The organism is Tabrizicola sp., assembly GCF_051645465.1.
Taxonomy (GTDB): Bacteria; Pseudomonadota; Alphaproteobacteria; order Rhodobacterales; family Rhodobacteraceae; genus Tabrizicola.
Genome location: NZ_JBOFBI010000319.1, coordinates 1 through 41249 on the forward strand (window position 1 = coordinate 1; position 41249 = coordinate 41249).

Below are 41249 nucleotides of genomic sequence, written 5' to 3' on the forward strand. Positions count from 1 at the left end.
CTGAACGTCGTCGGTGCCGTTTGTGCGTTTCTGCTGATCGGCGCAAGCGACGATCGTCCGCCAATGCGCGGCGGTCCCGCACTGGCGGCCTGGAAGCGGCATCTGTCCGTCCCCGGGCTGCGCGCGGCGTTCGGCATCGGCTTCGTGATCCTGTTCATCTTTGTCGGGGTTTTCACTTATGTGAACCTTCATCTCGTCAACGGCCTTGGTCTTTCGCCGATGTCGCTTGGCCTCGTCTATCTGGTCTTTGCGCCCGCCATCGTCACCACACCGCTTGCGGGCAGCGTGGTGCGCGCGCGGGGTCCTCGGGCGACACTGATCCTGTCGCTGGCGGTGGCCCTGTGCGGGCTTTTGCTGGTCGTGTCGCAAAGCCTGTGGGTGGTTCTCGCCGGGCTGGCGATCGTGGGGGCGTCCACGTTTTTCGCCCAGGCGTCGGCCACCGGATACATTTCAAGCACCGTCAAGAATGATCGGGCACAGGCGACCGGGCTTTATCTCACCAGCTACTATCTGGGGGGATTGGTCGGCGCGTTGGTGCTGGGGCAGGTCAACGCCCATTTCGGATGGAGCGTCACGTGTCTTTGCATCGGCGTGGCGATGGTCAGTGCAATGCTGCTTGCCCGCGCACTGGACGGATGACGCGAAGACCTTGAGGCAAGGCACTGCCCAAAATTCTAAACATGGTGATAGATCAGGACGAATTCGTCGATCCGCGACAGAGTCAATGACGCGGGCTTTAGAAGGGGGGAAAGTTCAGCGACATTGTCTCTGAACCTGGGAGGAGGGTGAAGATGGGGGAGTTCGATGCGATAGTCATCGGGGCGGGGCAGGCTGGCCCGGCTCTTGCGGCGCGCCTCGCCGGAAACGGGCAGAAGGTCGCGCTTATCGAGCGCAAACACATGGGTGGCACCTGCGTCAACAATGGCTGCATGCCGACCAAGACCATGGTTGCAAGCGCTTACGCTGTTTTCATGGCCCGGGAGGGCGCACGTTTCGGCGCCGAGATCGAGCGGTTGTCTGTAAACATGACCCAGGTCAAGGCCCGCAAGGACGAGGTCGTGATGGCAGCTCGCAGCAGCGTCACCGCCTGGATGGAAAAGACCGAGGGCGTGACGCTGATCCGGGGTCACGCGCGCTTCACCAGCCCAAACGAGGTCGAGATCGACGGACGACGGATCCGGGGCGAGAGAATATTCATCAATGTCGGTGCCCGCGCCGTTCTGCCACCGGTTCCGGGTCTGGGGTCGATCGAGGTTCTGACCAACAGCAACATAATGGACCTGACAGAGGTGCCTTCGCATCTGGTGGTCATCGGCGGGAGCTACATCGCTCTCGAATTTGCACAGATCTATCGCCGCTTCGGGGCGAAGGTGACTGTTATCGAGCGCGCGCCGCAGATCATTTTCCGAGAGGATGCCGATGTGATCGCTGGCGTGCGGGCGATTCTCGAGGGCGAGGGTGTCGAGATTCACAGCGGCGTTCTCGATCTGGAAGTGATCGGCGCCACACCTGCGCGCCTGCGCTTTACCACTGCGACGGGCGAGGTGACGGAGGTCACGGCAAGCCACGTTCTGGCGGCGACCGGGCGGCGTCCGAACACCGATGATCTTGGTCTCGAGGCAGCCGGCCTCGTTGCCGATCCGCGAGGGGTGATTCCGGTCGATGAGACCTGCCGCACCGTCCAGCCCCATATCTGGGTACTGGGCGAAGCTAATGGCCGCGGGGCGTTCACCCACACCACCTACAACGATTACGAGATCGTGGCCGATAACCTGTTGAACAAGGCGGACCGCCGGGTGTCGGATCGCATCCCATGCTACGCCCTGTTCGTCGATCCGCCACTCGGTCGGATCGGCATGAGCGAGAACGAGGCGCGTGCGGCGGGTCACGAGGTGGCGGTCGGGCGGCGCGACATGAGGCGCGTCGGGCGGGCAAACGAAAGCGGCGAGACGCGCGGTTTCATGAAAGTGGTCCTCGACACCCGGACCCGCAAGCTTCTCGGAGCAAGCGTGCTTGGCTTTCGCGGCGACGAGGCTGTCCAGTCGCTGCTGGTGGCGATGTATGCCGATATGACCGCCGATCAGATCCTGCGGGTGGTCGGTATCCATCCGACGGTTGCCGAGCTCTTGCCGTTTGCCATCGCCGATGCCGGCTTGCCCCAAAGTCATGTGTGAGACTTGACCCGGAGCCTCGGCAAGCGCGATGGTCTGACTTTCAAAGACGCTTTTGAAGGGAACCCGCGCGTTGCTTCGCGCTTAGCTGGTCCGATGCCGGAAATCGTCCGTTCCGTCAGCCTGCGCCGCACTTGCTGCAACCGTCAGACGATCAAGAACATGCCCGCCCGCCTGAACTACTGGCGCAGGATCGCCACGCGTTACGAGAGATGCTCGGACCTGTTCATGTCGGCTCGCGTTCTCGCCGCCAGGGTCATGTTCTGGCTGTGTACCTTGACCATAAGGCCAAGGTGTAACATGAGGCATAGCCTCTGACTATCGCGACCGAGTCGACATGTTGTTGACGCCCAGTGCGTAAACTGGAACATCTTTTTGTGGCGGGTTCACCTGTCAGGCAACTTTTCGGTAGCAAGCACGATGCGCGATATCCTAAGCGAAATTGCATCAAGCACGGCCCACTCAGTCGGAATTCCATTCCTGTCCGGCTTGGTCAGAAGCATGCGCCTCGCAATGGATGCCTCGTTGGTGTTTGTGACGGTTGGCGTCGGCAAGCCACCGGTCAAGGCACGCTCCATTTCAAGCTGGAGCGACGACGGCGACGAGAAGAGCTTCGAATACGATCTGGAGGGAACGCCCTGCCTGTTGGTTTACGGTGGAGAGACAATGACCGTAAGCGAAGGTCTTTACCGCAGATTCCCAGTCGAGGTGGGGTATGAAGGCTATGTCGGCGTGCCAATTCGGCGTGTCGACGGCAAAGTCATGGGCCATCTTGCCGTCCTTTCCAGGCATCCGATCAAGGCCCCCGAAGAAGCCTTGTCCGTCATCCAGATTTTTGCAATGCGCGCTGAGGCAGAGTTCCAGAGGCTGGAACTTCAGCAGGAAATGGAAGCCATGGTTGCCTCGCTTTCGCTGGCAACCCGCCGTCTTACCAATCGCCAGAACGCACTGCGGCAATCGAACCTGGCGAAGACCGCCCTTCTTGGAATGATGGCACATGATCTTAGAAATCCACTTTCGGCTATTCTTAGCCGATCCGAGATCATTGAGGGTCTGCTGGAAAAGCATAACTCCAACGCCGACCTGACGCAGAAGGTGCGAAAAAACTGCGAGTCCATTGCCTCAATGGTTGAACGCATGGACAGGCAGATTGCATCTTGCCTCGTCCAGGCAAGAGACGATGCGACCAAATTAAAGATCGATGTACACGAATTCCCCCTCGCGCGCGCCTGCGATCTCGCCGTGGCACTCAACGCTACGGCAGCCGCAGCAAAGTCGATCGCGCTGGAGTATAGCCCGCCCACAGAAATGATGTTGAAGGGCGACGAAGACAAACTGGTTGAGGCCGTCGACAACCTGATCAGCAATGCGATCAAGTATTCGAACGCCGGAAAGTCGATTTTCGTCGAGGCCCGCAAGCGCGCAGGCTGCACAGAGATTTCGGTCCGGGACGAGGGGCTGGGTCTGACGCCGGATGACCAGTCCCGTGCCTTCGGAAAGTTTCAACGGCTATCGGCGAAACCAACGGCCGGTGAGTCGTCGACCGGCCTTGGGCTGGCAATCGTCAAGGCGATTATCGACGCGCATGGCGGCACGATTCGCATCCAGAGTGAAGGCGAAAGCATGGGCGCGACCTTCACAATTGTTCTGCCTGACCCCTGAAGGTCGCAACACACCGCGAATGCGGGATGGCTTCTGAATCCAATGGGGTCTGATGCTGGTAGTCGGTTCGAACCCGGGTGCGGCACAAATCCAGTGAGGCCCTAACGGACCGTTTCTCTCATCAATAGGCCGATTTCTGACCTGCAATTCCTTGTGATAAATGGTAGCTCAGTTCGTGAAGCAGACCTCGAAGCTCAGTTTTCGGCTTTGTCAGAAAAAGACTGGGGTGGCGCTTTCCACCGCCCGCCACTCATGTCGGTTGGTCAAATGCCTTTGTTTGCTTGGTAACTGCCAAGCATGCCGCCGCGACCGCCCCCGAGATTCCTGCTCCTGACCCTAGCAGATCACTTTCGTCTGACAACACCTTTCAGAGGACAAGACGGCCTTATTGACCTATGGATCGAGAAGCCCACAAGGAGGTGTCATCGTTCCGTAACGGGCCATCAATAAGTAATTGGCCGCACGTGCCCGCATGAGTGGAACCGCGTGAAATACTTGGCATTCTTGCGGCGGCACCCATGAAGTCCGATGTCATTTCCATCGAGTTGACCGACACGGCCGCTATGCACGGCGCTGTTGCGTTGATTGCGCCGCTTGGGATCGAGACTGAGTTTCAGAGTTTTCTGGCCCTTGAAGCGCCGCGGGGTTGGGACGCTACGATCGTTGCCGAACGGCGGTCGGGTCAGCGTGCGGTCGTGCTGAAGCCGCCGTCCCCTACGGACCGCGCAAAGCTCGTACACAGCTTCTCATCGTCAGGCCCTGGGCTGTCATCCGACGCCTATCGTCCGGAGGGCACGCCAGTTACCACTGCGGCGGCAGAGCTTGCGCAAGAAGCCCAGCAAATTGCCCGTTCCGTCGGCGGGGGCCTTGCGGGGATTGCAGCAATCGTCGCCGATACGAGTGCGAGGTTCAGTTACGGCGAGGTGCCGCTCGCAGAGCGTTGGTACTTCGGGCAGGACGCGGTCCCGATTGTCGCCTGTACGTCCGGCAACTGCATCGATATCAACACCTATCTCGTTGCCGCTCTGCGCGCCGCCGGATATGAAGCTGCTTACCTGACGTGCTACTTTTTCGATAACGATCCGCATGGCATAGCCAGCGGAATGCATTGCTGGGTGCGAACGCGCCACGACGGCGCAATCCAGGACTGGGACATCGCGCACTTCAAGAAAGCCAATCGCCCCGATGTCTCGGCCACGATGAATCCAATTCCAGGTCGACGCTTCGCGCTCGCGTTCGGTCGTGACCATGTCTATGGATGGCGGGACATTGAGATCCGATTGTCTACGCCATCGCGCCCAATGTGGGTTCGTGAAGATGGAACGGCCATTTGGGGCGAGCCGCCTGTGGTGCAGTTGGTGGAATAGTCTAGAAAGAAGCCGCCAACCCTGCCCGTTGGTCGCAGGTTTGTTATATGTAGGGAACTTCGGACCTGATCACGACACCCGGAACTGCTGTTCGTAAAGGCTGTGGAATTTGCCGCCGCGCGCGATGAGCTCATCGAAGCGGCCGGTTTCGACCAGCTTGCCATTCTCCAGATAGCAGATCATCTCGGCGCGGAGGACGGTGGACAGGCGGTGGGCGACGACGATCGTGGTCACTCCATGCGTCACCCGGTTGAGCGCGTCGCGCACCAGTGCTTCGGAATGGCTGTCGAGCGCACTCGTCGCCTCGTCCAGCAGGAGGACCTCGGGCCGTCGCAGCACGGCCCGGGCAATTGCAAGCCGCTGACGCTGCCCGCCCGACAGAAAGACGCCATTTTCCCCGATCGGAGTTTCGTAGCCTTGCGGCAGTGTTTCGATGAATTCGTCAGCGTGCGCCACCCGCGCGGCCTCGACGACCTCGGCGTCATCCGCTTCGGGCCGGACCAGGCGAAGGTTTTCGCGGACGGTTCCTGAAAACAGGAAGGTGTCCTGCCCGACATAGGACATCTTCCGGCGCAGCGCCGCGAAGCGCACCTGCCGCAGGTCGACGCCGTCGAGCAGGATGCGACCCTCATCGGGATCGTAGAGACGAAGGAGGAGGTTCAGCATTGTCGACTTGCCGCTGCCTGATGGCCCGACGAGCGCGGTCGTGCCGCCCCGCGGCAACTCGATGCTGATCCCGTCAAGAACGCGTCGACCACTGCCGTAGCTGAAGCTGATGTTTTCCAAAGCAATGACACCCGGCCCGGCCGGCAGATCGACGGCATCGGCGGCCTCGACCATCGTCAGGGGGCGGTCGAGCAGATCGTACATCATCCGAACCCCGACGATGCCTGCCTCTATCGTGACCCGCATCCGGGAAAGGCGCTTTGCCGGTTCGTAGGCCATGAGAAAAGCCGTGACGAAGGACATGAGCTGGCCCGGGGTGCCGGCGGTGCTGCCGAAGAGGCTGACCGTGCTGAGGACAACGATCGACGCGATCGAGAGCCCGGCGATGGTGTCCATCAGAGGCGTGGTCGCCGCTTCAAGCCGGACCATCTTGTTGGCCCGCTTTTCCACCGCCCGCACGGCGACTTCCATCCGGTCGATCATTGTCCGTTCAAGTGCGAAGGCCTTGATCACCCGCGCGCCGACCGAGGTTTCCTGAACCACGCGGAAGATCTCGGCGAGGCCAGCGAGTTCAAGCGACATCACGGCGCGTACCCGCGACAGGATGCGCCGGATCGCCCAAAGCGTGACTGGGCCGATTATGAGGCTCACGAGCGAAAGGAAAGGTTGCTGCCAGAACATCACCGCGACGAGGCCGAGCAGCGTCAGCAGGTCACGGACGAAGCCGGTCACGATCGTGTCGATGACACTGCGCGCCATCTGGGCGCTTTGCGTGACCCTAACGAGGACGTCGGAGGATTCGGTTCCCGAGAAGAAGGCGACGTCCTGGTCAAGCAGACGGCGATAAAGATCTGCCTGTTTCTGAGCCACAATGCGGTTTCCTGCCCGCGCCATGAGCACCATCTGCGCGTACGAGGCGAAGCCGCGCACGATGAAGATGCCCGCAACGGCGCCTGCAACCATCAGGATGCGGGCCCTGTCGTCGGGGTTGGCCATGGCGTCGATGATGGAGCCCATGATCCATGCGGTCGCGGCGGTCATCGCGGCGACGATCACCATGGCGAGCGTTGCGGCAAGATAGCGCCAGCGATGTTCCGGAATGCTCTCCAGAAGCAGACGGCCAAGGGGGCTGCGGGACGAAATCTGCTTCGCTTTTCGCGCCCACCAGTCTTTCAGGTGGCTGATCATTGTTGCGACAAGGCACCTCTGAACGGGAACGACCTGGCGGCCGCGCAGCATGGAACATGCAGCCTGCGTGCTGATAGCGGCCTGAACGGGTTGAAGCAAGGCGGAGTGCGGACGGTGTGAGGTTGTCCGCCGGGCGGCGCTGATGTGAAGCGCCAGGTGTGGAGGATTTGCGTTGCGGATCGATGTGGTTGGACGGGGGCGCATCGGCCGGGGACCAGCTGCCCTGTCAGTCCGCGTGGCTTGAGACGACGCTTCGGCGCGCTGCCGCGCGTCGAAGTTGAGCAAGAACCCCACAGGGTTGCAAATCGGCTTCCTTTGGTGTTGCTCGCGGTCAACGGCGTACGATCAGAGGGCGGGTCAAAGGTATGGGGAAAAACGGTATTCGGAAGGCCCTGATCGTTCTTGGCATGCATCGGTCGGGCACATCGGCCATGGCGGGGGTCCTTGGCGAGATGGGCTGTGACCTGCCAGCCGACCTGATGCCACCCATAGAAATGAACGCGAAGGGTTTCTTTGAATCTAACAAGATCACCTATCTGAACGAGGATGTTCTGGTCTCGGCGGGGATGGCCTGGTTCGATCTGAAGCGGTTTCCCGAGACCTGGTATGCCTCGACGGCAGCCACGGAGTTCCGGAAACTTGCCAGTGCCACATTTGTGGAAGAATTCGCCACCTCCAATCTGTGCGTGATCAAGGACCCTCGGCACTGCCGTCTGGTGCCGTTCTGGGAGGAGGTTCTGACCGAACAGGGCGTTCAACCGGTCTATGTCTGCATTCACCGCAACCCGGTTGAGGTCGCGGCCTCATTGATGCGGTGGCATGGGCATGAGCCACTTTACGGACAGTACTTATGGTTGCGCCATGTTCTGGATGCGGAAATCGCAACCCGTGGGAAGAAGCGGGTGTTCGTCTCTTATGATCAGCTCTTGTCCGACTGGCGCAGTCTGGTCAGCCGCATTTCAAGCACTCTCGACGTGGTCTTTCCACGTTCTGTGCCGACAGCGGCAAGCGATGTCGAACGGTTCGTCAGCGCTGACCTGAAACATCTGTCATCGGAGAGCCTCACGATCCCGCGACTTGAGAACACATCGGATTGGCTGGCCTCAACCTTGGGCATTCTGACGCGCTGGTCCCGGACGGGTGAGGAGTCTTCTGATCATGCAGTGCTTGACCGAACACGGGACGCGATGGATGTGGCCTCAGGTACGGTCGTCACGGTGCTTGACGAACTTCTGGCGTGTCACCGCGAAGTCGCAAGTGTGCGTCAGGAGGTCGAAGAGTCGTTTCGGGACGATGTTGAGCGTTTGTCGGCTCAACTTGCTGAAGCCTATACGGCCCTCGCAAATGGCGAGACAAAAATGAGAGCGGTCATGCATTCCATGCATGAGGCCTCGCTTCGGAGCCAGGCGTTAGAGAATGACTTGAACGACCGCATCCATGACCTTCGCAAAGCGCGCAATCGGCCGCTGAGCAACTTAGGAAAGTTCATCGAGTTCAAGGCGCTGCGGATGCTGTCATCCGACGGATCGCCGCTGCCGCGGAGAGCCAAGTCGCGGTTCGGTCGCAGTGCCAAGAAGCGCGACCCCAACCGCGACCTTCCGCCGATCCAGACTGGCGCGGTCGCGAAAAGCAGCAACGGGGCAGATTTGCTTTCCGAACAAGGTCAGGTGCCCTTCCGGCCAGAGTTGCCTAGCGCAATCATTGTGACCCATGACGCCAGCCGCACGGGAGCACCGATCCTGGCGTACAACATGGCAAAGGCCCTTTCGTCGAGATACAACACTTTCGTTGTCTGCATGCGCGCTGGCGATCTTGTCGCTGACTTCCTTCAGGTTTCTACCAAGCTTTACGAGGTTGGGCATGAGAGCGGGATCGGGCCAAACTTTCTAAAAATTGTAGACGCGATCGTTGCGCAGACCACGCCTGCCTTTGCTGTGGTGAACTCGATCGAATCCAGGCATATCCTTGGCGCGCTCCGCCTGCGCAAGATCCCGAGCGTTGCATTGCTGCACGAGTTCGCGTCCTATACTTTGCCCACAGGTGCATTCACCGAGGCGCTCTGTGAGGCCGACGAGGTCGTGTTTTCGAGCGAACTTACGATCCGGAACGCCTTGGACCAGACGTCTTTCGTGCGAACCTCCCGGTTCCATGTTCTTCCGCAGGGGCGCTGCGAAGTGCCGCGCCATGACAGCAATGAAGTGCTGCTTCGGGCCGAACGTGACAACCTTACCACGCGGCTGCGTCCGGGGGGCGGAAATGCCGGGGAGTTCCTGGTGATTGGAGCGGGCTATGTGCAGCTGCGCAAGGGTGTCGACCTTTTCATCGATGTTGCGCGGCGTGTCCTGTCAACCAGCGAGGGCCGGAATGCCCGGTTTGCCTGGATTGGTGCAGGTTACGATCCGGAGCGCGATGCTGGCTATTCCGTTTATCTGAAGGACCAGATCGAGCGGGCAGGTCTGACCGACCGAATGCTGATGATCGGAGAGACCTCTGAAATCGAGCATGCCTATGCTTTGTCTGACGTGCTTCTTCTGACGAGCAGGCTTGACCCCCTGCCCAACGTGGCGATCGATGCGTTGTCTGAAGGGCTGCCCGTTGTCTGCTTTGACAAGACCACCGGTATTGCCGATCTGTTGACGAATGGGGGCCTGCGCGACGCCTGCGTCGCCGACTATCTGGATACCTGGCAGGCAGCGGAGAAAGTACTGCGCTTCATCCGCTCGCCCGAGGCCTATCGGCAAGTGACTGAAGCGTCGAAGGCCTTCGCGGCGCGCACTTTTGATTTCAATGCCTATGCCGCCCGCATCGAGGCACTTGGATTGCACGTCAATAACGCATCATCCCGTCTCGCCGAGGATACCGCCACGATCGGTGAGGCTGACAGCATCGATGCCGCCTTCATGCTGCCGAGATGGCTACAAGCGTCTGGCAAAACCGGAGCGTCCCACAAGACCGAAGCGGTCAAGTACTACTTGAACGACAATCAACGGCAGGCCGCCCCGCGTCGTCCTGAAGCCGGGTTCAACGCGCTGGTCTATGCCCGGCACCTTGAGGCCGAAGGCGTCACGGACGTGGACGCCTATGCCGAGTTCTTGCGGCGGGGGCGGCCGGCGGGACCGTGGCTGCGATCCGTCATCCGGGAAACTGCGAAGTCGGCTTTGCCCGAGGGCAAGACCCCACTGAAGACGGCGCTGCACATTCACGCCTATTATCCCGACGTCGTCGCGTCCATTGCAGAGCGGCTGGCGCTGAACGAAACGCAGCCCGATCTTTTCGTCAACGCAGGGGATCGCAAGAGCCTGGACGCCGCCGTCGAGATGCTTAGCGGCTATCGCGGGCGCATCGTGGCGGCGCGGGTGGTTGTGAACCGCGGACGCGACATTGGTCCGCTTTTGACCGAGTTCGGCGGCGAACTTCTGCGCGACTACGATCTGATCGGACATGTCCATACCAAGAAGAGCGTTCTGCTTTCGGACCGCGATGTTGTGGAGCGGTGGGTGAACTTCCTTTACGAGAACATGATCGGCGGCAGGGACGGCGGGCCTATGATGGACCGCATCCTGGCGGCCTTCGCGCAGAACGAACGCCTGGGCATTGCCTTTCCGTCAGACCCTAACACCATGGCCTGGTCGGCCAACGAAGATCTGGCGCGCGGGCTGGCGCCACGGCTTCGGCTGGACGGGCTTCCGGAATTCATCGACTTCCCGATAGGTTCCATGTTTTGGATTCGGGCGGCGGCTCTGCAGCCGTTTGTGGATCTTGGGCTTGGCTGGCACGACTATCCGCCCGAACCGGTTGGGAGCGACGGGACCGTTCTGCATGCGATAGAACGGTTGTTTGGAGTTGTCGCCGAAAGTCGCGGGCTGGAAGTGGCCGTCACCAACGTGAAGGGGGTTGCCAGATGAAAGCTCTGGTTCTTGGGGGCTGCGGCTTCATCGGTTCGCATATCGTGGATCAGCTGGTGGCCTCGGGTCACTCGGTTCGTGTGTTCGACAGATACCCCGAGAAGTTCCGACCGCCGGTAAGCGGTGTGGACTACCTCTTCGGCGATTTCAGGGATTCGATGGCGCTTATCGAAGCTCTGGTCGATGTGGACCTGGTGTTTCATCTGGTCAGCGCGACCTTTCCGGGGACGGCCGAGCTCGACCCGCAGGCGGACGTGCGGGACAATGTCATTCCGACCCTTGGTCTCTTGGACGCGATGGAGAAGTTCCAGGTTAACAGGCTTCTATACCTGTCGTCCGGTGGGACGGTCTACGGCATCCCCGAGGTCGTGCCCACGCCGGAAAGTCATCCGCTTCGCCCCATGAACTCGTATGGGATCGTGAAGACGGCCATCGAGCATTACATCGAGCTTTACGGTCGTACACGCGGGCTGAGGTATGCCATCATCCGGCCTTCCAACCCCTATGGCCCCCGCCAGGCGCATGTGGGCGTTCAAGGGGTGGTGATGACCTTCCTGAACAGGGTTGCCCGCAATGAGCCCATCGAAGTCTGGGGCGATGGCAAGGTCGTGCGGGACTATCTTTATGTCGAAGATCTTGCCCGCCTTTGTGTCGCTGCGGCGGTCTCTGAAAAGGTCGGCGTCTACAATGGTGGCAGCGGGCAAGGCACCTCGATCCGCGAGATCATCGAGCATATCGAAGCTGCGACTGGCAGGACGCTTAATCCGGTTTTCAAGCCGGGGCGACCGGTGGACGTGCCAAGATCCGTGCTGGACGCGAGCCTTGTTATGAATGAATTCGGCTGGCGTTGGGAGACGGGGTTGCAGGATGGCATCCGGCAGACCTGGGAATGGCTGAAGCACAGGACCGGCGGGCCATGATCGGATAAGACGTCATGCTCCCGCGGGCGGGGAGACGATACTGACCATCAGGGCAGGTGGCGGTGATGCCGGAAGTCTCCCACATTGGCTGGATACAGCAAGGGAGCGCTTACGATGGCCCAGTCCGCAACAGCACTGCAATCCTTCTCGACCGACCTTTCGACACTGGTTGCCACGGCGTCGCGCAGCGTCGTCGGGGTCCATGGCCACCGGAGCCGACACAGCGGCTTTGCCTGGCGCCCGGGTCTTGTCGTGACCTGCGAGGAGGCGTTGGCGGACGAAGGGCCTTATGAGCTGGTGCTGCCGGGCGGGGCCAGGGTCAGCGCCACGCTTGTTGGCCGCGATCCCACGACCGATGTGGCAGTGCTGCGGTATGAGGGCGACGACGTGCCGCAGCCCGCGTTTGTGACGTCGACCCCTGTTGCGGGTTCGCTAGTGGCTGCGGTTGGATCGTTCGAGGGCGCGGCAACGGCGCATCTTGGGGTCGTGTCGCATGCCTCGGGGCCTTGGAGGGCGATGCGCGGCGGCGAGATTGACGCGCGCATCGATCTGGATCTGCGGCTTGGCAAAAGCGCCGAGGGGGGATTGGCGCTCGATGTTGCCGGGCAGGCTTTTGGCATGGTGGTCTACGGTCCACGCCGGCGGGCGCTGGTCATTCCGACGGCGACGATCGAGCGGGTTGCTGACAGCCTTGTCAAGCATGGCCGCATCGCGCACGGCTATCTTGGCCTCAGTCTTTGGCCGACAAAGGTCGACGGGGAAGACGCCACCGGCAACATTGTCGTCTCGGTCGATCCGGCTGGCCCTGGGGCGGTGGCAGGTCTGCACCAGGGTGACGTGCTTGTGCGCTGGAACGATCAGCCGATGCGCCCGATACGCCAGATGATGCGTGAGCTTGGGCCGGCAAGCGTGGGGACTGTGGTCTCGCTCGGCCTGAGGCGCGCGGGCGAAGCGAGGACGGTCACGCTGACGATCGGCGAAAGGCCGGACGCTTGAGCAAGTCCGGCCAGCCCCTCGCAGACACGATCAGGATCGCGCTGCAGATCGCAGATCAGGGCCTTGCCGAAAGGCTTGTCGGGCTGTTGACGGGCGTACCGGGCATCACGCTGGTCGACGAAGGCGAGGCCGCGGATGTCGCGCTGATCGCGACGGTGCAGCCCGCCACGGAAACCGGCGATGAAGACCTGCTGACCCCGCGCGAGCGCGAGGTGCTTGGGCTTTTGGCGGAGGGTGCGTCAAACAAGCTTATCGCGCGTCGGCTGGGAATCTCGGTCCACACGGCCAAGTTCCATGTCCGCTCGCTGACCGACAAGCTTGATGCGACCGGCAGGACCGATGCGGTTGCCCACGCGGCGCGCCTTGGTGTCATCCATCTTTGAACTTTCGCAGCAACCGGGAGCAACCTGATGAGCAGTCCCGCCCGTCTTTTTCCCGATGATCCCGGCAGCGATGCGGGCGAAGCCGCCGCCCTCGACGCCTATTCGCGTGTCGTGACGCATGCGGTCGACGCTGTGGGTCCGGCTGTGGTCCGCGTCGAACGCCTGGGCGCGCGCCGCGATCCGTCGGGGTTCGGGTCCGGTGTCGTGATCACCGACGATGGTTTCGTGCTGACCAACAGCCATGTCGTGACCGGCGCCCGGCGTTTGGGTCTGCGCTTTCCCGATGGCGGCGAGGCCGAGGCGACGATCATCGGCGAGGACCCCGATCTTGACCTCGCGCTTTTGCGCAGCACCGGGCCGGTCAGCGTCGCACCGGCACGGCTTGGCGACTCGTTGCGGCTGAGGCGCGGCCAGCTGGTGGTTGCCATCGGCAATCCGCTTGGTTTTGAATCTACCGTGACCGCCGGTGTGGTATCGGCGCTTGGCCGGTCGTTGCGTGCAAGGTCGGGCCGGTTGATGGACAACGTGATCCAGACCGATGCGCCGCTTAATCCGGGCAGTTCGGGCGGCCCGCTGGTCGCGGCTTCAGGCGAGGTCATCGGCATCAACACTGCAATGATCAACGGCGCCCAGAATATCTGCTTTGCGGTCGCGAGTTCGACCGCGATGTTCGCCGTGGGTCAGTTCCTTGCCCATGGACGTGTCCGGCGCGCGCATCTTGGGATTGTTGCCCAGAGTGTGCCCGTGCCCCGCCGGATTGCCCTTGCGCTTGGGATTGCGGGGCAGGCGGTGCGGATCGGTGGCGTCGAGGCGGGCGAGGCCGCTGACAAAGCCGGGCTGCGGGAGGGGGACGTGATCGTGGAGCTCGATGGCCGGGCGGTGGCGGGGACTGACGATCTGGTGCGTCTGCTGACGTTCGATCGCATCGGGCAGGGGACCCAACTTGGCATTCTTCGCAACGGCGGACTTACCTCGCGAGAGGTGATCCCCTCGGAACGGCTGCCGTAGGGTGCAGGCCCGCGTGGTGCCTGACTGGCGGTACGTAAAGGCGGGTCAGCTGCCGGTCTGGCCTAGCGGCGATCGACTGGCGGGTTGCGGTGAGTTGCCCGCGTCCAGATCGTTGTCGCGGCGACCGCCGCGATGCGGCTGAATTCGACTGCCGCCTGGGTCAGCACGAGGCCCAACGTTCCGGGCGCGACCTGCGGCAGATGACCCCTTGCAACCATCCTGCGGTGCATGACGACGGTGAACCATGCGCCGAGGACAACCCCGGCGAGGCAATCGGAGAACCAGTGAACCTCGAGCAACGCACGCGAGAGAGAGGCGGTGACGCCGATGGAAAGAAAAGCCCAGGCGTGCCTTGGAAAGCAGAGCGCCAAGGCCATGGCGGCCGCTGTCGCTGTCGTTGCGTGGCCCGATGGAAACGCGGCCCAGCCGCTTTTGAACGCCATGAACCAGAACTCCAGCACCTGGGCATCGGCGTCGGTCGACGGGCGGATGCGACCGATGATGTGTTTCGACAGGCTGGCCAGAAAGCCGCTGAGCGCCACCGAGGCGACGAGGAGGATCAGGGCCGAGCGCAGGGACTGCAAGTTGGCGGGATTGATTGGGGTCGTTTGCCGCCGCACGAACCAGACCACGCCAAGAAGTGCCAGGCCAATGCCAAGCGGCCACGCGGAGTTCCCGAACCCGGTGACGTAGCGCAGGGTGATCTTGAGCGACGGATCGAGCGATTGGGCAAGCGCGCGTATCGGGGCGTCGGCGATGACCGCGACGAGAAGCATGCCAAGCGTCAACGCCACAAGGATTGATGTCCGGCTTTGTGCGGCCGGATTTCCGGGCAGCCAGACCGGACCGGTCAGACCAGCGGCAACCGGTTCAGCGCGGTCTTGCAGCCCGTCGTTCGACCCCACGTGCTTCATGGCAGCCCCCGGCAGTCGAGGATGTCCAGCCTGACGTATTTCCCCGCGCCGATGGCAAGGCCCTCGACCTTGGCCGCTGACCGGCAGCCCGCGGGGGGCGGGGTCGCCGCGCTATCCGCATCGATTGCGCGGACCACGACCTGGCACGCGCCGGGCTGGATCGCGTCGGCGCTGGCGGCTGCGGGGAGCAATCGGGTTTCCCGCCCGCCGCGCCAGACAAGGGACGGTTCGGTGTAGCCCCAGCCGGTCAGGCGGGGGCGGTCGCACCCTTGCGCTGCCGCGATCTCCTTGGCGCTGGCAATGGCCGCGTCGGTCGGCCAGAGCACCGGCATTCGGGCAACGGCAGAAAAGAGCCCTCCATACAGGATCGCCCCGGCGGCGGCAAAGGACGCGGCAAGCCGCCATGGCTCGTTCCCGGCAAAGGCCCGAAGTCCGACAGCGATTGCAACGATGGCACCGGCTAGTCCCGCGCCCGCCAGCAACAGAGGCGCCGGTCCGGCGTTTGTCGTCGCTGCGTAAGTGAGGATGACTGCGCCAAAGGCGAGACCTGGCAGAATGGCCAGCGCCGCGAGGCCCTTGAGCCAGTTTCGTGCGGAAGTCAGGGCAGCGGGCAGATGGCCGACGGTCAGCAGGGCAAGTGCAGGAAATACGGGCAGAGTATAGTGGAGAAGCTTTGTCGGGATGGCTTCGTAAAGGAGCCAGACCGGCAGCGCCCAGGCCAGGCAGAACCGCGTTGCAGGCTCGCGGCGGGCGCGCCAGATGGCCGGCAGGGCAAGAAGCAGAAGCGGCGTCGCCGGCCAGAAGGTGAAGAAGAGCATCAGAAGATAGCTGCCCGGCGGCGCGCCCTTGCCTTCCTGACCCGAGGCGATCTTTGGCAGAAGATCTGTGCCGACCGACCCAAGCCAGAACGCTCCGTCGCTGCGGAGCGTGATTGCCACGAACCAGGGAACTGTCACCAGAAGTGCGACGACGATCGGCCAGAGAGACCAGAGCGGCCGAAGCCAGTCGGCGCGGCGGTCGAGGATAGCGAGGGTAGCGGCGGTAAAGAGCGGCACCATCGGGCCGATCGGTCCCTTGATGAGGATGCCCGCCGCCACCGAAAGCCAGAAGGCATAAGCCAGCCCGTGCCCCGCCGCCTGACGCAGATAGAGTCGGGCCAGCACCGCTTGCGAGGCGAGAATGGTGGCCAGGAGCGCGGCATCGGTCTTGGCGATCCGTGCCTCGCCGCCGATGACCAGCCCACCGGCAAAGACCGCGGCGGCAAGAAGGGCCGGGCCGGTGCCGAACAGTGGCGCCCCGACGACGGCGACCAGCAGAACCGCCAGCAAGGCACCGGCCAGCGACGGCAGGCGATAGATCCAGAGATCAGCCTCAGGCCCCTGCATCGACGCAAGGACCGCGCCGCTTTGCAGCCAGTAGATGCCGACCGGCTTCTTGTGGCGCGCTTCGTCCTGGAATCGGATGTCGACGAAGTCGCGGCTTTCCACCATCTGCCGGCTTGCCTGGGCAAAGCGGGCCTCGTCCCGGTCTACGACGGGCAGGGTGGCGAAGGCGGGCAGAAACGTCAGCAGCGCGAAAAGGGCCAGCGCGATCCATCCCAGGCTTGGGACCGCCCTGCCGGAGATGCGCGCCGCCGCAACGGTCATGGCACCCGCTTTCGCATTACGGACGCTCTGGCTTGCCAGTCGGCGATCCATTTCCGTCCAACTGCGATGGGTGTCATCGGGCTGAAACCAAGCCGCGCTTGCTCGATCCGCATGAGCGGATAGAGGACAAGCGCCACCCCGGCAGAGAACAGGACCGAAAACACGGCATCGCTGAGGAAATGGCGGCCGAGGCCGATCCGCAGCAAGGCCACGACCACGACATAGGCGGCCGCCACGAGTATTGCGAAGAGCCGCGCCCGCCGCGACCCCATCTGCGGCCAAAGCAGCACAACCGCCGTAATCGCAAACCCGGCCGCGAGGGCGACTTCACCGGACGCAAACGAGCAGTTGTCGGGGCATTGCCTGACCACCTGCCAGGCGGGAGAAAACGTTGCTTCACCGCCGAACTCGGCTATGTCGGCAGGACGCGCGCGGCCGACATGGGTCTTGAGCAGCAGATTGACGAGGGCCCCGCTTGACAGGACGACACAAAGGGCAGGATACCCCCAGGCCCGCAGATCCGGGCCCCCCAATCTGCCGGTCAGTGCGCCGATCACGCACCCCGCAACCAGGATAACGACCAGGGCTTCACCGATCTGGCGGATGACCAGGTTGATCCAGATGGGGGGTCCGTCCGCCCAGGGAAACCCCTCCGCCCCCCTAGCAAAGAGATGCGACACTGCGAGGTCGATCTGTGGGAAGGCAGCAAAAATGATCTGAGCCAGGATTACGGCAAGAAGGTAGGCGACCAGGAGCTGTTGGTACGATTTCCCGGTCATCGCGGGGCAACCTTTCTTGCAAGGCAGGAAGGGTCGTCCAGACGGAACAGGACGAAGGTCTCGTTCGCCGCGAAACCGGGACCGGCGACGAACCGGGCGATCTCTGGCGTTTCTGGGCAGGGCGGCGGTCTTTCGGCGCGGAGGAGCAGAACCACGGGTGCGGCGTCCGCTGCTGGCTGAAACGGGGCCGTCATCTCCCAGTGATGGCGGGGCATGCCGCGCGGTGGCACGGCCCGGATGGCAAGATCCGTCTTCGCGCCGAACCATGACAGATCGGCCAGGAGGTCCCGGTCTTCGGCGACCAGCGTGCGCGCGCCGGCAGCACCCGCGGCGTCAAGCGCCCACCCCGCCGTCTCGGCGTGACCCAGATAACGGGCGAGCAGGGGGCGGTCGTTCGGGCCTGGCAGCTCGGTCCCGAAGACCTTTGCCAGCGGCAGGGCCAGCGACACCAAAAGGCCGAGGGCGATTGACAGTTGTCCAAGCAAGGGGTGCCCGGCAAGCCAAAGCGCGGCGAGCACAGAGCCCGGAGCCAGATAGAGCACTGCCCAGTTCGCAAGGACCGGTCCGTTCACGCCTTGGGCAAGAACGATCACCAAAGGTGTAAGCGCCAGGGCAACAAGACCGGTTGTCCATCCGGTTTGTTCGCGGCGCCAGGCGGCCAGAAGCATAGCAAAGAACACGATCGGCCCCATCACAAGGAACTGTTCCGCCAAAAACCGGAGCGGTCGCAGGAGTGACAGGGTTTCGCCATCGGTGATGTGTTGCAAGTGGACGAAAGTGGCAGAGCCGTTCTGCAGCAGCCATACGAGATGCGGGGCAATCACTGCGGCAAAGACGGCCACCGCGAGACCTGCGTCGGCCCGCCGGACGCGCCACGCCGGGGACAGCACGGCAGCCGCGGCCGCGCCGACCAGCCAGAACAGCATCGCGTGCTTGGCCAGAAGCCCGAACCCAAGCGCAAGCCCCAGCACGATCGCCCAACGCGCGTCACGCTGTCCCATGGAATTCGCCTGGGCCAGCCGCACCTGCGCCAGCATGGCCAGAGCCGCCGCCAGCAACATCGGTGTGTCGGTCGTCATCAGCGCCGATCCAAGTGCCACCGCAGGCGTGGTCAGATAGAGGATCGCCGCCAGCATCGCCACTGGGTGCGGGGCAATCCTGCGGGCGAACACATAGATCACCGCCGCAGTCGCCCCGTGGAACGGCACTGCCGACAGACGCACCGCCCAGACCGTCTGCCCCATCAGATCGGTAGCCAGCCGCATGATCCAGCCGATCAGCGGAGGTTTGGAGTAGGCGCCGAAATCCAGATGCTGGCCCCAGAACCAGTACTGCGCCTCGTCGGTCGACAGCTCGGTCCGGTCGAACAAGGCAAGCACCGCTCGAAACAGGACAAGCGCCAGAATCCCGCCAAATGCGATCACGTCGGCCGACCGGGCCGACGTCCGGCCCGGATCAGTTCCGGGCGACCGAGGGATCGCGATGCTGCTCTGCATGGATCAGCCAGAGGTTTCGGGTATAGATCACCAGGCCCATGGACTGCCCCAGGATGAACACCGGGTCCATCCGCCATACGGCATAGCTGAACAGTACGAGGCCTCCGCCGAGCGAGAAGTACCAGAACGCAATCGGAATGACCGACCGCTTCTCACGCTCGGACGCGATCCACTGGACAAGGAACCGGGCGGTAAACAGAAGCTGCCCTGTCAGACCGATCATGACCCAGTAGAACTCGGCCCAGCTTTGAACGTGCAGGGCAGACCAGAGCACTTCGCGCATCAGCTTATCCTTCGGGTGAGTTCTTGTACGCGGGGAGCAGGGCGTTTGTCCGCAACACTCCCGGGCGACACCGCCATGGCCTCGGGTGACACTGTCACGGCCTGAATCTTCTTGCGCCGGCGTATCAGCCAGGCCACTCCGGCGAGATCGACGATCCCGGCAAGGGCGCGGTCGAGGTTGCCATACTTCGATCGGCCTGATCGCCGGGGCGCATGGGTGACGTCGACCAGCTGCACCTGCCAGCCATCGCGGGCAAAGAGCGCGGGCAGGTAGCGGTGCATGTGGTTGAAGTAGGGCAGGGCGAGATACGCATCGCGCCGGAAGGCCTTGAGCCCGCAGCCGGTATCCCGGGTGCCGTCGCGCAGGACGAGCGCCCGCAGCCAGTTGGCAAAGCGCGACGCAAGTCGTTTCGACAGGCTGTCCTTGCGGCCCACCCGCTGCCCCGCAACCAGACCGCAAGCGGGGGAAGCGTCGGGCGCCATGAGGGGCGCAATCAGGCGCGGCAGGTTTTCGGGCGGGTTCTGTCCGTCGCCGTCAAGAGTTGCGACGATGGGTGCAAAAGCCGCTCGGACGCCGGAATGCAGTGCTGCGGACTGACCGGCGGCGATCGGGTGCGTCAGAACACGGATGCGCCGGTCCTTTGCCGCTAGCGCCAGGCAGATCTCCTGTGTCCGGTCCGTCGATCCGTCGTCGACAAGCAGGATTTCGAAGGCAAGGTGGCCGAGAACCGACACGATCCCTTCGACCAGCGGAGAAACCGCTTCTTCTTCATTTCGCAGGGGAACCACAACGGAGAGGCGCTGCAAGTTCGATGCGGCCACAAGGACTGGCTGTGATTGAACCATCTGGGGCGACCGATTAGGTGGACTGGCATCAGGCTCTAGGCCCGGTTCTTCGCTGTCGAAATACAGTCAGGTGAAGTTACTGTGACAGCCGACGCGACTGGCGAATTTCCGCGAACCGAACCACAGCACCACGGCCACGATTGTGTCAGTTCTGCTCATTTGCCATGAACGCCGCTGGTCGGCGATCCACCTCAGCCGACCGTCGAGTCTCGTGGCTTGAGTTTGGCCTGCGAGCCCAATACACCTTGGGGACCAAGGAAGGACCGCCCCCATGCGCATTCACAGTGATCTGGCCGACACGATCGGGAACACGCCGCTTTTGAAGCTGAAGAAGGCATCGCAGATCACCGGATGCACGATTCTGGGGAAGGCCGAGTTCATGAACCCGGGCCAGTCGGTCAAGGACAGGGCGGCGCTTTACATCATCAAGGACGCTGTCGCTAAGGGCTTGCTGAAGCCAGGTGGGACGATTGTCGAGGGGACGGCGGGCAACACCGGGATCGGGCTCGCGCTCGTCGGCGCAAGCATGGGCTTTCGCACGGTGATCGTGATCCCAGAGACGCAGAGCCAGGAAAAGAAGGACATGCTGCGGCTGGCGGGGGCGGAACTGGTGCAGGTACCGGCGGCGCCTTACCGCAACCCGAACAACTATGTGCGCTACTCGGGCCGTCTGGCCGAGGCTTTGGCGAAGACGGAACCGAATGGCGCGATCTGGGCCAATCAGTTCGACAACGTCGCGAACCGGCAGGCGCATATCGAGACGACGGGGCCGGAGGTCTGGGATCAGACCGGGGGCAAGGTGGATGGCTTCATCTGCGCGGTCGGATCGGGCGGCACGCTTGCGGGCGTTGCGGCGGCCTTGCAGCCCAAGGGCGTGAAGATCGGTCTGGCCGATCCCGAGGGTGCTGCGCTGCATTCGTTCTATACGACGGGCAAGCTGGAAAGCCCTGGCAATTCGATCACCGAAGGGATCGGCCAGGGACGGATCACGGCGAACCTCGAGGGGTTCAAACCCGACTTCAGCTATCGCATCCCTGATAGCGAAGCCTTGCCCATCGTCTTTGACCTGCTGACGGATGAAGGCCTTTGCATGGGTGGCTCGACCGGGATCAATATCGCCGGTGCGATCCGCATGGCGCGCGAGATGGGGCCGGGCAAGACGATTGTCACGATCCTTTGCGACTACGGCAGCCGCTATCAGTCGAAGGTCTACAATCCCACCTTCCTGCGGGAGAAGGGCCTGCCGGTGCCGGACTGGCTGGACCGGCCAGCCCGCGCCATCCCGGCGGTCTTTGAAGACGCATGAGGCAGCTTGTTCTTTGGCTGGGGTTGGCTCTGGCGCTGATGGCGTCACCCGCCCTGGCGCAGGACCAGCCCGCGACAGAGACCCCGGCGGTGGAGCCCGCCACAGACGGGTCTGAGCTTGACTATGCCATCTGGCAGCAGACGGCCGAGCGGGCGGAGGCCGAGATCGGCAATCGCCGGACCTCAAGTGAGCGGCTGGAAGAGATCCGCTCGCAGCTGGCGAAATGGCGGGCGGCACTGCTGAACGCGCAAAGCGCGAACTCGGCCCGGATCGCGACGCTGCGCCAGCAGCTGCAGGCACTAGGCCCGGCCCCGACGGAAGGTGCGACAGAGGCCGAAGATATCTCGAAGCGGCGGCAGGAGCTGGCAAGCCAGCTGGTCAAGGTCCAGGCGCCGGGGATCGCGGCGGAAGAGGCCTACCGGCGGGCGGACGGGCTGATCGACGAGATCGACCGGACACTGCGCGAACGGCAGGCGGATGAGCTGTTGCAGCTTTGGCCGTCGCCGTTGAACCCGACAAACTGGCCCGAGGCGGCGATCGGGCTGTCCGACACGCTTCTGCGGCTGTGGGACGAAATCGCCAGCGCCTGGGCCGACCCGGAGGCGCGGGGGGTGCTGTTCGACAATCTGCCGCTGATCCTGGTGCTGGTCGCCGTGGCGGTGGCACTGGTAGTATATGTCCGGCGCTGGACCGAGCGATTTGCGGAACGGCTGCAGGAGGGGGCCTCTGTCCGGGGGCGGCATTTCTGGGCGCTGGTCGCCTCGCTGGCCGGGATCGTCCTGCCGACGCTTGGGGTGGTTGCGCTGACCTGGGCGCTGAGAGCCAGCGGCATGTTCGGCGAGATCGGCACTTCGATCGTCGGGGCTTTGCCCGTAGCTGGCTTTGTGCTTTTCGCAGCCGCCTGGCTTGGCGCACGGGCCTTTCCGCGGTTGCAGGGCGATGGCGCAGTGCTGCCACTGGCGCCAGAGCGGCGGGCCGAAGGGCGGTTCCTGGCCGTTCTGATGGGTATCGTCATCGGTGCCGATCAGCTCCGCTCGGCCGCGATGGACGCGCAGGCCTACTCGGACGCGACGACCGCAGTCATGTCGTTCCCGATCCTGCTGATGGGCGGGCTGGTCCTGATGCGCCTTGGCCGGACCCTGCGGCGATCCAGCGAACTGGAGGACAAGGGCTCGAACTACAGTCTGCGCCTCATCCAGCTTCTGGCCCGGGGCCTGAGCTTCATGGGGTTCACCGGTCCCATCCTGGCTGGGTTCGGCTATGTCCAGGCGGCGGAAGCGGTGATCTACCCGGCGATGCTGTCCTTTGCGCTCGTCACGCTTCTCTTCATCCTGCAGCGGGTTCTGAGCGAGGTCTGGGCGCTGATCACCAAGGCCGACGACAAGCCGGGCGATGCGCTGATCCCGGTGCTGGCGGGCTTCGGCATCACCATCGCCTCGCTGCCGGTCTTCGCGCTGATCTGGGGCGCGCGGTTCTCGGACCTGACCGAGCTTTGGACTCGGTTCACCGAAGGCTTCACGCTGGGTGGGGCCACGATCTCGCCCACCGATTTCATGGTCTTCGCCGTGGTCTTCGTGATCGGCTACATGCTGACGCGGCTTTTCCAGGGGGCGTTGCGAACGACGATCCTGCCGAAGACGAAGATTGACCAGGGCGGGCAGACCGCGCTGATCGCTGGGGTCGGGTATGTGGGGTTCTTCCTTGCCGCACTGGTTGCGATCAACGCGGCGGGGATCGATCTTTCGGGCCTTGCCATCGTAGCCGGTGCGCTTTCGGTCGGTATCGGTTTCGGTCTGCAGACCATCGTTTCGAACTTCGTCTCGGGGATCATCCTCTTGATCGAGCGCCCCGTCAGCGAGGGTGACTGGATCGAGGTCGGCGGGGTGCAGGGGAAGGTGCGGGCGATCTCGGTCCGGTCGACACGGATCGAGACTTTCGACCGCAACGACGTGATCGTGCCGAACGCCGACCTGATCACGGGCCGGGTCACGAACTGGACGCGGTTCAACCTGTCGGGCAGGATCATCGTGCCGGTGTCGGTGGCCATCGGGTCGGACACGCGGCAGGTCGAACGGGTCCTGAAGGAGATCGCTGAAGAACAGCCGCTGGCCATCCTGAACCCGCCGCCGCTGATCGTCTTCATGGGCTACACTCCGACGCAGCTCAACTTCGAGGTCCGGGTGATCCTGCGCGATGTGAACTTCGGCCTGCAGGTGCGCAGCGAGATGAACCACCGGATCATGGAGCGGCTTGCCGCCGAGGGCATCAATATCGTGCCGCCACCGGCGCCCCCCGCCGAGCCTGATCCGCTGAAGACCGCCGAGACTGTGCTGGCGCTGGCAGATCTGGTGCACGAGGAGCGTCCGCCGGTCGCCAAGCGGAAGCCCGCCCGCAAGACGCCGGCGGCAACAGATGTCAAAGGGGCCGAACGGTGACCGAGCTATTGTTCCGGGATGACGCCTACCAGACGGCGGCGGAGTGTCAGATCATTGGCCATACCCCCGAGGGCGGGCTGATCGTCGACCGGTCGATCTTCTATGCGACCGGGGGCGGCCAGCCCGGCGACAGCGGGGTGCTGGACTGGGGCGGAGGGCGGATGCCGATTGCGACGGCGCTGAAGGTCGAGGGCGGGGTGGCGCTGGTTCCGGCCGAGCCCTTGCCCATGCCCCCCATCGGCGCGCCGGCGCAGCAGCTGATCGACTGGGGCCGCCGCCACCGGCATATGCGGATCCATACCGCCCTTCACCTTCTGTCGGTGGTGATCCCTTTGCCGGTCACCGGTGGCCAGATTGCGGCCGAGAAGGGCCGTCTCGATTTCGACATGCCCGAGCCGCCGGGGGATGTCGCGGCCCTGGAAGAGGCTTTAAACACATTGATCGAGCGTGATCTTGCGGTGAGCGAAGAATGGATCACCGATGCCGAACTGGAGGCGAACCCGGGCCTTGTGAAGACGATGTCGGTCCACCCGCCGATGGGGCAGGGCAAAGTGCGGCTCGTGCGCATCTCGGATGGCCCGACGCTGATCGATCTGCAGCCCTGCGGTGGCACCCATGTCCGGCGAACCGGCGAGATCGGGCGGATCGAGATCGGGAAGATCGAGAAGAAGGGTCGCCAGAACCGGCGGGTGTCGATCAGCCTGGTGTGAACCAGCGTTGTGACCGGCCACTTTGCGACGATGCAGGAATCGGCGGAAGACGCAGAAAGCCCCTTGTACGCCCGCATAAAGGCGCGGTATCAGCCCCGAACGGACAGTTGGCCGAGTGGTCGAAGGCGCACGCCTGGAAAGTGTGTAGGCGGGGAACCGTCTCGAGGGTTCGAATCCCTCACTGTCCGCCACAAATTAAATCATTGATAGTGAATGATTTTTAGCTCTGGCTATTGTGGCGCGTTTTCCGCGCGCGACGGGGTGCTCGGGACCCTGGAGACTTGAACTTGCACGCAAAAGACCTGCACCAAACGGTGCGAGTCTCTGTTCGCCGTTTGGCGCGATGTGGTTTTCGACCGCAGCCCCTGGCGCCGGACGCGGCTTTGGGCCCGTTCGAAGCTGACGCGACGTTTTGAAGGGTCGGCGTTGCGATCAGGTAACGCGTGGCGAAAGCGTCGAGGCTGGCCGACGACGAGGCGCTTCCGACTATGCTTAGTGGTGCAATCCGAGATTGGAGCGTGTTTCGTAGAACGCTGGCTCTGATGATGTGACCGCCCCCCGGGCGGCATCGATGTGTCAGGGTGGGTCTGCGACTATCCACAAAGGAGGACTGTCACATCATGAGAGGAGGTCTTGGCTGCAACGGCGTGACTGCGAAAGTCTTTTCGCGAAGCTTCGCATTGAGTGGAACGAGGCCTTGATCTGATCCCGACAGGCGGCCAGGACCAGCCGCCCGGCCGTTCAGCTGAGGGCCTGGAACTCGACCCGGCGGTTCTGGTCAGAGTCGGCGTCGTAGTCTTCCAGCAGGAACCTCTCGCCAAGGCCGACCGCTTCAAGGCGATTTGCGGCTATCCCACAATCGTTGACGAAGTAACGCTGAACCTCTTCGGCCCGCAGGCGGGAAAGACGTTCGTTGTATCCGTCCGACCCGGACGCGTCGGTGTGACCGATGATCCGGAACAGCTCGATGTCGGCCATCTTCATCACATTGCAGAGCTTCTGCAGTTTCGGCTTCTGCGCTTCGTCCAAGGCCGCGCTGTCGAAGGCGAATTCGATGCGGACGTTGACCCCAAGTTCGGCGGGCATCTTCACAAGCGTTGCCGTGTCATTCGTCGACACCCTGGTTTCGGTCGGGGCTGTCGGATCGCCAGCCGGTTCGACCGTGGCGACCTCGGTTCCGGCAGTCTTGGCGGCAGCCGCGTCGTCCTTCGGGACTTCGGTCGCGATCTCGACATCGTCGGCGGTGATAAGGGTAAGGCCGCGGGTCAAGGAGGTATTGCCTTCCAGGGCCGCATTGTAAGCGTCCCGCTGGGCTACAAAAAGCTTCAGCAGTTCTTCTTCGGACAGTTCCTGGGCCGCGCCCGGAACGGGCAGAAGCGACGCGCATATTGCCAGAGATGTCAGCACGGTGCGCATATTCCAACCACCTTTCAAAAAAACGGATTCATAACTTGGCGAAGTCTAGGCTATGATGCGCTGGCATTCAATTCACACCTTTGGGTGGGCCAAGCGGTGCTGCAGCTTTCGACCGGACATTTGCGTCGCATTGTCATCCAAGCGGGCCTGCGATGAACACGCCCATCACCGTCGTTCCGGTTGGGCAGGGTTCGTTGCCGGTGGCCGTTGGTGCCGGCTTGACCAGCCGCGGAATGGTGCGGGCCCGCAATGAGGACTCCATCCTGACCGATCCGACCGGCACGCTTTGGGCGGTGGCCGACGGCATGGGCGGATATGGCAACGGCGATGTCGCCTCGGACATCGTGATCGATTGCCTGGCGCAGATTCCGGATGGCGTCGATCCCGGGTCGGCCTTGGTGGCGCGGCTGAAGGAAGCGAACGACATCGTGGTCGGCCTGCAGCGGACCCCCGGCATGGAGCGGATGGGATCGACCGTGGTGGCCGTGCTGATCAGCCGGGCGGTGGCCCATGTGGCCTGGGCCGGGGACAGCCGGGCGTATCTTCTGCGGGGCGGGCGGCTGCGGCCCCTGACGCGGGATCATTCGGTGGTGCAGGAAATGGTCGATCGCGGCGAGCTGTTGCCCGAGGAGGCCGAGAGCCACCCCGAATCGCACATGGTGACCCGCGCGGTCGGGGGCGGGCCCGACCTTGAGGTCGACCTGGTCGTTGTTCCGCTGGCAGTCGGAGATCGGCTGTTGCTGTGCAGCGACGGGTTGACGCGGTGCGTCTACGAGCAGACGCTGGAAACCCTGCTGCGGGAAGCGAAGGGGCCCGAGGAGGCCTGCCAGAAGCTTCTGCGCGAGGCGCTGGAGAGCGGGGCGCCCGACAACGTCTCGACCATCGCCGTCCTGATCCAAGAGCGCTGACCGATGCAGCCGAACAACCTTGTCGCCCCGATCATCGTTGCCATCGGCGTCGTCATCGCCGCGGTGGCCTTTGCCATGGTGACGACGCTTCTGGAATCGGCCGACAGCGGAGCCGACCTGCGGCTGACCCGGCTGGAAGAGAGCTTCGATGCCGAAGCGGCGCAGCGGGCGCGGCTGGAGGCCGAGATCGGGCAGCTGAAGGCTGACCTGGCCCGCTTGCGCGACGAGATGAGCCTCCTTGCCAACCGCGCGCCGGTGGCGCCGATACCGGATGTCGTGCCGCCCACTGACAGCGAAGTGCTGACCGCACCGGAAGACGAGCAGCATCTGCCTGAGACCGAGGCGCTGACCGAGCAGATGAAGGCGGCGCGGGAACGTTTCAACAAGGGCGTCACCCAGCCGCGCAACAAGACGATGCTGGCGCTTCTGGGCAGGCCTCGCGAGGACCTTGGCACCGATTGCCGGAACATCACCAATCCACGGCTCAAAGGCCTGGTCGAGACGCGGCAGATCGGGCCGCTTAAGACGACGATGCTGAAGCCCGCGCTGGACAGCCTGGAGCGGATCCTGGCCAAACTGAAGGCGGATGAGCCCGACATCTATGCCAAGCTCGGCACGGCTGGCGCGCTGTGCGTGCGGCTGATCCGGGGGTCGAATTCGGCGGTCTCGAACCACTCGTTCGGGACGGCCATCGACATCACGTTGCAGGGCGAGCTCGACCCGTTTGCCGATGGCACCATGCAGATTGGTCTGGTGATCCTGGCGGAGCATTTCAACGAGGAAGGCTGGTACTGGGGCGGGGGCTACAACCGCGAGGACGGGATGCATTTCGAGGTGGGCGAAGAGACCCTGCGGAAATGGGTCGAGGACGGGCTGATTCCGTCCCAATGAGCGCCGGTCCGAACAGCCCGCGCACGGTGCTGCCGCCAAAGCGCGGGGCGCAGAAGACCTTGCCGGAGGTCTATGAGCAGGCGGCGGGCCCCGTCCTGCGCATGGCCGAGCAGCTGGCGACGATCCGGGGCGTCGATACGCAGGTCCTGGTGCAGCGCGGGGCCGAGGCGCTTGACCGGTTCAATGGCGATCTGCAGCGGGCCGGGGTCCCGCCTTCGACGGTTCAGCCTGCGCGCTATGCCTTGGGGCTGCTGCTTGACCAGAAGGCACGGGCGAATCGCGGGGTCGATGTTCTGGTCTGGTCCACGGGCGCGCATCGCCTCCTGTTTGACGGGCGCGATATCGCCCCGTCCAATCTGCGCGAGTTCATCCGGAAGGCGGCCGACGCAGGTCCGGCTTTCGAGGGCGTCCGGCTGTTCATGGAGCGGCGCCTGGGTGACATCGAGGGCGGCCGCACCAGGTTCAAGCGCGATCTTGGGGCGGGCTGGACCGGGATCACGCTGGTTCTGGTGGCGGCCTTCGCCCTGCTGGTGGCGGGGTGGGCCGGGTTTGTCGAGTGGCGGTTTCACCGCGATCTGTCACAGCTGTTCGAGGCCGAGGCGCTTTCGATCGGGCTGGACCGCGAAGCCGTGATGTCGGACCTGCCGCAGCGCCTTGCTCGGCTGGGGCAGGCGGCCGAAGGCGTACATCGGGCGGCGGAGAAGGCACCGCTCCGGCTTTTCGCCGGGCCGCTTGGCTTTGACGCGGCGGTCAAGGCGGATGCGGTCTACGATGCGGCGGCGCAGCTGCATTTGCCGGGGGCCCTGGTGCGGGCCATGGACATCGCCCTGGCCAGCGAAGGCGAAAGCCTGCCGCTTTACGACACGCTTCGGGCATGGTCGATCCTGTCGGGGCAAGCGGATTGGTCGACCGCCTATCTTGCGGGCTGGCTGACGGACCGTGCAGCACTTCTGCCCGATCTGCAGCCTCTGGTTCCACATATCGCGCGGCTGCGGCCGCCAGATTCTTCCGTGCTGCAGCCTGATGCCGAGCTTTTGGCCCAAGCCCGCGACTTTGCGACCCAGGCCAGCGAAGGGGCGCGGGCCTATCTGGAACTGAAACGCTCGGACCGGGCGGCCGGTCTTTCTCCATGGCGGTCCGACACCGCAGTGCCTGGTCTTTCGGTTGTGCTGCAGCGCCGGTCGGGGATCGGGATGGAGCAGCCGATTGCCGGGCTTTATACGCAGGCCGGCTGGGACTATGCCCGTGACATCGGTGCGGGCCTGGCCGTGCAGACGACACGGGCGGAAGCCGCGCGGCTTTTCGCCGAACCGCCTGCAACCGCCAATGACGGGCCGGATCAGGTGATGGACATCCTGCAGCGCGAGACGCTGGCGGTCTGGAAAGCCTTCCTTTCGGATGTCCAGGTCAGGCCGTTTTCCGACCCGGCGCAGGCGGTGCTGGTCTCGGGGCGGCTTGCGGCACAGGATTCGCCGCTTGCAGCGCTTTTTCCGGAAGTCTGGGCCCAGGTCGGAGGGCTTGACCGCAACCGTCCGCATGCGTTGCAGTTGCGGATCGCGTCAGAGTTTGCCGCCCTTATCCAGTACTCCGAAGACGGCCGGATGGACGCGATTGCCGACGTTTTCGCGGCGCTGAACGTGGCCCTGGGTGCAATGGACAAGGACGAGCCGCGGGGTATGCAGCGGCTGATGTCGGCGCAGGGCAAAGGGGCGACACTGGCAGCGCTGCGGACTGCGCCACCGGTGGTGGTGCAGATCGTCGAGGATGTGCTGGTGCAGACGAGCGCCGCCCAGGCCGACCCGCTGAGCAATCCGCTGACCAAGGCCTGGCAAGCCGAGGTTCTGACGCTTTGCAAACAGACGATGGACGGTCGCTTTCCATTTGCCGAAGGACCGGATGCGAGTCTTGGCGAAGTTGCAGCACTTCTGGGCCCCGGCGGCGCGATCGACCGATTCTACCGGACCCAGGCCGAGCGCTTCATCGACACGACCAGCAACCCCTGGCGCTGGAAGCCGGACGCGCGCTTTGCGGGGCTTGACCCGAAGAGCGCCGAGTTTCTGCAGAGCTCGCAAGCCATTGCTGCGGGGTTCTTCGGCACCGGCGGACAGTTCGGAACCGAGCTTACGCTTGCGGCCCTGGCCGAGCGTGGCAAAGCCTTCGTGGCGGTGGGAGGGGCGGGGGGGCCGGTCGAGACCACAGTCGAACCGCTTGCCCTGTCGTGGCCAGGATCCAATCCCGCGGCGGGGGCCGAGGTGCGGTTCACCACCTCGGAAGGGACTGCAGTTATCGCCCAGCCCGGCGAATGGGGGCTTTTCCGGATTCTCGATGGGCTGCGGTTGCGGGAACGGGACGGCGGGAAACGGTTCCTTGTCGATCTGCGGTCTGGCGGAGCGCGGCTTTTCGTGGAAGTCCAGTTCCAGGCGGAAGCGAATCCGGTGTCGCGGTGGCGGCTGCTTAGGGGTCTGGCTTGTCCTACGGCGTTGTGAAACCTTTTCGGCGCCAAGTGCCGGAATTTCGGATAGACTGAGTCCGCATTGACCAAGACGTGATTTGAAGGCGCTTTCAGACAGGAGACATCAGCATGGCTGACGGACGCGACATCACAGTCAGCACGGCGTTGGGCGACAAGCTGCTCTTCGCGCAAATGGAAGGTTTTGATGAGATCAGTCAGTGCTACCGCTACGAAACGGGGCTGATCAGCAAGGACATCAACCTTAAGGCGGAAGACATTCTGGGCACCCCGGTGACGATCACCGTTCGGGCCGGGGAGGCAAAGCGGTACTTCCACGGCATCGTGGCGGAATTCGCGTTTCACGAGTACCGCGAGGACTATGCCCACTACCGCGCGGTTCTGCGCCCCTGGCTGTGGTTTCTGACCAACCGCAGCGACAACCGGATATTCCAGAAGAAGAGCGTCGTCGAGATCATCGAGGAAGTCTTCAAGCCGCATGCAAACGTCAAGGTCGAGAAGCGGCTGAAGAAGTCCTACCCGCCGCGCGAATACTGTGTGCAGTACCGTGAGACCGATCTGGACTTTGTGCAGCGGCTTATGGAGCACGAAGGGATATTCTACCACTTCGACCACGCCGACGGCGAGCACACGCTGGTTCTGTCCGACGCCAATTCGTCGGTCAAGGATGCCGAAGGCTTCGGCACGATCAAGTTTCGGGGCGAGGCCGGCAACGTCATCGGACAGGATGACGTGATCACGTCGTTGCTGCCGCGCAGCTCGGTCAGGTCGGGAACCTATGTCCACACCGACTATGACTTCAAGAAGCCCCCGACCGATCTTATGACCAAGTCCGATGACCCGAAGCCGCATGAGCTTGCGGCCGGAGAGCAGTATCACTACCCCGGCGACTACATCGAGATCGGCCAGGGCGAACCGCTGGCCGCGATCCGCCTTCAAGAGGCGCAGGCGCCGCATGTCCGGGTGGATGCGACCGGAAACGTCCGGGGGCTTTGGTCGGGCGTAAGCTTCCAGCTTGAGGAGTTCGAGCGGGCTGCGGACAACCAGAAATATCTGGTGCTGCGGTCGGACTATGAGATGTGGGACGACCAGTACCGGGCGGGCATGCAGCGCGAGGGCGAAGGGTTCGGCGTCAGGCTGAAGCTGCAGCCGCTGAGCCTGACCTTCCGACCCGAACGCCGCACTCCGAAACCCCTGATGTCAGGACCGCAAACGGCGGTCGTGGTCGGGCCTTCGGGCGAGGAGATCTTCACGGACGAATACGCCCGGGTGAAAGTCCAGTTCCACTGGGACCGGCTGGGAGGCAAGGACGAGAACTCGAGCTGCTTCGTGCGGGTCAGTTCGGTCTGGGCCGGGTCGGGCTGGGGTTTCATCCAGATTCCGCGGATCGGCCAGGAAGTGATCGTGGATTTCCTGGAAGGCAATCCGGATATGCCGATCATTACCGGCCGGGTCTACAATGCGTCGCAGATGCCGCCTTACGGGCTGCCGGCGAATGCCACGCAGTCGGGGTGGAAGTCGAACTCGTCGCCCGGCGGCGGCGGCTGGAACGAGCTGCGGTTCGAGGACAAGGCGGGGTCTGAGGAAGTCTACTTCCAGGCGCAGAAAGACCACAACGAGCTGATCAAGAACAACGAAAGCCGCACAGTTGGCAACGACTTCGCGGAAGATGTGGGCCATGACGCGAAGCAGGACATCGGCAATAACCGGACCGAGACCGTGGGCAACGACAAGTCGGTCAAGGTCGGGCATGACCGGACGGTCGGCATTGGCAACAACGACACCGAGACTGTGGGTGTCGACCGGTCGCTGACGGTTGGCAGCAACGAGACGATCAGTGTCGGGTCGAACTCGACCGAGACTATCGGGTTGAACCACACGCAGACTGTGGCGGTTGCGCAGACGATCACCGTAGGTGCCGCGCGGGTGGATTCCGTCGGGGCGACAGAGACGCGCTCGGTCGGGGCCGCGCAGACGAACACCATCGGCGCGACCCGGGCAGTGACGGTCGGGGCGAGCCAGTCGCATTCGATCGGGTCCGACGACAGCTGGACGATCGGCAGCAATCGCGGCGTGACCGTGGCCGGAAACGAGACGATGTCGGTGGGTGGCAATCAGTCTGAAACGGTGTCGGGCGATGTTGCGCTGAAGATCGCGAAGGGCCGGGCCACGGACATCACGAATGCTGAAATGGTGAATGTCGGCAAGGACATGGGGGTCAAGGTCGGCAAGAAGTTCGTGCTGGATGTGACCGACGAAATCACGCTGAAATGCGGTGATGCGCAGGTCACGATGAAGAAAGACGGCACGATCACCATCAAGGGCAAGGACATCAGCCTGACCGCCTCGGGCAAGATCAACGCGAAGGCGGACGGAAACATCACGATGAAGGGCGCGAAGATCAACCAGAACTGACCGGCGGCCGCTAGGCTTGCGCGGCGGCCAAAAGGCGGCGAAGCGCGTCGTCTGGATTGTCCGGGCTGGTGGCGAGCGGCGATTGGCCCCTGGTCCAAAGATGCATCGGGCCGGATGCCGGACCTTCGGGCGCAGGCATCGGCAGCGAGTCGAGGGCCTGCCAAAGATCATCGGGCAGCGGCGCCGGGGCATCGGGAGACAACAGCGACAAGGCTTCGTCGCACCAGTTGTCGATCGCCTGCCGGTCAAGCGTGCCCTTTGCGATCAGCATGATCGAGAGCGGAAAGGCGCGGCCGACGCTGTCCTGGCTTGGCAGGATCACCCCGGCCGCAGTCCGGCCACCGGATGCAAGCATGAACCGCAGGCCGCCGGTTGGAAAGGCGAGCCCCTCTCGCTGCAACGGCGCGACTTCGCGTGTCAGCCAGACGTCCCAGTTTCGGCGAAAAGCCTCGGGCAGGCCGCGTGTCACGAAATCGCCGGTCGAGGGGAGCTTGCCGAAAAAGCCGGCGACGGGGCGGGTGTCCTCAGAGTCGGCCCCGGTTAGAACTTCTGAGGGCATTTGAAGTTGCCGAACATCTTCAGATTGAAGGGGTTGTCGACCGAGGCGGCGCGGAGCTCGAAGTCTGCTGAAAAGCCGCTGAGCGAGAGGCTTAGCTTGAAGACCTCGGGGAGATCGGTGCCGGTCAGTCTGCCTTCGCGGATCAGCCGCAGCCAGGCCCAGGACCCGGTCTCGGAGGTCAGGACCTCGCCCGTGCCATCGGCGGGCTGAAATGAGAGTGAAATGAGATTCGTTCCGTCCGGGCCGGGCCAGGTCATCGGCATCGGGCGGGTGGCGGCGTTGAGGTAGGTCAGGGGCTGGCCATCGACGTTCAGCGTAACGCTCGCGGCGTTCGGCGACAGGTCCTTGGCTTCAAGAGTGAACGCCATGACCGGCCCCGCACCGCCAGGGAAAAGGCCGTCGCGGATCGAACGGGCGCGTTCAAAGGGTGCAAGCAGGCTGCCATCCAGCCCGAAGTCGGCCCGCCAGGCCCAGGGCTTCACCGTCGTGTCGATGTACGGAAGGAGGTTGTCGGTGACGAACTTGTCGATCCGGGCGCCGGGGGCGAAAAGCTCGCGGAAGTCGGCGACGTTTACGTCGATGGCAGCGCTTTCGTCGAAGGGATAGCGCCCCTCGGTGGCCTTGATGCAGAAGTCATAGACATCGGCCCGCCAGCGGTCGTTAAGCTGGCTGATGACGGCGTCGCGGGTGACGGCGATCGTGTCGCCCGCAATGCCAGCGACCCAGTCGTCCAGCGGGTCGGGAAGGGATTTCGCGGCGTTGGCGACCGCGCCTGTCAGTTCGGCAAGGCCGCCGCGGGCAAGAAGCGTTGCCTCGGGGTCAGGCGAATTCATCGCGCTGGCAAGCTCTTTCGCAAGACCGTCGAGCTGCAGGCCGACATCGTCAAGAAGCGGCGGCTGGCCGTCCACTTCCTCGACTGCGGCTTTCAGTGGAGCGAAATGCAAAGCGACGTCGCTGCCGGGGGGCGGGCCGTCCTCGGCGCCACCTGTCGAGGTTGCAACTTTGCTGCCCGCCTTCAACAGCTTCCCGACCTTGCCGAGCTTCGAGGTGGCCTTGGAGACCAGGCCGTCTGGCACAGCGCCTTCCTCTTCGGGGATGACGCGGGTCAGGTCGACCTCATCCACCACGGCGCGGACAAGGCGGCGCAAGGTGCTGTCGGGGCTGGCCAGGTCTTTCATGTTGACGGTGGCGATCTGCAGGTCGGTGACCGGGGCAAGACGGATGTCGCGCAGGAAACCATTCCACTGGGCGATGAAGTCGTCCTGGTAGAGCTTGAGGATGTCGGCCTCGAGCGTGGCGACTGAGGCATCGGAGCTTTCGGCGCAGCCCCCTGCGAAAACGGCCTGGTCAAGGGCTGCAGTGGCCGCGACATCCGGGATCAGGGGCAGGATCACGGTGTGAAAGCCGTCATAGGTGAACGCGCCAGGAACGCCGACGCGCAGGGTCTTTTCCGAGATCCGGGTCAGGACGCGCGTGGCGTTGGGACCGGCCTTTTCAGCGGGAGTCCATTCGGGAAGCGCGGTGACGGTGGGGTCGGATTTCAGCGCGCTATACGCGCGGGCGGCAAGAGGAATGGTGCAGATCGACTGCAGGGCCGACTGCACAAGCGCGTTGTCCGGTGCGATCTTCTGTTCTTCCGATCCCATCCGGTCGATGGCGGCAAGCTGGTGTTCCAGTGCGGCCTGGGTGGCGAAGGGGTCGATCGTGGAGTGAAGCGGAAGCTGTTCTTGCCACCACTGGGCGGCAAACTCGCGGTCATAGGGGGCAAGCCCGGTCATCATGTAGTAGACCTTGAGCGCGCCAAGCAGATACTCGGGGTCGCGAATCTGTCGCCACATCGTGGCTTCCAGCATCGCAACCATCCGCGGTTCCAGGATATTGCGCAGACTGCGGTCATAGGCGATGCGTTGCGCCTCGGCGAGCTCGGGGCGGGCAGAGGGGCCGATGACGGTAAGCGCAGAGGCCGGAACCTCGGTCACCGCGGCCTTCACCTCGGTCACGCCTTCCAGCGCAAGTTCCAGATCAAGCGGATCGGTCGGGGCCTGGCGGGCGGCGACATTGGCAAGACGGCCGGAGAGGTCGGCCAAGAGGCGTTCCTGATCGTCGATGCCACCGGAGTAGCGCAGGAAGCTGAAGAGAAAGAGAAGGCCCGCAACAAGCGACACCAGGGATGCCCCGGCGAGCGAGCCGCGCCAGAGCCATTTCCGGCGTTCTTCGGCGGCCGCGTCGAAGGTGCCCAGGCCTGCCTCGGGGAAGACGAGGTCGGTCAGCATGTTGCGCAGGAAATACGACCGCTTTTCGCCATAGGGGCGGCGTGCCGGGGGGTTGGCGGACAGACCGAACGAGCCCGCCATTTCGCCCACCAGACGGTCAATGGGCGAGCCTTCCTGCGTGGCCGAGGTGAAGTAGAAGCCGCGGAGCCAGGGGCTTTCTTCGTAGCGGCTTTCCCCGAAGACCGTGTCGATCAGCAGCTTCAGCGGCGCGTCCAGCCGTTCGACCTGCGAGGGGAAGCGGAAGACTTCGGCCCGCTGGTCAAGGGCCACATCCTCGGCCATGCGGCTGACGAGGCGGGTTTCCAGCTGCGAAAGCAGAGCCTTCGTTTCGCGCTCGACGGTCGTGCGGTCGATGCGGGCGTCGGTGGGCAGCGTAGCCCCCCAGACCTGCTCGCGCTCTTTGGTCGTCAGGGCCCCGAAGAAAGCTTCGAAGCCCGGCACCAGATCGACCTTGGTGATCATCAGGTAGACGGGAAGCTGGATCTGCAGGCGTTCCCGCAGTTCGGCAAGCCGCTTGCGGATTTCGCGCCCATGGTCGCGGACGGCGGCTTCTCCGGCGAAGAGCTCTTTCAGCGAAAGCGTAAGGATCACGCCGTTCAGGGCGCGGCGTCCGCGGTGCTTCTTCAGCATGTCGAGAAAGCCCAGCCATTCGGCCGAGTCGACTTCCGGGTCGCTTTTCTGCTGGACATAGCGGCCGGCGGTATCGACCAGAACAGCGTCTTCGGTGAAGAACCAGTCGCAGTTGCGGGTACCGCCGACGCCCTTCAGGTCATCGGCAAGGTCGATTGGGAAATGCAGCCCGGACTGGCGGAGCGCCGTGGTCTTGCCGCTGCCGGGGGGGCCGATGATGACGTACCAGGGCATGTCGCGCAGGAACTTCTTGCCGCCAAGCTTGGACCGCTTCATCTCGGACAGGATGGTCGAGAATTTGGTGTTGATCTCGGCCACACTCGCGTCGCCCGGGCGTGGTGCCTCGCGCTTTTCGGGGGTGGCGAGCTCGGTGACGAAAAGCTGGTTCTTCTTTGCGGCCCGCAACTGCGCGAGGAGGAGCGAGAAGAGCCAGAGGACGAGGATCACCGCGATGACGATCATGCGGACCAGTTCGTCCGCGAGCGGGGTCATGGTGCCGACCGAGACGAGCGGGCCGAACAGCCAGATCAGCGCGCAGAGCAGGACGATGCCGATGAACGTCCAGAGACGGCGGGAAAACAGGAAGCGGAAGATGGCCTTGAGGATTTTCATCTAGAGCTTCTTCTCGATCTTGATCTCGATGCGGCGGTTTTCGGCGCGCCCTGCCTTGGTCCCGTTGTCGCCAACCGGTTCGCTGTCGGCGCGGCCTTCGGCGGCGATCAGGTCGGGGGGTACCCCTGCCGCGATCAGAAGGTCGGCGATTGTCTTGGCCCGCGCTTCGGACAGGCCCTGGTTGGAGGCGAATGGGTTCGAGGCCTGGACGGGAACCGAGTCGGTGTGGCCGACGACTGTGACTTTCCCGACGAAATCGATGTTTTCCTTGATGCACTCGGCCACCGCATCGACCAGCGGGCCGTAGACCTTGTTGATGTCAGCCTTTGCCGAGCGGAACACCTCGGGGTTGCTGCCGCGCAGCGTCAGGAAAGCAAGGCCCACCTCGTCGCGTCCGCTAAGGGCTGACGCGGTGTCGGCCGGGGCCTTTGCGGTGCAGGCGGGGACAAGCTCTAGAATAACGGGTTCAAGCACGACGTCAGGGGCGGGCGCTTCCGCATTCGACCGGATGGGGCGGAAGATTTCGGCCCGTTCGGGCGGGGGAAGCAATCGGGCCAGGGCGTAAAGCTGGGTCGCTTTGCTCGAGAGCTGCATGCCAAGGCCTATGTAGGTGGCGGTGATCACGGCCACGGCGGCAAGGGCGATGGTCCAAAGCGGAATGGCGAAGCGGGGCTTTTCATCGGGCGCCGTGACGCCCTGCCAGTGTGGCGAAAGCTCGGCCGTCTCGGCTTCGGGGTTGCGGATGGCGCGGGCGATGGCGGAACGGAGCGCAAGAAGGGCGCTGTCGCCAGTGCGGCCCTCGACGCGGTGTTTGCCGCGGAAGCCAAGGTTCAGGCAGTGAAAGCCAAGCTCGAGAATCTCGGGATCGCGGTTGGGGTAGCGGAGCAGCTCTTCCAGCCGCTCGAAGAATTTGGTGCCCGCGTCGACCTCGCCCGAAAGGCCGACGACCAGGGGTTGGCGGGGCCACGAGGAATGCCCGCCCCAGGGCGTGTTCAGGGCGATGTCATCGAGAAGTGCGGCCACGAACCACGCGGCCTGATTGGCCCGGGTCATCGGCACGCCCATGCCGATGGATGCATCGCGCGCATCGATCAGGCTTTCCTGAAGCCTAAGACGCAGCGCCTCGGCATTGCCGGGGGGCATGGCCTGCTCAAGCTCGGGTGCAAGCTCGAGAAGCGAAGAGAAGGCGACGATCAGCGGGTTGGCATGGGCACGGGTCAGGCGCGGCTTTGGTCCGCGACCGCCTTGCGGCGGATAGTCGGGCTGCGGGCTGCCATAGCCGGATGCCGGTGAAGTATTGGCCCCGAAGGTCGGGCGCTGCGGAGTGGTAGCGGGCTGATTGGATTTGACCGGTCGGATGCGGGTGCGTCCCGCATCGTTCGAAAGACCAAAGGGGTCGTCCTGGTCGCTCATGACCCGTTCACCTGTTCACGGCGTAGCAGTCGATTTCCGGCTCGCGGTCCAGCACGCCCGAGACACCGATCACGAAGCCTGGCGCATCGGTCAGCTGGGCGAAGTGCTCGGACTTCTGATCAAGCTCGAGACAGAGCCTTTCGCCATCATAGGGTATCTCGCGCGGTTGGGAATGCAGGGGTTTCAACGCGATGCCGGGCAGGCGGGATTTCCACAGCTTTTCGAACGCATCCGCCGCCCCGACCGTGGCCTGGCTGACGAAGATCCGCCGCAGGCTTTCGTCTGACATGTCCGATCCGATCCGCAGCACGATCCGGCTGGATTTCAGAATGTCGGGGTTGTCGATCCGGACCTTCCAGATGTTCTGGGCATGGCGGGCGACAAGCAGGGCGCGGCATTTCGGTTCTATGTGCCGAAGCGACAGCATCAGGGACCGTAGCGTATCGGCCAGAGCCGCGAACGCCGGTTGCGGGTCGAGATGGTCATAGGTCGGCAGCTCGGACAGGCGGCGCGAAGACGAGCCATAGGTTGCCATCCGGCCCGCAAGACCGGCCAGTTCCATGAAGAACTCGGACGGATGGTGCAGATTTTGCGCCAGCATGTGCGAGACGCGGGGCCTCGCGGTATTGGCAAGCTCCATCAGCAGGAGGTTTTCGATGGACTTGCCGGCGCCGCCAAGGACAAGCTTGCCATGCGCTTCGCCAATGCGGTCGAGGCCGGTCACGACTTCCTGGGCGAGGCCCGCGTACCAGGGCACCGCCTGGAGGCAAAGCGCCGGGGCAAGATAGCCTTCCGCCAGGGCGACCGAGCCATCGGCGCGCAGCCCTTCGACGCGCGCGACGGGCAAGCTGACATAACCGGCGGTATCTTCGCCCGGCAGGATAAGCCGGGCGGCAAGGCGGGCGACTTCCAGCTCTTCCGGCTCGGCCCCGCCACGAACGGCATCACGGACGGTCTGGATCACGCCCCGGTAGCGCGAACCCGCGGGATCGGCATGGGCCGGGTCGATGGTCGCCGTACCGGGCCTTTCGATCGGGATCGCCAGACTGACCAGGCCCGACATGTCCGAACGGATTGCGACCGGGGCAGGGGCAGACGTCGTTTCGGGGATCGAGAAGGGAGTGCCGTCCGGGAAAATACCCGCGCCGGCGGCGATGGCCAGACGGCCCGCGTCAAGGGCGGCCTTGTCGAGTGTCAGTGCGCGGAAGCCAAAGCCATGCATCGGAGCGGCCTGGAGCGCGCCCCGCACCAGGCCCTCGATATAGCGATCCTGTTGCTGCAGGTGCTGGCTGCGCAGGAAAAGCCCTTCGGACCAGACCACCTTGTTGCTGTCACTCATCGCTTTTCCTGCCCTGTTCCAACCCGATCATGGTCCGCCGTGGCGCAGCGGATCACATGGGGGTCAGCTTGATCCCGCCTGCGGTCACGTCAAGCTTGAAGGTGACCGAGTCGGTCGGCGAGACCGAAGACTTGGCGCGGAACTGTTTGCCCGCCGGATCGCGGAAGCCAGCCACGATGGCCAGGATGGCTGTGGACGGATCGAGCGAGATGGTCTTGGTCACGCTGGCACCGGCCGTCAGCGCGATCGTGTCGGCCTTGACCAGATCGGCCCCAAGTGCGCCGGAAGGGTTTTGCAGGGCAAAGAAATCGGCACCGTCGAACGCTCCGGCCCCTCTCAGCTGCAGGACCTGCAGGGTCAGCGGGCGGTCGGCCCCATCCGGACCGGGGTTCATGCCCGCAGCCCCCTGCGCCACAATCGTCACGGCACCGGGGCCTGCTGGCGCGCAGGCCACAAGCACAAGTGCGCCGCTGCCGATCAAAAAGGCACGGCGCGGAAATCCAGTTTCATTTGTCATCGGTCTTCTCCCTGTTGCCTTCATATGCGTCTCTGAAATCCGCCCCGACTTCGCCCAGGAACCGGTCTTCGGCGGCGCGGGCAATGTCCTTGTAGCGGTCGGTGTAAAGCCGCCAAAGCTTGGCGCTGCGCCCGCCTGCCAGCAAGGCCTCGATCATGCCCATCTCGACAAGATCGCGTTCGATGGCCTCGGGGTCGAAGCGGTCGATCATGCGGCGGAGCGCAGACTGGATCGCGACCCATGAGCGGAGCTGGTGGTCGGCCAGATCGCGGAAGGCCCCGTTGATCGCGTCGTCCGGCGCGAGGTAGCCTGCACCGCGGGGGGCGATCAGGGCCGACACCGCCTCTTGGGTCGAGGCGAGGAACTTGAGCGGGTTGACGTCGGTGTTGCTGATGACGGTCTGAGCCACGCGGGCGTTCTGCTTTTCCTTCGCGCGGGTCCGGAGCATCAGCATCAGACCTTCGACGAGGAGCCGGAAACGCTGACCCAGAGCCTCCATTTCCTCGGTCGCGCTGGCGGCGGCTGCAGCGGCGGGATCGAGCCCGAGACCGCGATAGAAGGCCTCACGCAGTGCGAGGTCCGAGGGCGCTGCGGCTGGAGGCGGCGGTTCGGGGTGGGGTGGGGCTGCAGCCACCGGGCCGGGTGTCGTGCCGGGCCGCTGACGGGTGCGGTTTTCTTCCTCGATGACGGGAGGCGCCGTCCTGACCTCGGGTGCCGGTTCGGGCGGTGGATCGGGGGTTGTCGGCGCCGGGGGCACTGGGTCTGCCGGGCCGGTGCTGGCGGGCAGCCCCCACCAGTCATCCCCCTCGGGTGTCGCCAGCGGCGTTTCCGGCCTGGCTGCGCGGGGCGGCTCGGGGGGTCGTGCCACAGCCGGTTCGTCGAAAAAGGACCCGAAACCGAAATCGTCCGCGCGGGCCGGGATGGGCTCGGGCACGCTTCCCGACGGTCGTGCGGTGACGGAACGGTCAAGGCTGAAGGGATCGTCGAACAGCGGAGGCGGCGGGGCCCGGCCTGGGGTCTGGTCGTGGCGGCGGGCGTCGGTGGCGCCCGTCTCGAAGGGTTGCGGCAGACCGTCGGGGCGACGGACGGGCGGGGGGGGCGTGATCGGCTGAGAGAAGAAATCGTC

At 64.0% G+C, this 41249-nt stretch carries 30 protein-coding genes and 1 tRNA gene; 17 read left to right on the forward strand and 14 right to left on the reverse strand.

Going from position 1 to position 41249, the window contains the following annotated elements; genetic code table 11:
- The 4 genes from ACRCSW_RS20505 to ACRCSW_RS20520 all read left to right on the forward strand — a co-directional run.
- Positions 1-639: MFS transporter (locus ACRCSW_RS20505; protein WP_438707509.1), on the forward strand; the 639-nt coding region annotated here is incomplete at its 5' end.
- Between the two features lie 152 nt (positions 640-791).
- The gene (locus ACRCSW_RS20510; protein ID WP_438707510.1) at positions 792-2174 is read left to right on the forward strand and encodes an FAD-containing oxidoreductase; all 1383 of its coding nucleotides are present in this window, start codon (positions 792-794) and stop codon (positions 2172-2174) included.
- 498 nt (positions 2175-2672) lie between these two features.
- The gene (locus ACRCSW_RS20515) at positions 2673-3833 is read left to right on the forward strand and encodes an ATP-binding protein (RefSeq protein ID WP_438707511.1); all 1161 of its coding nucleotides are present in this window, start codon (positions 2673-2675) and stop codon (positions 3831-3833) included.
- A gap of 518 nt (positions 3834-4351) precedes the next feature.
- Positions 4352-5200 (forward strand): transglutaminase-like domain-containing protein, encoded by an 849-nt coding sequence (locus ACRCSW_RS20520; protein ID WP_438707512.1) that lies wholly within the window; start codon positions 4352-4354, stop codon positions 5198-5200.
- Positions 5201-5269: 69 nt separating this feature from the next.
- Here the strand turns inward: ACRCSW_RS20520 and ACRCSW_RS20525 are convergent, their stop codons facing one another.
- Positions 5270-7105, reverse strand: coding sequence for an ABC transporter ATP-binding protein (locus tag ACRCSW_RS20525; protein ID WP_438707513.1), 1836 nt, complete (start codon positions 7103-7105; stop codon positions 5270-5272).
- Positions 7106-7485: 380 nt separating this feature from the next.
- On the opposite strand from ACRCSW_RS20525, the gene ACRCSW_RS20530 reads away from it, so the two are divergent.
- The 5 genes from ACRCSW_RS20530 (at position 7486) to ACRCSW_RS20550 (ending at position 14266) form a co-directional block, all read left to right on the forward strand.
- Positions 7486-10959: a rhamnan synthesis F family protein gene (locus ACRCSW_RS20530; protein ID WP_438707514.1), complete on the forward strand. Its 3474-nt coding sequence runs from the start codon at positions 7486-7488 to the stop codon at positions 10957-10959.
- On the forward strand, positions 10956-11879 hold the full coding sequence (locus tag ACRCSW_RS20535) for an NAD-dependent epimerase/dehydratase family protein (RefSeq protein ID WP_438707515.1): 924 nt from the start codon (positions 10956-10958) through the stop codon (positions 11877-11879). The genes ACRCSW_RS20530 and ACRCSW_RS20535 overlap by 4 nt, the downstream gene beginning before the upstream one ends.
- A 114-nt stretch (positions 11880-11993) precedes the next feature.
- Positions 11994-12875, forward strand: a complete 882-nt coding sequence (locus ACRCSW_RS20540) for a S1C family serine protease (protein WP_438707516.1) — start codon at positions 11994-11996, stop codon at positions 12873-12875.
- On the forward strand, positions 12872-13258 hold the full coding sequence (locus ACRCSW_RS20545; protein ID WP_438707517.1) for a response regulator transcription factor: 387 nt from the start codon (positions 12872-12874) through the stop codon (positions 13256-13258). Before ACRCSW_RS20540 ends, ACRCSW_RS20545 begins: the two co-directional genes overlap by 4 nt.
- A 27-nt stretch (positions 13259-13285) precedes the next feature.
- Positions 13286-14266 (forward strand): S1C family serine protease, encoded by a 981-nt coding sequence (locus ACRCSW_RS20550; RefSeq protein ID WP_438707518.1) that lies wholly within the window; start codon positions 13286-13288, stop codon positions 14264-14266.
- Positions 14267-14328: 62 nt separating this feature from the next.
- Here ACRCSW_RS20550 and ACRCSW_RS20555 read toward each other — a convergent pair whose 3' ends face one another.
- Genes ACRCSW_RS20555 through ACRCSW_RS20580 form a run of 6 tightly spaced genes read right to left on the reverse strand, consistent with a single transcriptional unit; the run spans position 14329 to position 20229 of the window.
- Positions 14329-15180: a phosphatase PAP2 family protein gene (locus ACRCSW_RS20555; protein ID WP_438707519.1), complete on the reverse strand. Its 852-nt coding sequence runs from the start codon at positions 15178-15180 to the stop codon at positions 14329-14331.
- Positions 15177-16826, reverse strand: coding sequence for an ArnT family glycosyltransferase (locus ACRCSW_RS20560; RefSeq protein WP_438707520.1), 1650 nt, complete (start codon positions 16824-16826; stop codon positions 15177-15179). Before ACRCSW_RS20560 ends, ACRCSW_RS20555 begins: the two co-directional genes overlap by 4 nt.
- Positions 16823-17605, reverse strand: coding sequence for a phosphatase PAP2 family protein (locus tag ACRCSW_RS20565; RefSeq protein ID WP_438707521.1), 783 nt, complete (start codon positions 17603-17605; stop codon positions 16823-16825). Before ACRCSW_RS20565 ends, ACRCSW_RS20560 begins: the two co-directional genes overlap by 4 nt.
- Entirely contained in the window at positions 17602-19101 is a 1500-nt protein-coding gene (locus ACRCSW_RS20570) for an ArnT family glycosyltransferase (RefSeq protein WP_438707522.1), read from the reverse strand. The genes ACRCSW_RS20565 and ACRCSW_RS20570 overlap by 4 nt, the downstream gene beginning before the upstream one ends.
- Positions 19061-19384, reverse strand: coding sequence for a lipid-A-disaccharide synthase N-terminal domain-containing protein (locus ACRCSW_RS20575; protein WP_438707523.1), 324 nt, complete (start codon positions 19382-19384; stop codon positions 19061-19063). The genes ACRCSW_RS20570 and ACRCSW_RS20575 overlap by 41 nt, the downstream gene beginning before the upstream one ends.
- Positions 19384-20229 (reverse strand): glycosyltransferase family 2 protein, encoded by an 846-nt coding sequence (locus ACRCSW_RS20580; RefSeq protein ID WP_438707524.1) that lies wholly within the window; start codon positions 20227-20229, stop codon positions 19384-19386. The genes ACRCSW_RS20575 and ACRCSW_RS20580 overlap by 1 nt, the downstream gene beginning before the upstream one ends.
- A 271-nt stretch (positions 20230-20500) precedes the next feature.
- On the opposite strand from ACRCSW_RS20580, the gene ACRCSW_RS20585 reads away from it, so the two are divergent.
- The 4 genes from ACRCSW_RS20585 to ACRCSW_RS20600 all read left to right on the forward strand — a co-directional run bounded on the left by ACRCSW_RS20585 (position 20501) and on the right by ACRCSW_RS20600 (position 24871).
- Entirely contained in the window at positions 20501-21535 is a 1035-nt protein-coding gene (locus ACRCSW_RS20585; protein WP_438707525.1) for a cysteine synthase A, read from the forward strand.
- Positions 21532-23970 (forward strand): DUF3772 domain-containing protein, encoded by a 2439-nt coding sequence (locus tag ACRCSW_RS20590; RefSeq protein WP_438707526.1) that lies wholly within the window; start codon positions 21532-21534, stop codon positions 23968-23970. Before ACRCSW_RS20585 ends, ACRCSW_RS20590 begins: the two co-directional genes overlap by 4 nt.
- Positions 23967-24680, forward strand: coding sequence for an alanyl-tRNA editing protein (locus tag ACRCSW_RS20595; protein ID WP_438707527.1), 714 nt, complete (start codon positions 23967-23969; stop codon positions 24678-24680). The genes ACRCSW_RS20590 and ACRCSW_RS20595 overlap by 4 nt, the downstream gene beginning before the upstream one ends.
- A 101-nt stretch (positions 24681-24781) precedes the next feature.
- Positions 24782-24871 (forward strand) — tRNA-Ser (locus ACRCSW_RS20600).
- A 550-nt stretch (positions 24872-25421) separates the two neighbouring features.
- On the opposite strand, the gene ACRCSW_RS20605 is transcribed toward ACRCSW_RS20600, so the two are convergent.
- Positions 25422-26096, reverse strand: a complete 675-nt coding sequence (locus ACRCSW_RS20605) for an OmpA family protein (RefSeq protein ID WP_438707528.1) — start codon at positions 26094-26096, stop codon at positions 25422-25424.
- Between the two features lie 152 nt (positions 26097-26248).
- Between ACRCSW_RS20605 and ACRCSW_RS20610 the strand changes: the two genes are divergently transcribed.
- From ACRCSW_RS20610 to ACRCSW_RS20625, 4 genes are all read left to right on the forward strand, one after another.
- The gene (locus ACRCSW_RS20610) at positions 26249-27004 is read left to right on the forward strand and encodes a PP2C family protein-serine/threonine phosphatase (protein ID WP_438707529.1); all 756 of its coding nucleotides are present in this window, start codon (positions 26249-26251) and stop codon (positions 27002-27004) included.
- Positions 27005-27007: 3 nt separating this feature from the next.
- On the forward strand, positions 27008-27895 hold the full coding sequence (locus ACRCSW_RS20615) for a M15 family metallopeptidase (protein WP_438707530.1): 888 nt from the start codon (positions 27008-27010) through the stop codon (positions 27893-27895).
- Positions 27892-30381: an ImcF-related family protein gene (locus tag ACRCSW_RS20620; protein ID WP_438707531.1), complete on the forward strand. Its 2490-nt coding sequence runs from the start codon at positions 27892-27894 to the stop codon at positions 30379-30381. The genes ACRCSW_RS20615 and ACRCSW_RS20620 overlap by 4 nt, the downstream gene beginning before the upstream one ends.
- Before the next feature lie 95 nt (positions 30382-30476).
- Entirely contained in the window at positions 30477-32780 is a 2304-nt protein-coding gene (locus ACRCSW_RS20625) for a type VI secretion system Vgr family protein (RefSeq protein WP_438707532.1), read from the forward strand.
- A 10-nt stretch (positions 32781-32790) separates the two neighbouring features.
- Here the strand turns inward: ACRCSW_RS20625 and tagF are convergent, their stop codons facing one another.
- The 6 genes from tagF to tagH all read right to left on the reverse strand — a co-directional run.
- Complete coding sequence (gene tagF, locus ACRCSW_RS20630) at positions 32791-33339, reverse strand: type VI secretion system-associated protein TagF (protein WP_438707533.1); 549 nt, start codon at positions 33337-33339, stop codon at positions 32791-32793.
- Entirely contained in the window at positions 33321-36854 is a 3534-nt protein-coding gene (gene tssM / locus ACRCSW_RS20635) for a type VI secretion system membrane subunit TssM (protein WP_438707534.1), read from the reverse strand. The genes tagF and tssM overlap by 19 nt, the downstream gene beginning before the upstream one ends.
- Entirely contained in the window at positions 36855-38267 is a 1413-nt protein-coding gene (gene icmH, locus ACRCSW_RS20640) for a type IVB secretion system protein IcmH/DotU (RefSeq protein ID WP_438707535.1), read from the reverse strand.
- A gap of 7 nt (positions 38268-38274) precedes the next feature.
- Entirely contained in the window at positions 38275-39606 is a 1332-nt protein-coding gene (tssK, locus tag ACRCSW_RS20645) for a type VI secretion system baseplate subunit TssK (RefSeq protein ID WP_438707536.1), read from the reverse strand.
- 52 nt (positions 39607-39658) lie between these two features.
- Positions 39659-40123: a type VI secretion system lipoprotein TssJ gene (tssJ, locus tag ACRCSW_RS20650; protein WP_438707537.1), complete on the reverse strand. Its 465-nt coding sequence runs from the start codon at positions 40121-40123 to the stop codon at positions 39659-39661.
- The coding region (gene tagH / locus ACRCSW_RS20655; RefSeq protein WP_438707538.1) for a type VI secretion system-associated FHA domain protein TagH at positions 40113-41249 on the reverse strand (1137 nt) is incomplete at its 5' end. The genes tagH and tssJ, both read right to left, overlap by 11 nt.

What these genes read in the sequence shown, in the direction of transcription:
- ACRCSW_RS20610 (WP_438707529.1), top strand. Translation starts at nt 26,249, where the DNA reads ATGAACACGCCCATCACCGTCGTTCCGGTTGGGCAGGGTTCGTTGCCG.
- ACRCSW_RS20605 (WP_438707528.1), bottom strand. Translation starts at nt 26,096, where the DNA reads ATGCGCACCGTGCTGACATCTCTGGCAATATGCGCGTCGCTTCTGCCC.
- ACRCSW_RS20575 (WP_438707523.1), bottom strand. Translation starts at nt 19,384, where the DNA reads ATGCGCGAAGTGCTCTGGTCTGCCCTGCACGTTCAAAGCTGGGCCGAG.
- ACRCSW_RS20590 (WP_438707526.1), top strand. Translation starts at nt 21,532, where the DNA reads ATGAGGCAGCTTGTTCTTTGGCTGGGGTTGGCTCTGGCGCTGATGGCG.
- ACRCSW_RS20550 (WP_438707518.1), top strand. Translation starts at nt 13,286, where the DNA reads ATGAGCAGTCCCGCCCGTCTTTTTCCCGATGATCCCGGCAGCGATGCG.
- tssJ (WP_438707537.1), bottom strand. Translation starts at nt 40,123, where the DNA reads ATGACAAATGAAACTGGATTTCCGCGCCGTGCCTTTTTGATCGGCAGC.
- tagF (WP_438707533.1), bottom strand. Translation starts at nt 33,339, where the DNA reads ATGCCCTCAGAAGTTCTAACCGGGGCCGACTCTGAGGACACCCGCCCC.
- ACRCSW_RS20530 (WP_438707514.1), top strand. Translation starts at nt 7,486, where the DNA reads ATGGCGGGGGTCCTTGGCGAGATGGGCTGTGACCTGCCAGCCGACCTG.
- ACRCSW_RS20510 (WP_438707510.1), top strand. Translation starts at nt 792, where the DNA reads ATGGGGGAGTTCGATGCGATAGTCATCGGGGCGGGGCAGGCTGGCCCG.
- ACRCSW_RS20540 (WP_438707516.1), top strand. Translation starts at nt 11,994, where the DNA reads ATGGCCCAGTCCGCAACAGCACTGCAATCCTTCTCGACCGACCTTTCG.
- ACRCSW_RS20515 (WP_438707511.1), top strand. Translation starts at nt 2,673, where the DNA reads ATGCGCCTCGCAATGGATGCCTCGTTGGTGTTTGTGACGGTTGGCGTC.
- icmH (WP_438707535.1), bottom strand. Translation starts at nt 38,267, where the DNA reads ATGAGCGACCAGGACGACCCCTTTGGTCTTTCGAACGATGCGGGACGC.
- ACRCSW_RS20555 (WP_438707519.1), bottom strand. Translation starts at nt 15,180, where the DNA reads ATGAAGCACGTGGGGTCGAACGACGGGCTGCAAGACCGCGCTGAACCG.
- ACRCSW_RS20560 (WP_438707520.1), bottom strand. Translation starts at nt 16,826, where the DNA reads ATGACCGTTGCGGCGGCGCGCATCTCCGGCAGGGCGGTCCCAAGCCTG.
- ACRCSW_RS20520 (WP_438707512.1), top strand. Translation starts at nt 4,352, where the DNA reads ATGAAGTCCGATGTCATTTCCATCGAGTTGACCGACACGGCCGCTATG.
- ACRCSW_RS20625 (WP_438707532.1), top strand. Translation starts at nt 30,477, where the DNA reads ATGGCTGACGGACGCGACATCACAGTCAGCACGGCGTTGGGCGACAAG.
- ACRCSW_RS20565 (WP_438707521.1), bottom strand. Translation starts at nt 17,605, where the DNA reads ATGACCGGGAAATCGTACCAACAGCTCCTGGTCGCCTACCTTCTTGCC.
- ACRCSW_RS20615 (WP_438707530.1), top strand. Translation starts at nt 27,008, where the DNA reads ATGCAGCCGAACAACCTTGTCGCCCCGATCATCGTTGCCATCGGCGTC.
- ACRCSW_RS20535 (WP_438707515.1), top strand. Translation starts at nt 10,956, where the DNA reads ATGAAAGCTCTGGTTCTTGGGGGCTGCGGCTTCATCGGTTCGCATATC.
- ACRCSW_RS20620 (WP_438707531.1), top strand. Translation starts at nt 27,892, where the DNA reads ATGAGCGCCGGTCCGAACAGCCCGCGCACGGTGCTGCCGCCAAAGCGC.
- ACRCSW_RS20585 (WP_438707525.1), top strand. Translation starts at nt 20,501, where the DNA reads ATGCGCATTCACAGTGATCTGGCCGACACGATCGGGAACACGCCGCTT.
- ACRCSW_RS20525 (WP_438707513.1), bottom strand. Translation starts at nt 7,105, where the DNA reads ATGCTGCGCGGCCGCCAGGTCGTTCCCGTTCAGAGGTGCCTTGTCGCA.
- tssM (WP_438707534.1), bottom strand. Translation starts at nt 36,854, where the DNA reads ATGAAAATCCTCAAGGCCATCTTCCGCTTCCTGTTTTCCCGCCGTCTC.
- ACRCSW_RS20570 (WP_438707522.1), bottom strand. Translation starts at nt 19,101, where the DNA reads ATGCAGAGCAGCATCGCGATCCCTCGGTCGCCCGGAACTGATCCGGGC.
- ACRCSW_RS20580 (WP_438707524.1), bottom strand. Translation starts at nt 20,229, where the DNA reads ATGGTTCAATCACAGCCAGTCCTTGTGGCCGCATCGAACTTGCAGCGC.
- tssK (WP_438707536.1), bottom strand. Translation starts at nt 39,606, where the DNA reads ATGAGTGACAGCAACAAGGTGGTCTGGTCCGAAGGGCTTTTCCTGCGC.